This is a genomic window from Mycobacterium sp., assembly GCF_052143115.1.
In the GTDB taxonomy this organism is placed as follows: domain Bacteria; phylum Actinomycetota; class Actinomycetes; order Mycobacteriales; family Mycobacteriaceae; genus Mycobacterium.
The window spans coordinates 1-42,185 of the sequence record NZ_JBKQTQ010000199.1; the positions used below are offsets into that span (position 1 = coordinate 1).

At 65.9% G+C, this 42,185-nt stretch carries 35 protein-coding genes, 2 pseudogenes and 1 riboswitch; of the genes and pseudogenes, 20 read left to right on the forward strand and 17 right to left on the reverse strand.

Annotation, left to right across the window (positions count from 1 at the left end):
* Positions 1-796: pseudogene (locus ACLQI9_RS20905) on the forward strand (zinc-binding dehydrogenase); the annotation flags it as partial.
* A 48-nt stretch (positions 797-844) separates the two neighbouring features.
* Here the strand turns inward: ACLQI9_RS20905 and ACLQI9_RS20910 are convergent.
* On the reverse strand, positions 845-2,029 hold the full coding sequence (locus tag ACLQI9_RS20910; protein ID WP_442383817.1) for an RNA-guided endonuclease InsQ/TnpB family protein: 1,185 nt from the start codon (positions 2,027-2,029) through the stop codon (positions 845-847).
* Between the two features lie 125 nt (positions 2,030-2,154).
* Between ACLQI9_RS20910 and ACLQI9_RS20915 the strand changes: the two genes are divergently transcribed.
* The 5 genes from ACLQI9_RS20915 to ACLQI9_RS20935 all read left to right on the forward strand — a co-directional run bounded on the left by ACLQI9_RS20915 (position 2,155) and on the right by ACLQI9_RS20935 (position 6,744).
* Complete coding sequence (locus ACLQI9_RS20915; protein ID WP_442383821.1) at positions 2,155-2,724, forward strand: carboxymuconolactone decarboxylase family protein; 570 nt, start codon at positions 2,155-2,157, stop codon at positions 2,722-2,724.
* 53 nt (positions 2,725-2,777) lie between these two features.
* Positions 2,778-3,902, forward strand: a complete 1,125-nt coding sequence (locus tag ACLQI9_RS20920; protein ID WP_442389431.1) for an NAD(P)H-dependent flavin oxidoreductase — start codon at positions 2,778-2,780, stop codon at positions 3,900-3,902.
* Positions 3,899-4,534, forward strand: a complete 636-nt coding sequence (locus ACLQI9_RS20925) for a TetR/AcrR family transcriptional regulator (RefSeq protein WP_442389429.1) — start codon at positions 3,899-3,901, stop codon at positions 4,532-4,534. Before ACLQI9_RS20920 ends, ACLQI9_RS20925 begins: the two co-directional genes overlap by 4 nt.
* A 1-nt stretch (position 4,535) precedes the next feature.
* Positions 4,536-5,993 (forward strand): flavin-containing monooxygenase, encoded by a 1,458-nt coding sequence (locus ACLQI9_RS20930; RefSeq protein ID WP_442392103.1) that lies wholly within the window; start codon positions 4,536-4,538, stop codon positions 5,991-5,993.
* A 68-nt stretch (positions 5,994-6,061) separates the two neighbouring features.
* Positions 6,062-6,232: riboswitch (M-box (ykoK) riboswitch) on the forward strand.
* 275 nt (positions 6,233-6,507) lie between these two features.
* Positions 6,508-6,744 carry an Rv1535 family protein gene (locus ACLQI9_RS20935; RefSeq protein WP_442392104.1) on the forward strand — a complete coding sequence of 79 codons (237 nt, stop codon included), beginning with the start codon at positions 6,508-6,510 and terminating at the stop codon, positions 6,742-6,744.
* A gap of 111 nt (positions 6,745-6,855) precedes the next feature.
* On the opposite strand, the gene ACLQI9_RS20940 is transcribed toward ACLQI9_RS20935, so the two are convergent.
* A complete protein-coding gene (locus ACLQI9_RS20940; protein WP_442392105.1) occupies positions 6,856-7,617 on the reverse strand; it encodes a lipase family protein in 762 nt (253 codons plus the stop codon).
* A gap of 136 nt (positions 7,618-7,753) precedes the next feature.
* Between ACLQI9_RS20940 and ACLQI9_RS20945 the strand changes: the two genes are divergently transcribed.
* Both ACLQI9_RS20945 and ileS read left to right on the forward strand, forming a co-directional pair.
* Positions 7,754-8,128, forward strand: a complete 375-nt coding sequence (locus ACLQI9_RS20945; RefSeq protein ID WP_325675540.1) for an amino acid-binding protein — start codon at positions 7,754-7,756, stop codon at positions 8,126-8,128.
* Between the two features lie 275 nt (positions 8,129-8,403).
* On the forward strand, positions 8,404-11,517 hold the full coding sequence (ileS, locus tag ACLQI9_RS20950; RefSeq protein WP_442392106.1) for an isoleucine--tRNA ligase: 3,114 nt from the start codon (positions 8,404-8,406) through the stop codon (positions 11,515-11,517).
* A gap of 9 nt (positions 11,518-11,526) precedes the next feature.
* Here ileS and ACLQI9_RS20955 read toward each other — a convergent pair whose 3' ends face one another.
* Both ACLQI9_RS20955 and ACLQI9_RS20960 read right to left on the reverse strand, forming a co-directional pair.
* Complete coding sequence (locus ACLQI9_RS20955; RefSeq protein WP_442392107.1) at positions 11,527-12,051, reverse strand: hypothetical protein; 525 nt, start codon at positions 12,049-12,051, stop codon at positions 11,527-11,529.
* The gene (locus ACLQI9_RS20960; RefSeq protein WP_442392108.1) at positions 12,051-12,620 is read right to left on the reverse strand and encodes a class I SAM-dependent methyltransferase; all 570 of its coding nucleotides are present in this window, start codon (positions 12,618-12,620) and stop codon (positions 12,051-12,053) included. Before ACLQI9_RS20960 ends, ACLQI9_RS20955 begins: the two co-directional genes overlap by 1 nt.
* A 34-nt stretch (positions 12,621-12,654) precedes the next feature.
* Between ACLQI9_RS20960 and ACLQI9_RS20965 the strand changes: the two genes are divergently transcribed.
* Positions 12,655-14,058, forward strand: a complete 1,404-nt coding sequence (locus tag ACLQI9_RS20965; protein ID WP_442392109.1) for a DNA polymerase IV — start codon at positions 12,655-12,657, stop codon at positions 14,056-14,058.
* On the opposite strand, the gene ACLQI9_RS20970 is transcribed toward ACLQI9_RS20965, so the two are convergent.
* Entirely contained in the window at positions 14,023-14,943 is a 921-nt protein-coding gene (locus ACLQI9_RS20970) for an asparaginase (protein WP_442392110.1), read from the reverse strand. The genes ACLQI9_RS20965 and ACLQI9_RS20970 overlap by 36 nt on opposite strands.
* A gap of 42 nt (positions 14,944-14,985) precedes the next feature.
* Between ACLQI9_RS20970 and lspA the strand changes: the two genes are divergently transcribed.
* Together lspA and ACLQI9_RS20980 are read left to right on the forward strand one after the other, a co-directional pair.
* On the forward strand, positions 14,986-15,672 hold the full coding sequence (gene lspA, locus ACLQI9_RS20975) for a signal peptidase II (RefSeq protein ID WP_442392111.1): 687 nt from the start codon (positions 14,986-14,988) through the stop codon (positions 15,670-15,672).
* Between the two features lie 8 nt (positions 15,673-15,680).
* Positions 15,681-16,607, forward strand: a complete 927-nt coding sequence (locus tag ACLQI9_RS20980) for an RluA family pseudouridine synthase (RefSeq protein WP_442392112.1) — start codon at positions 15,681-15,683, stop codon at positions 16,605-16,607.
* Positions 16,608-16,609: 2 nt separating this feature from the next.
* On the opposite strand, the gene ACLQI9_RS20985 is transcribed toward ACLQI9_RS20980, so the two are convergent.
* Positions 16,610-17,056 (reverse strand): hypothetical protein, encoded by a 447-nt coding sequence (locus ACLQI9_RS20985; protein WP_442392113.1) that lies wholly within the window; start codon positions 17,054-17,056, stop codon positions 16,610-16,612.
* 103 nt (positions 17,057-17,159) lie between these two features.
* On the opposite strand from ACLQI9_RS20985, the gene ACLQI9_RS20990 reads away from it, so the two are divergent.
* Positions 17,160-17,540 carry a YciI family protein gene (locus tag ACLQI9_RS20990; protein ID WP_442392114.1) on the forward strand — a complete coding sequence of 127 codons (381 nt, stop codon included), beginning with the start codon at positions 17,160-17,162 and terminating at the stop codon, positions 17,538-17,540.
* A 22-nt stretch (positions 17,541-17,562) separates the two neighbouring features.
* Positions 17,563-18,732: an RNA polymerase sigma factor gene (locus ACLQI9_RS20995; protein WP_442392130.1), complete on the forward strand. Its 1,170-nt coding sequence runs from the start codon at positions 17,563-17,565 to the stop codon at positions 18,730-18,732.
* Between the two features lie 82 nt (positions 18,733-18,814).
* On the opposite strand, the gene ACLQI9_RS21000 is transcribed toward ACLQI9_RS20995, so the two are convergent.
* Positions 18,815-19,222 carry a group I truncated hemoglobin gene (locus tag ACLQI9_RS21000; protein WP_442392115.1) on the reverse strand — a complete coding sequence of 136 codons (408 nt, stop codon included), beginning with the start codon at positions 19,220-19,222 and terminating at the stop codon, positions 18,815-18,817.
* 162 nt (positions 19,223-19,384) lie between these two features.
* On the opposite strand from ACLQI9_RS21000, the gene ACLQI9_RS21005 reads away from it, so the two are divergent.
* The 4 genes from ACLQI9_RS21005 to dnaE all read left to right on the forward strand — a co-directional run bounded on the left by ACLQI9_RS21005 (position 19,385) and on the right by dnaE (position 25,268).
* A complete protein-coding gene (locus ACLQI9_RS21005; RefSeq protein WP_442392116.1) occupies positions 19,385-20,416 on the forward strand; it encodes an SDR family NAD(P)-dependent oxidoreductase in 1,032 nt (343 codons plus the stop codon).
* A gap of 7 nt (positions 20,417-20,423) precedes the next feature.
* Positions 20,424-21,227, forward strand: a complete 804-nt coding sequence (locus tag ACLQI9_RS21010) for an SDR family NAD(P)-dependent oxidoreductase (protein WP_442392117.1) — start codon at positions 20,424-20,426, stop codon at positions 21,225-21,227.
* Complete coding sequence (locus ACLQI9_RS21015) at positions 21,227-21,658, forward strand: type II toxin-antitoxin system Rv0910 family toxin (protein WP_442392118.1); 432 nt, start codon at positions 21,227-21,229, stop codon at positions 21,656-21,658. Before ACLQI9_RS21010 ends, ACLQI9_RS21015 begins: the two co-directional genes overlap by 1 nt.
* A gap of 67 nt (positions 21,659-21,725) precedes the next feature.
* Positions 21,726-25,268: a DNA polymerase III subunit alpha gene (gene dnaE, locus ACLQI9_RS21020; RefSeq protein ID WP_442392119.1), complete on the forward strand. Its 3,543-nt coding sequence runs from the start codon at positions 21,726-21,728 to the stop codon at positions 25,266-25,268.
* Here dnaE and ACLQI9_RS21025 read toward each other — a convergent pair.
* Together ACLQI9_RS21025 and ACLQI9_RS21030 are read right to left on the reverse strand one after the other, a co-directional pair.
* A complete protein-coding gene (locus tag ACLQI9_RS21025; protein ID WP_442392120.1) occupies positions 25,265-26,515 on the reverse strand; it encodes an amidohydrolase family protein in 1,251 nt (416 codons plus the stop codon). The two genes, dnaE and ACLQI9_RS21025, sit on opposite strands and share 4 nt — an antisense overlap.
* Positions 26,516-26,669: 154 nt before the next feature.
* Positions 26,670-27,088: pseudogene (locus ACLQI9_RS21030) on the reverse strand (class I SAM-dependent methyltransferase); the annotation flags it as partial.
* 35 nt (positions 27,089-27,123) lie between these two features.
* Here ACLQI9_RS21030 and fadD11 point away from each other — a divergent pair.
* Entirely contained in the window at positions 27,124-28,968 is a 1,845-nt protein-coding gene (gene fadD11 / locus ACLQI9_RS21035; RefSeq protein WP_442392121.1) for a fatty acid--CoA ligase FadD11, read from the forward strand.
* 4 nt (positions 28,969-28,972) lie between these two features.
* On the opposite strand, the gene ACLQI9_RS21040 is transcribed toward fadD11, so the two are convergent.
* A complete protein-coding gene (locus ACLQI9_RS21040) occupies positions 28,973-30,208 on the reverse strand; it encodes a fatty acid desaturase family protein (RefSeq protein ID WP_442392122.1) in 1,236 nt (411 codons plus the stop codon).
* A gap of 204 nt (positions 30,209-30,412) precedes the next feature.
* On the opposite strand from ACLQI9_RS21040, the gene ACLQI9_RS21045 reads away from it, so the two are divergent.
* Entirely contained in the window at positions 30,413-30,850 is a 438-nt protein-coding gene (locus tag ACLQI9_RS21045) for a nitroreductase family deazaflavin-dependent oxidoreductase (protein ID WP_442392123.1), read from the forward strand.
* 28 nt (positions 30,851-30,878) lie between these two features.
* Positions 30,879-32,177, forward strand: a complete 1,299-nt coding sequence (gene ilvA / locus ACLQI9_RS21050; protein WP_442392124.1) for a threonine ammonia-lyase IlvA — start codon at positions 30,879-30,881, stop codon at positions 32,175-32,177.
* An 81-nt stretch (positions 32,178-32,258) separates the two neighbouring features.
* Here the strand turns inward: ilvA and ACLQI9_RS21055 are convergent, their stop codons facing one another.
* The 7 genes from ACLQI9_RS21055 to ACLQI9_RS21085 form a co-directional block, all read right to left on the reverse strand.
* Positions 32,259-32,492 (reverse strand): hypothetical protein, encoded by a 234-nt coding sequence (locus ACLQI9_RS21055; protein ID WP_442392125.1) that lies wholly within the window; start codon positions 32,490-32,492, stop codon positions 32,259-32,261.
* A gap of 503 nt (positions 32,493-32,995) precedes the next feature.
* Complete coding sequence (locus ACLQI9_RS21060; protein ID WP_442392126.1) at positions 32,996-33,421, reverse strand: hypothetical protein; 426 nt, start codon at positions 33,419-33,421, stop codon at positions 32,996-32,998.
* 37 nt (positions 33,422-33,458) lie between these two features.
* Entirely contained in the window at positions 33,459-35,201 is a 1,743-nt protein-coding gene (gene treZ / locus ACLQI9_RS21065) for a malto-oligosyltrehalose trehalohydrolase (protein WP_442392127.1), read from the reverse strand.
* Positions 35,194-37,503 (reverse strand): malto-oligosyltrehalose synthase, encoded by a 2,310-nt coding sequence (gene treY / locus ACLQI9_RS21070; RefSeq protein ID WP_442392128.1) that lies wholly within the window; start codon positions 37,501-37,503, stop codon positions 35,194-35,196. The genes treZ and treY overlap by 8 nt, the downstream gene beginning before the upstream one ends.
* Before the next feature lie 3 nt (positions 37,504-37,506).
* Positions 37,507-39,687, reverse strand: a complete 2,181-nt coding sequence (gene glgX / locus ACLQI9_RS21075; protein WP_442392129.1) for a glycogen debranching protein GlgX — start codon at positions 39,685-39,687, stop codon at positions 37,507-37,509.
* 128 nt (positions 39,688-39,815) lie between these two features.
* A complete protein-coding gene (locus ACLQI9_RS21080; protein ID WP_442392131.1) occupies positions 39,816-41,987 on the reverse strand; it encodes an acyltransferase family protein in 2,172 nt (723 codons plus the stop codon).
* 67 nt (positions 41,988-42,054) lie between these two features.
* The coding region (locus tag ACLQI9_RS21085) for an NlpC/P60 family protein (RefSeq protein WP_442392132.1) at positions 42,055-42,185 on the reverse strand (131 nt) is incomplete at its 5' end.

Consider the following 42,185-nt stretch of genomic DNA (forward strand, 5'->3'; position numbering starts at 1 on the left):
GCGACGACGATGCGCTGGTGCGGGTGGCGGCCTGCGGACTGTGCGGGACCGACCATGAGCAGTTCACCGGCGAGCTCGCGGGCGGGTTCGCGTTCGTTCCCGGTCACGAGACCGTCGGGACCATCGACGCCATCGGCCCCGAGCGGCACAGCGTCGGGGTGTGGCCGCCGGCGACCGGGTGGCCGTCGAGGTGTTCCAGTCCTGCCGGGCCTGTCCGGCCTGCCGGGCAGGGGAGTATCGGCGCTGCGCGCGGCACGGCCTGTGGGGCGGGCTGTGCGCCGCCGCGGCGGCTAAAGAGGCCGGCGCCGGGTTCGTGATGGTGACCGGCTTGGGCGCTCGCGATGCCGACCGGTTGGCGCTGGCGTCGAGGTTCGGCGCTGACCTCGCGGTCGACGTGAGCTCCGACGATCCGGTCGTCGAGTTGACGAAGGCCACCGGCGCATTGGCCGATGTCGTCGTCGACGTCACCGCTCGGGCGCCGGCGGCGTTTGCGCAGGCGATCGCGCTGGCCCGCCCGGCCGGGGCCGTCGTGGTCGCCGGCACCCGAGGTTTCGGCAGTAGCGCTCCCGGGTTCAGCCCCGACGTGATCGCGGTCAAGGAGCTACGCGTGCTGGGGGCATTCGGCGTAGACGTCACCGCGTACCGGGCGGCGCTGGATCTGCTGGCGTCCGGCCGTTACCCGTTCGCGAGCCTGCCGCGGGGCTGCGTGGGCCTCGACGATGCAGAAGACCTGCTCGCCACCATGGCCGGCGAGCGCGACGATGTCCCGCCAGTTCACGGAGTGCTCACACCTTGACGTCCTCGCCGGACTTTACGTCCGGGGATTCCGACCCGGTCTACCTACTTAGGCAGCAGGAGAGCTGAGTTGAGGTTCACAGTTCACAGACCGCCCTGCGGCGAGGTCTCCCTGCGCTGGTACCGCCCGTCCGGCGGCGATGTTGCGTGCAGCGTTCACGTCGGCGTTACACGGCCCCGCCTGGCAGGCGACGCACGAGAAAACCGCTTGGCTCTTGCGGTTTTCGGGTGCGACGTGCCCGCAGGCGGAGCATCGTTGCGACGTGTACGCGGCCGGGACCCGTTCGATTCGGCCCGCGGCCTTGTGGTCAAGCCGGGCAACGAGGGCGCCCCACGCTTGACGACCGATCGCACGGCTGAGTCCCCGTTTCTGCGCCACCCGAACGCCGGGTCGGTCAACGGTGCCGCGCGCGGAGTGTGTCATCGCCCGCACGTCGAGTTTCTCCACTCGAATAGTGTCAAACCGGCGCGCAAGATCGGTCGTCGTCTTTTCCACCCAGTCGCGTCGCCGGTTCGCTTCGCGCGCTTTGATTCTCGCGATCGCCAGTTTAGTCCGCTGTCGACGGTCGGAGCCGCGCTCGGCTCGTGCGAGGCGCTGCTGCAACCGGCGCAGCCGGATCCGTTCACCAGGTGTGAGGCCAGGGGTGTGCAGCAACTCCCCGGTGGACAGTGCCGCCGACACTGCCACCCCGCGATCGACCCCGACCACGCTGCCATCCGCTGGTCCCGGGGTCGGGTCGGGGATGTGCGCGAACGCGACGTGCCAGCGACCTGCCCGGTCCCGAGTGATGCGGTAGGACTTGATGTCCTCTGGCACGGCCCGGGTCCATCGGAAGCGGATCCACCCGACCTTCGGCACCCATACCCGCCCGTAGCGCCTGTTGAGCTTTTCGACATGGCGCGGCTTCACCCCGACCTGCCGGAAGCCCTCATGCACGCCGGCCTTGCGCCACGACGGGCGCCGATGGGTGCCGGCGAAGAAGTTCCGCATGGCCTGTGCGAAATCCCTCAGCGCTTGCTGCTGCACCGTCTGCGACCCGGCCGCCAACCAACGGTATTTGGCGCGGATCTCAGTCAACTGCGCCGACTGCTCGTTGTAACTAGGGGCGCGGCGGCCAGGCTGCCAAAACTGCTGTTGCTCCACGGCCAGGTTCCAGACGAACCGCGCATGCCCGCAATGCTCCAACAACGCCACCTGCTGAGCGGGCGTCGGCAACAACCGGAACCGCGACACACCCGCAATCTAGCCAACGCCACTGACACCAATGGGGATCGCGCGCCAACGTATGTCGGGATCGGCTTTCCTCCCCGGCATAAATGCCCGGGTTTCCCGTCGAAGGAGTTCAGATGACCGAACCCATGAGAGAGGCCCGCATACCCCTGCTGCCGGTCGATGAGGCCAAGGCCGCCGCCGATGAAGCCGGCGTGCCTGGTTACATGGCCGAGCTCGCCATCTTCCAGGTGCTGTTGAACCATCCCAAGCTGGCTTGCGCCCTCAACGACCTACTCGCCACCATGCTGTGGCGCGGAACGTTGGACGCGCGGCTACGCGAGCTGGCGATCATGCGCATCGGTTGGCTCACCTCCTCCGATTACGAATGGACCCAGCATTGGCGGGTTGCGCAGGGTCTCGGGGTCAGCGCCGATGACTTGCTCGGTGTGCGCGATTGGCAGGGATATCAGGCATTCGGACCCGCCGAGCGGGCAGTGTTGGCTGCCACCGACGACGTGGTGCGCGACGGCGCGGTGAGCGCCGAAAGCTGGGCGGCGTGTCAGCGCGAATTCGGCGCTGACCCCGCAGTGCTGGTCGAGCTTGTCACCGCGATCGGCGCGTGGCGAATGGTCGCGTCGATCCTGCACAGCCTGCAGGTCCCGCTGGAAGACGGGGTAGCAAGCTGGCCGCCGGACGGCCAACCGCCGAGGCAATAACACGCAACAAATAACGATTGACACGTCAATCAGTAGCTCATAGCGTTCGGGCAATGCGAACAAGGGTCGCCGAAATGCTCGGCGTGGAGTTCCCGATCTGCGCCTTCAGTCACTGCCGGGACGTGGTGGCCGCAGTCTCCAATGCCGGCGGGTTCGGCATCCTCGGCGCCGTCGCGCACAGCCCGGAGCGTCTGGAAACGGAGCTGACCTGGATCGAGGAGCAAACCGGCGGCAAGCCGTATGGCGTTGATCTGCTGCTGCCGCACAAGTACGTCGGCGTCGAGCAGGGCGGGATCGATACCAAGCAGGCGCGGGAGCTGCTGCCCGAGGAGCACCGGGCATTCGTCGACGACCTGCTGGTCCGCTACGGCATCTCGGTGCCTGCTGACGAGGAGCGTCTGCCGCCCGGCGAGCTCAACATCTCGCCGAAGGGCTACGAACCGCTGCTTGACGTCGCCTTCGCCCACGACATCCGGCTGATCGCCAGCGCGCTGGGCCCGCCGCCGCCCGACTTGGTCACCCGCGCGCATGACAACGACGTGGTGGTGGCGGCGCTGGCTGGAACCACGCAGCACGGGCGGCGGCACGCCGCAGCCGGGGTCGACCTGATCGTCGCCCAGGGCACCGAGGCCGGCGGGCACACCGGCGAAGTGGCGACGATGGTGCTGGTCCCCGAGGTAGTCGATGCGGTGGCTCCGGTGCCGGTGCTGGCCGCGGGCGGGATCGCCCGCGGCCGTCAGATCGCCGCGGCGTTGGCCCTGGGCGCCGAAGGCGTGTGGTGCGGCTCGGTATGGCTGACCACCGAGGAAGCCGAGACGCTCCCCGTCGTGAAAGACAAGTTCCTGGTCGCCACCTCGTCGGACACCGTGCGCTCGCGATCGTTGACCGGAAAGCCCGCTCGCATGCTGCGCACCGCGTGGACGGAAGAGTGGGAGCGGGCCGGCAGTCCCGACCCGCTCGGGATGCCGCTGCAAAGCGCGCTGATCGGCGACCCGCAATTGCGCATCAACCGGGCTGCCGCCCAGCCGGACTCCAAGGCCCGCGAGCTGGCCACCTACTTCGTCGGGCAGGTCGTGGGTTCGCTGAACAAGGTGCAGCCGGCCGCCTCGGTGGTGCTGGACATGGTTTCCGAGTTCATCGATGTCGTCGGGCGTCTCGACGAGTTGGTGGATCGGTGAGCACCGACACCCGCACACGCAGGCGGCCTGCGGTCAGCGAAGAGGACAAGTCGCGGCGGCGTGACGAGATCATGGCCGCGGCCAAAAAAGTCTTTGCCCGCAAAGGCTTTCATGCCACGACGATCGCGGACATCGCCAAGGAAGCGGGGCTGGCCTACGGGTCGATCTACTGGTATTTCGACTCGAAGGACGACTTGTTCCACGCGTTGATGGCCGTCGAGGAGTATGCCCTGCGCACCCACGTCGCGGCCGCTGTCGGTGCGCGCCAGGACAGTGACGGCGAGGCGCCGTTCCGCACCGCGGTGCAGGTGACGTTCGAGTTCTTCGAAGCCGACAAGGCCACCGTCAAGCTGCTTTTCCGCGACGCTTACGCGCTGGGCGACCGGTTCGAAAAACTCCTCGGCGGCATCTACGAGCGGTTCATCGACGATATCGAAAACGTCGTCGTCGCTGCCCAGAATCGCGGCGAAGTGGTCGTTGCCCCGCCCCGGATGGTGGCCTACACCCTGGCGGCGCTGATCGGTCAGCTGGCGCACCGACGACTGTCCACCGACGACGGCGTCAGTGCAGCCGAGGCTGCCGATTTCGTTGTCACGCTGGCCTTTAACGGGCTCCGACCCCGCGAAGGGTGACATGCGTTTCGTCGTGATCGGCGCGGGAATGGCCGGGGTGCTGAGCGCCATCAAGCTCCGTGAGGCCGGTTTCACCGACGTCACGGTGTACGAGAAGGCCGACCGGCTCGGCGGCACCTGGCGCGAGAACACCTATCCGGGCATCGCCTGCGATGTGCCGTCGCACCTGTACACCTACACCTTCGCCCCGAACCCGGAGTGGAGCCACGCGTTCGCGCCCGGTCCGGAAATCCTCGCCTACTTCGAAAGCGTCGCCACTCGTTACGGCGTCGACGGGTTGATCCGCTACAGCACCGAGGTGCTCCGCCTCGAACACGACGGAAATCGTTGGCGCATCGAGACATCCACCGGCGAGCGTGACGATGCTGACGTCGTCATCGCCGCCACCGGCGTCCTACACCACCCGCGCTACCCAGACATCGAAGGGCTCGACGACTTCGCCGGCCCCGTGTTCCACAGCGCCCGTTGGGATCACACCGTGCCGCTGGCCGATGCTCGGCTCGGCGTGATCGGCACCGGCTCGTCGGCGGTGCAAGTGACCGGCGCAGTGAGCGACCTAGTCGGGGAATTACACCTGTTCCAGCGGACCCCGCAGTGGATCTTGCCGGTGGGCAATCCGCCGATCGACGACGCGGACCGGGCCCGCTATCGCTCCGACCCGGCGGCGATGACCACGCTGCGCGCCGAACTGAACACCAGCTTCGTGCAGACCTTCGCCAACGCGGTCGTCGACGCCGACTCGGCTCCGCTGAAGACGCTGCAAAAGCTGGCCTGCGCCAACCTCGAGGACAGCGTGGCCGACCGGGAGCTGCGGGAGAAGTTGCGGCCCGACTATCGCGCCGGGTGCAAGCGGTTGATCATCTCGCCGAACTTCTATGACGCCATCCAGCGGCCTAACGCCCACCTGGTGACCGAGGCGATCGCGCGTGTCGAGGCGGACCGGGTGCGCACCGTCGACGGTCGGTTGCACGGGCTCGACGTGCTGGTGCTTGCGACCGGATTTCGAGTCGATCGCTTCCTGCGCCCGATCGACGTGATCGGCCGCGGCGGCGTGCGGCTAGACGAGGTGTGGAGGGAGCGGCCGTTCGCGTACCTGTCGGTGTCGGTGCCGGACTTCCCCAACCTGTTCATGCTCAACGGGCCCAACGGACCGGTTGGCAACTTCTCGTTGATCGACGCGGCCGAGGCGCAATTTGGTTACCTGATGCAGCTCATCGACCTGCTGAGCGACGGCCGATGTCGGCAGATCAGCGCCACCCGAGACGCCGCCGCTCGCTTTGAGGCCGACCGCGTGGAGGCCGCCAAGAAGACCGTCTGGGTGACCGGCTGCCGCAGCTGGTACCTCGACGATCGCGGTGTTCCGGCGGCGTGGCCGTGGAGTTTCACCCGTTTCGAGAAGGCCATGGCACGGCCGGTCCTGGACGATTACGAACTCATAACGGCTGGTCAGGGCCCCTAGCACCGCTCAGTAAGTTTTCAGGTGTGGCGAATTGACCCGGGCGGAATGTTCGTGCATCATCGACGGGGTAGGCACCTCGTTAGGTGAGGCCTCTACACGGATACAGGCCACTGACCCCGAACGTCGAGAGACGCCCAGGGTCAGGACAGCTCCTCCCGGCTTAAGGGTTGAGCCCAAGTGGCTTCCGGAGTTCCCGGATACGGCGTGTAGTGCCGAAGCTCTGACGAGTGGGGTGCGGTTTTCCCGAGATCATCGGGTTTCCTCTGCTCCTGCTTGCGTGTGAATTCGTGCGGTAATCCGCACGTGGCGCGACCGCGAGGAGGTGAGGGACGAATGAGTTCCAGTTCTAGTCCGGATCGATATCCGGGCTCTGTGTCGTCCCGATCCGGTCTCCCGCGCGCCGCTCGCAGCTGAGCCTTCTGTGGCCTAAGCAGCACGTCGCCTCATCGGACGCCGTTTCGGACGGACATCGAATCCCGTTATGCCCGTTTGACTTTCCGCTTAGGAGGCGACCATGACCGCTGTACTGTACGACGAAGTGGTGACGGCGACGCCCGCACGCCGGCTCAGGGCAGTGCCTGCCCCAACGCCGATGGCAGTGCCGGCGCCCAAGCGGACCTCCAAGCGGCCCGAACAACAGCTGGTCGGCGGCGACCCGTTGGTCGTCGGAGCCGCTCGGTTGCTCTGCATTCCGTTGCGCCAGCTCTACGCCGCGCTGTGGCGCGCGGGCGTCTTGGAGGTTGGCAGCTAAAGGGTCCGGCGACGATGCCGGCCTGCAAAGGCCCGACAAGGCCGGACGAAGATGAGAAGGTTGGCGCTCCCGGCACCTGAGGTGATTTGCCCCTCGGTGCCGGGAGCGCCGTTATTTCTGGGCGGCGATGAGAGCCGAGAGCCCGTTCTGGTAGGCGATCAGGCCGTGTCGCCATCCGATCTGCACCGGCCCGCCGCTATCGACGGTGATTTGGGCGCCAACGTGCACATAGGGCGCCGGGGGTACGTATGGCACGACGTCGAGAAAGTTCACCACCCGAAAACAGCTTTCGATGGCGGCGTTGAACGCATCGACGAAGTCGATCAATCCGACCCGCGGGCCGGCAAAGGTGATCAGCCGGGGTTCGATTGTGTTCGGCGGCATGCTCCGGAAGACGTCCGGCGCCGCGAGTACGGCCAGCGCCGCACCGAGGCTGTGCCCGGTGATCAGGATCTGATCGCAGCCGGCGGTCGCGGCGGCTAAGTTCGCGGCGATGTTCTTCTGGACGAGTTCGTAGGCGTCCTGAAAGCCGGCATGCACCTGTCCGAATCCACTCACCGGGAGGTAGGCGTCGGGGATGGCGTCGAGGTCCGCCAGCCAGTCCTCGACGCCGGAAGTGCCGCGAAATGACACAAACGCGGTGCGAGTCGTTCGGTTATGGCCCATCAACCCGAATATGTCGGTGTTTTTGGTCATCGCAGCCACTGCGGGATGGGGGCTCGTCATCGCGGTGAGTAGCGCGGCGTCAGCTTGGATCACACTGGTCTGGACGTAACCGGATGGCAGGGTGGCCGAGCCGCCGCCCATCACCTGGTACGCCGCCTCGGCCAGCGGCAGAACCAGGTCGCGAGCAAATGCCGCGTCGAACGCCACAGCCGCAGTGTAGGAAAGCCGCCGAGTTTCGTGGATCTTCACCCAGCGTGCCGCCGGGAAGCCGGTGTTCCGACATCGGCTTAAGCAGTAGCGTTGACATACGATCCGCTCAGACCTGGTGCGAAGGGAGCGCGTCATGGCGACCGATCTGACGCTTTATCTCGACGACGAACCCGGCGAGCTGGCCCTGATCGGCGACGTGCTGGGCAAGGCAGGCGTCAACATCGCCGGTCTGTGCGCCCTGACCAGCGGAGGAGGGCAGGCGGAGGTGCACATTCTGGTGCAGGATGCCACCTCGGCATTTGAAGCGCTGGAAGGTGCCGGAATCAAAATCGCCGAGGAGCAAGAGGTCATCGTCCTCGACATCAAGGACCGTCCCGGTGCGCTCGGCGAAGTCGTCCACAAACTCGGCGCCGCGAAAATCAACCTGGAAACCGCCTATCTCGCCACCAACACCCGTTTGGTGCTTGGCGCGGACAATCTCGCTGAGGCCAGGGCCGCGCTGGACTGATGTTGAGTTGCGGCGGCCCGTAGAATCGGCTGGAGCGGCGTCGATCCGGTGATCACCGGGGAGCCTTCGGAAGAACAGCCGGCTTCGGTATTGACGCCGGCTCAGTAGACCCGAACGGGTAGGGCCCGTCACAGCCTTCAACGAGCGGCCACGCCCAGGCGTGGCAAGCGGGGTGGTACCGCGGCGCTTGCGCACCGGCGCAACGTCGTCCCCGGGCCTAGCAGTGGCACATGGTGCCTACCCGGCACTGTGGCAACAGGGAGACGACGCGCGCAGTGACCGATAACGCCTACCCCAAGCTGGCCGGCGGCGCACCCGACTTGCCGGCACTGGAACTCGAGGTCCTCGAGCACTGGACGAGTGACGACACGTTCCGGGCCAGCATCGCGCGGCGTGCCGACGCTCCGGAGTACGTGTTCTACGACGGACCGCCGTTCGCCAACGGCCTACCGCACTACGGGCATCTGCTCACCGGCTACGTCAAAGACATTGTGCCGCGGTATCGCACCATGCGCGGTTATAAGGTGGAACGTCGCTTCGGCTGGGACACCCACGGGCTTCCTGCAGAGCTTGAGGTCGAGCGACAGCTCGGGATCACCGACAAATCCCAGATCGACGCGATGGGCATCGCCGCGTTCAACGAAGCCTGCCGCGAATCGGTGTTGCGCTACACCGACGAATGGCAAGCCTACGTCACCCGCCAGGCCCGATGGGTGGACTTCGACAACGACTACAAGACGCTGGATCTGTCCTACATGGAATCGGTGATCTGGGCGTTCAAACAGCTGTGGGACAAGGGCTTAGCGTACGAGGGCTATCGGGTGTTGCCGTACTGCTGGCGTGACGAAACCCCGTTGTCCAATCACGAGCTGCGGATGGATGACGACGTCTACCAGAGTCGGCAAGACCCGGCGATCACCGTCGGATTCGCAGTGCCGGACGGCGAACTGGCCGGTGCGCACCTGCTGGTGTGGACGACGACACCGTGGACCCTGCCGTCGAACCAGGCCGTCGCCGTCAACCCCGACGTCACCTACGTGCAGGTTCGGGCGGGCGAGCAGCGCGTAGTGCTGGCCGAGGCTCGGCTGGCCGCCTATTCACGAGAATTGGGCGATGAACCGGAGGTGCTGGGCAGCTACCGGGGCAGCGATCTGGTGGGCATGCGGTACCTGCCGCCTTTCCCGTATTTTATGGACTCGCCCAACGCTTTTCAGGTGCTCGCCGCCGAGTTCGTGACCACCGAGGACGGCACCGGGATCGTGCACCTGGCGCCGGCCTACGGCGAGGACGACAAGGAGACCGCCGACAAGGCCGGCATCGTGCCGGTGACGCCCGTCGACGCCAAGGGCCGTTTCGACGCCACGGTCCCCGATTACCAGGGTCAGCACGTCTTCGAGGCGAACTCGCAGATCATCCCTGACCTGAAAGACCACAGCGGCCCGGCAGCGGCCAACGGTGCGGTGCTGATCCGCCATGAAACCTATGAGCACCCCTATCCGCACTGCTGGCGCTGCCGAAATCCGCTGATCTATCGCGCGGTGTCATCCTGGTTCGTCAAAGTCAGCGAATTCCGGGACCGCATGGTCGAACTCAACCAGCAGATCACCTGGTACCCGGACCACGTCAAAGACGGTCAGTTCGGCAAGTGGTTGCAGGGTGCCCGCGACTGGTCGATCTCGCGAAACCGCTACTGGGGCACCCCGATTCCGGTCTGGCTCTCCGATGACCCGAGCTATCCGCGGATCGACGTCTACGGCAGTCTCGATGAGTTGGAGCGCGACTTCGGTGTGCGTCCCGACAACTTGCACCGGCCGTATATCGACGAGCTCACCCGGCCCAACCCCGACGACCCCAGCGGGCGCTCGACGATGCGGCGCATCGCCGATGTCTTCGACGTGTGGTTCGATTCCGGGTCCATGCCGTACGCGCAGGTGCACTACCCGTTCGAGAACCGGGGCTGGTTCGAGACCCATTACCCGGGCGACTTCATCGTGGAGTACATCGGGCAGACCCGCGGCTGGTTCTACACGCTGCACGTGCTGGCCACCGCGTTGTTCGACCGGCCGGCGTTCAAAACCTGCGTGGCGCATGGGATCGTGCTGGGCAGCGACGGGCAGAAAATGAGCAAATCGCTGCGCAACTATCCCGACGTCAGCGAGGTGTTCGACCGCGACGGCTCCGACGCCATGCGCTGGTTCTTGATGGCCTCACCAATCCTTCGCGGCGGGAACCTGATCGTCACCGAACAGGGTATCCGCGAGGGGGTGCGACAGGTGCTGTTGCCGTTCTGGAATGCCTACAGCTTCTTAGCCCTCTACGCGCCGAAAGTCGGCACCTGGCGCACCAATTCAGCGCATGTGCTGGACCGTTACATCCTGGCCAAGCTGGCGGTGCTGCGCGACGACCTGACAGCCGGGCTGGATGTCTGCGACATCTCCGGGGCATGCGAGCAGCTGCGGCAGTTCACCGAGGCGCTGACGAATTGGTATGTGCGACGCTCCCGCTCGCGGTTCTGGGAAGAGGACCCCGATGCGATCGACACATTGCACACCGTGCTCGAAGTGACCGCCAGACTGGCCGCACCGCTGCTGCCGCTGACCACCGAGATCATCTGGCGCGGTGTCACCGCCGAGCGTTCGGTGCACCTGAGCGATTGGCCGGAGGCCGAGGTGCTGCCGGCGGACGCGGGGCTGGTCGCGGCGATGGATCAGGTGCGCGAGGTGTGCTCGGTCGCGTCGTCGTTGCGTAAAGCCAAGAAGCTGCGGGTGCGGCTGCCGCTGCAGAAACTCACCGTGGCCGTGGACAATCCGCAGCGACTGGAGCCGTTCACCGATCTGATCGCCGACGAGCTCAACGTCAAGAAGGTCGAACTCACCGAGGACATCGACACCTACGGTCGTTTCGAGCTGACGGTGAACGCCCGGGTCGCCGGGCCGCGGCTTGGCAAGGATGTGCAGGCGGCGATCAAGGCGATCAAGGCCGGCGAAGGTGTCGTCAACTCTGACGGCACGCTGACCGCGGGTCCGGCGCTGCTGCAACCCGACGAGTACAGCTCCCGGCTGGTGGCCGCCGACCCCGAATACACTGCCCCGCTGCCGGGCGGGGCCGGACTGGTGGTGCTGGACGCCATCGTGACGCCCGAGCTCGAAGCCGAAGGCTGGGCCAAGGACCGCATCCGCGAACTGCAGGAGCTGCGCAAATCGACCGGGCTGGAAGTCTCCGACCGGATCAGTGTGGTGATGTCGGTGCCGTCGCAACGGGCCGACTGGGCCGAAACTCATCGCCATCTAATCGCCGGGGAAATCCTGGCCACCAGTTTCGAATTCGGCGAGCCGGCCGATGGTGTGCAGATCGGCGACGGCGTGCGAGTGGCGATCGCGAAGACTTAGTAGCCGCGGCTAGAGGTTCCGCAGGGCGCGGCGTGCGTGTGGCCAGAACGGCATGCCGGCGACGATTGTGCCGCCGGCGGCGATGAGACCGATCGCGAAGTCGACGCTTTCGCGACCCTCGGCCTTCCAGTAGACGTCCTCAAGATCGAGCAGCAGCGCCAACTCGTCGGCGATCATCGCGTTCGCCGCTCCGAAAGCGACGGCCGCGACAGGGTGGCGCCGTTGTTTTTCCGATCCGCGCAGGCCCACCGCGCCCACAGTCGCCAGCAATGCGATTCCGAGGTTGTAGTGGTGAAAATGCCTACTGCCCAGCTTGATACCGCCACCCTCTGGGCCGTGACCGGCGTGGATCCAGTGGGTGAGCGCCCTGAGTCCCGCGAACGTGACGGTGAATGCCGCCCAAGCCAGCACGGCCGACCGTTCGTCGGATTCGAGTCGTTGCAGCCATTCCCGACGCAGCTCCGACCATCGTCCCGCGGTGGGATGATCCTCATGATTGAGCGGCGACGGAGCGTTGCCCGTTTCGTCGGCCATTATCCGGCCTTCACCGCGCGCCAGCGCAGTCTGCGCCCATTGCCGTCGACATGCACGTCGGCAAACCCCGCTGCGCGCAACCGGTCCGGCAGCGTCTCCGGCTGAACGGGGTTGCAGGTGTCGCGAAAATGCAGCATGCGGAACAGGGTCGACGCCGCGCTGTCGCTGCCGGCGAATACGCCGCCGGGCCGCAACACCCGAAACACCTCGGCGAACAACTGGTCCTGCAGCGCAGGCGTCGGAACATGATGCAGCATCGTGAAACACACCACCGAGCTGAACTCATCTGACGGCAGGCCGCTGTCGGTGCCGTCGCCGTTGATGATCCGGGCCCGGTCGCCGTACCTGGCCTCCAGCCGATCCGCCATGGTCGGGTCGATTTCGACGGCGGTGTAGTGCGGGGCTTTGTCGATCAGCACCCGGACGTTGGCGCCGTAGCCTGGCCCGATCTCCAGCACGTTCTCGCCCAAGTCGACGTCGCCGAGGACCCACGGCAACAGCCCGTCCTCGACAGCCTTGAAGTAGCGGTTCGAGCTGCAGCACAGCCGGTGGCACAAGTTCATCGCCATGGAATCAGACGCTAGCGCAATAGCATCGAAGATTGTGGACTCGCGTTGGGTGCTGCACCTCGACATGGACGCGTTCTTCGCGTCCGTCGAGCAGCTCACCCGGCCCACGTTGCGGGGCCGCCCGGTGCTGGTCGGCGGGCTGGGCGGCAGGGGCGTGGTGGCCGGCGCGAGCTACGAATCCCGGGTGTTCGGCGCCCGCTCGGCCATGCCGATGCACCAGGCACGCCGATTGATCGGCGTGACGGCGGTGGTGCTGCCGCCGCGTGGCGTGGTCTACGGAGTCGCCAGCCGCCGGGTCTTCGACACCGTGCGCGCGGTGGTCCCGGTCGTCGAACAGCTCTCCTTCGATGAGGCGTTCGGGGAGCCGCCCGAACTGGTCGGCGCATCTGCGACCGAGGTCGAGGATTTCTGCGAGAACCTGCGGCGACGGGTGCGCGACGAGACCGGCCTGGTCGCCTCGGTCGGCGCCGGCTCGGGCAAGCAGATCGCCAAGATCGCATCGGGTATGGCCAAACCCGACGGCGTCCGGGTGGTCGGGCGTGCCGACGAGAAACCGCTGCTGGGCGGCCTTCCGGTGCGCAGACTCTGGGGCATCGGGCCGGTGGCCGAGGAGAAGCTGCATCGGCTGGGCATCGACACTATCGGGCAGTTGGCCGCACTGAGCGAAGCCGAGGTGGCCAGCATCCTAGGTGCGACGATCGGGCCCGCGCTGCACCGGCTGGCCCGCGGGGTCGACGACCGCCCGGTTGCCGAGCGAGCCGAAGCCAAGCAGATCAGCGCCGAATCCACCTTCGCGGTTGACCTGACAAGCTTGGAGCAGTTACGCGAGGCGATCGACCCGATCGCCGAGCACGCTCATCAACGTCTGCTGCGCGACGGCCGCGGCGCCCGCACCGTCACGGTGAAGCTGAAGAAATCCGACATGAGCACGCTGACGCGCTCGGCGACGCTGCCCTATGCGACGACCGAGGCCGCCGCGCTGACCGCGATGGCCCGGCGGTTGCTGCTTGATCCCCAGGAGATCGGGCCGATTCGGCTTCTGGGCGTGGGATTCTCGGGTTTGAGCGACGTGCGACAGGAGTCGCTGTTTCCCGACTTGGAGCTGTCGGAGCCGGAGTCAGAGCATTCCGTCGAGACGGTAACCGCGGCCATGTTCGGCCCGGATCCGGAACCCTCGCCGTGGCGGGTGGGTGACGACGTGACACACCGCGACCTGGGGCACGGCTGGGTGCAAGGCGCCGGCCATGGCGTGGTCACGGTGCGGTTCGAAACCCGTAGCTCCGGACCGGGCCCGGCCCGAACGTTTTCTTCTGGTCAATCCGACACCGGCGAAATCGTGTCGGCGAATCCGGTCGACAGCCTCGACTGGCCCGACTACGTCGCCGCAATGACCGAGAACACCTCAGCGCAGACGGTCGACGACGTCGCGCAGCGGTAGCTGCGCCGCCAACGCCGCCATGACCATCACCCGGGCCTGACTCGGCGGCAACCGCGACATCATCACCGCGCCCGCGTCGGCGAGGTCACGGCCCGGGCCGTAATCGGGGGTGACGCGTCCACCCGGGACCCGGGTGGACACCGCTACCAGCACTCCGTCGCTGCAGTGCCGCCGTACTCCGTCGACGACCGCGGCCCCGGCATTGCCCGCACCCAGCGATTCCAGCACGATGCCGCGGGCACCGGCGGCCACACACGCATCCATTGTTACGGCGTCACTCCCCGGGTAGGCCGCGACGATGTCGACCCGCGGGGCTGTCGCCGCGCTCAGCTCGCCGAGGAATGCGCGTTGCTTGGGCCGGTTCAGCACCACGCCATCGTCGACGGTGCCCAGCAGCTGGCCAGCGAAGCCGTCCTGGGTTGCCACCTTGCGAAGACCCAACGGCCCTAGCACCCGACCGGCAAAGCACACCAGCACACCGAGGTCGCGAGCAGCGGGATCCGACGCCACCGACAGCGCGTCGCGCAGATTTGCCGGCCCGTCGGCGTCGGGCGCGTCGGCGCTGCGCATTGCGCCGGTAAGCACCACCGGAACATCGCCCGCGTAGGTGATATCCAGCCACAGCGCGGTCTCCTCGAGGGTGTCGGTGCCGTGCGTCACGACCACGCCCTCGGCGCCGCCATTGGCCGCGGCCCGGGCGGCCGCGCCGATCACATCCCAGTCGGCCGGAGCCAGCTGCGAGCTGTCGAGGGACATCACGTCGACGACGTCGACGTTCAGGCCGGCGGTCAACTGCGCGCCGCCGCGCGTCGGCCGTCGCACCCCCTCGGCGTCAGTGGTAGTGGCGATCGTCCCACCGGTGGCGATCACGGTGAGGCGGCTCATCCTGAAATCATCCCCCACATCCGTGTAGTGGATGATGTAGGAGTGACTGACCAACCAACGGGATCGGCTGAGCCGGGGACTGAGGACCCGACGGTAGGGGAGGCCGGAGCTCCCGCGCCGCGACGGCGTCTGCGCCTGCTGCTGGGGGTCGCTGCGGTCGTGCTGGCGCTGGACATCATCACCAAGGTGCTCGCGGTCAAACTGCTGACTCCCGGCCAGCCGGTGCCGATCATCGGTGACACCGTCACCTGGACGCTGGTCCGCAATTCCGGCGCCGCGTTTTCGATGGCGACCGGATACACCTGGGTGCTGACGGTCATCGCGACCGGTGTCGTGGTCGGGATTTTCTGGATGGGACGGCGGCTGGTGTCGCCGTGGTGGGCCATCGGCCTGGGGATGATCCTGGGCGGTGCGATGGGAAACCTGGTCGACCGGTTCTTCCGTTCGCCGGGCCCGCTGCGTGGACATGTCGTGGACTTTCTGTCGATCGGCTGGTGGCCGGTGTTCAACGTCGCCGACCCGTCGGTGGTCGGAGGGGCGATCCTGCTGGTCACGCTGTCGGCAATGGGCTACGACTTCGACACCGTCGGCCGTCGCAAGGCGGACGACGCGATCGATGTCGCCGATGCCACCGAGGACACCCAGACATCGGACGAGCCGGCCGAAGCCGTCGACGGCGATGAGCCGCAGGACGGCACCGTTGGCCGGTCCACAGCCGACCAACGGTAGCGGCGCTGGTGGCCGACCGGTCGATGCCGGTGCCCGAGGGTCTGGCGGGTATGCGTGTCGACGTCGGGCTGTCCCGGCTGCTGGGCCTGTCCCGCACCGCCGCGGCGGCGCTGGCCGAAGACGGCGGTGTCGAGTTGGACGGGGTGCCGGCCGGTAAGTCGGATCGTCTGGCCGCCGGGGCTTGGCTGCAGGTGCGCCTGCCCGAGCCGCCGGCGCCGTTGGAGAACACGCCCGTCGAGATCGAGGGCATGACGATTCTGTACTCCGACGACGACATCGTCGCGGTCGACAAACCGGCAGGGGTGGCCGCGCACGCGTCGGTGGGTTGGACCGGCCCGACGGTGCTCGGCGGGCTGGCTGCCGCCGGTTACCGGATCACCACCTCCGGGGTGCACGAGCGGCAGGGCATCGTGCACCGCCTCGACGTCGGCACCTCCGGAGTCATGGTGGTCGCGATCTCCGAGCGGGCTTACACCGTGCTCAAGCGCGCGTTCAAGCAGCGTACGGTCGACAAGCGCTACCACGCGCTGGTGCAAGGACACCCGGATCCGTCGAGTGGCACGATCGACGCGCCGATCGGCCGCCACCGCGGCCACGACTGGAAGTTCGCCGTCACCGCGAACGGCCGGCACAGCCTCACTCACTACGACACCATCGAAGCCTTCGTCGCCGCGAGCCTGCTCGACGTACATCTGGAAACCGGCCGCACACACCAGATTCGGGTGCACTTCGCGGCGCTACATCACCCCTGCTGCGGCGACCTGACCTATGGCGCTAACCCGAAGCTTGCGGAAAAGCTTGGGCTGGAACGCCAATGGCTGCACGCGCGGTCGTTGGAGTTCACGCATCCCGCCGACGGAAGGCAGATGGAGATCGTCAGCCCCTACCCGCCGGATCTGCAGCATGCGTTGGACGTGTTGCGGGCCGAGGGCTGACGTTACTTTCGCAGTCGGCGCGGATAGCTCTTCGCCTCGTCGACCCATTCTTGTTCGATCCGGCCGATCTCCAACGACAGCAGTGCCACAGTCGGGTTGTCGCAGTTGACGTCAAGAGCGGTGCGGTATTTGGCGGCTTCGCCAGTGCTGGGCAGGTGCGGCCGCAGACCCTCGAACCACTCGTCGCCGACGACGTTGGGCGCGTCGCCATCGCGGGATCCGGCAGCCCATTGGCGATAGGTATCTCGGGCATTCGCCAAGCCGGATCGCCAGCTTTGGACCGAGTCGTGCCGCCGAGAATGCAGGGTGGCAATCATCTCGTGCTTGTGCTCAGAGCTTGCCGCTAGCCGCGGCAACCAGGTGTCGCCCACCAATCTCACGACCCCCAACATGCCCGCCGTCGACGCACCCGCGACCAGACCCATCAGACCCATTCCCGCCATGCTCATGCCGTTGATCGTTGCACGCGCCAGACAGTTGTGATGCGTTGTCGATGCGGTCCGGTCTCAATCGTCATTGAGGTGTCATCATCGAGCCGGAAAGGACACCACTATGCAGTACTGCCTGCTGATGCACTATCAGGAGGGCCCCGAGATCGGCCTGACCGAGGAGGACATGGCCCCCGCGCGCGCGGCGTTCGCCCGGTACGCCGACGACCTCGACGCGGCGGGTGTGCTGATCGGCACTCAGGTGCTGCAATCGGCCGTCGTCTCGACGACGTTCAGCGCGCGCGGCGGCACTCCCACGGTCCAGGACGGGCCGTTCGCCGACACCAAAGAGCGCCTCGGCGGCGTGTTCGTCATCGACGTGCCCGACCTGGACGCCGCATTGGCCTGGGCGAAGCGCTGCCCGGCCGCCGCTTGGGGATCCGTCGAGATCCGTCCCGTCGCGGTTACCTACGGCAGCGGCAAAGGTTGGTACAGCCCTGAGTGAGGCGCAGATTCGGGTCGCCGAGCTGGTGGGAACCAGCTACGGGCGGCTGCTGGCGTTGCTCGCCGCGCGCAACGGCGACTTCGCCGCCGCCGAGGACGCCATCGCCGACGCGCTGGAGCGGGCCCTGACCCGATGGCCGGTCGACGGCATCCCCGCCAAGCCGGAAGGCTGGGTACTCACCGTGGCCCGCAACCGCCTGCGCGACCACTGGAAGTCACACGCCTACCGGATGACCGATCCGGTGCCCGAAATACCCTGTGATGCAACTGAATTCGAGGTCGACGCCATTCCCGACCGGCGTCTGGAGTTGATGCTGGTGTGCGCTCACCCGGCGATCGGCGCCGACTGCCGCACTCCGTTGATGTTGCAGACCGTGCTCGGTGTCGACGCCGCGGCGATCGCGCAGGCGTTCGCGGTGCCGGCAGCGACGATGGCGCAACGACTGGTGCGCGCCAAACGCCGCATCCGCGACGCCCGCATCCCATTCGTGCTGCCGGGCCGCGCTGACCTCGACGAGCGGCTGCCCGCGGTGCTGGAGGCCGTGTACGGCGCGTATGCGATCGACTGGCAGGCGGCGGGTGCCGCGGTCGAATCGTTGTCCGCTGAGGCGCTTCATCTCGCGCTGGTGCTCGTCGAGGTGCTACCCGACGAGCCCGAGGCGCTGGGCCTGGCGGCGCTGATGTGCCTGTCGGAGTCGCGCCGACCCGCCCGGCGCCGCGCCGACGGTGCGTTCGTGCCGCTGGACGAACAAGACCCGGCATCGTGGGACGCGGCGCTGATCGGCCGCGGCGGAGCCCTGCTGCACCGGGCCCACGGCTTTGGTCGGCCGGGCCGTTACCAATACGAAGCGGCGATCCAGTCGGCGCACTGCAGCAGGCCGGTGGACTGGCCGGCGCTGCGTCGCCTGCATCGTGCTCTGCTTCGGGTCGCGCCGTCATTGGGCGGGGCGGTTGCCCTGGCCGCCGTCGACGCCGAGGTCGAAGGGCCGGACGCCGGTTTGCAGACACTGGACGCGATCACCGATCCGGCGCTGCAGCGGTTCCAGCCAGCCTGGACGACCCGCGCGCACCTGCTGGCCCGGGCCGGTCGTCCGGCCGCCGCCGCGAAGGCTTATCAGCGGGCTATCGACCTGACCAGCGACTCCGCGGTAGCCGAATACCTGCGGGCGCGGCTGGTCGCGCTACACGGGTGAGGTTCGCCGAGCGTGCCATCGACGCGAGACCCAGGCCGATAAATTCGCAGACGGGCACGCTCGGCGAAGCTTGCGGTGGCGGCTAGACGCCCGCCCTGGCGTGGTCCGACGCGATCTCGTCGGCCAGCGGCGCAATGGCATGGAGTAGCTCGGCAATCGTCTCTGTGGGTACCCCGGCCGCACACAGCGAGTCCCTCAAGTGCCCAGTCACTAGATCGAAGTGATACCTGGTGATGCCCCGGCCTTGATGCGCCTGCCTCATCGACGGGCCGGAGTAAGAACCGGGCCCGCCGAATGCCGCGGCCAGGAACTCGGCCTGCCTGTCTTTTAGCCGTTTCATGTCCGATCCGGCAAAGAAGTTCGACAGGAGATCATCGTCAAGCACACGGCAATAGAAGTCTTCGACAATCACTTCCAGGGCGCCGTAGCCACCGATCTTGTCGTAGAGGGTGGCTGCCTTGGGCTCGCGGAAACGGGTGAGCATTCCCATGCGGATAGCGGACCACTCCATCATTGCCCGCCAGTTAGGGCGCCGTCACCGGGCGATTACCCGGCGTAACAAGCGGATTGCCGCAGAATCACCAGAACTCGGCACCCGTGTAGCAGACTCGGTGGGAAGCGCACGGAGAACATCACCGGGAGCGAGAAACCTATGAACCTGGGTGACCTGACCAGCCTCGTCGAAAAGCCGATTGCCGCGGTGTCCGACCTCCTCAACACCCCGAACTCGGCGGGCCGATATCGACCGTTCTACCTTCGCAATCTGCTTGACGCGGTTCAGGGCCGCACACTCGACGATGCCGTCGACGACACGATCACCCTCATCACCGGCGGGTCGTCGGGTATCGGCGAGGCGGCCGCGAAGAAAATCGCGGAAGCCGGCGGCGAGGTAGTGCTAGTTGCGCGCACACGGGAGAATCTCGAAAAAGTCGCCGACGAGATACGGGGCAACGGCGGGACCGCCCACGTGTACCCGTGCGACCTGACCGACATGGACGCCATCGCGACGATGGCCGACCAGGTGCTCGCCGATCTCGGCGGCGTCGACATTCTGATCAACAACGCCGGACGGTCGATTCGACGCTCGCTGGAACTGTCCTACGACCGTATCCACGACTACCAGCGGACGATGCAACTGAACTATCTCGGCGCGGTTCAGCTGATCCTCAAGTTCATCCCGGGCATGCGGGAACGCGATTTCGGGCAGATCATCAATGTGTCCTCGGTCGGGGTGCAGACCCGCGCACCGCGGTTCGGCGCTTACATCGCCAGCAAGTCCGCGCTGGACAGCCTCTGCGACGCGCTGCAAGCCGAGGTCGTGGATGACGACATCAAATTCACCACCGTACACATGGCGTTGGTGAGGACGCCGATGATCAGCCCGACCACGATGTATGACAAGTTCCCGGCACTTACGCCGGATCAGGCTGCCGGGGTGATCACCGACGCGATCGTGCACCGGCCCCGGCGGGCCAGCTCACCGTTCGGGCAGTTCGCCGCCGTCGCCGACGCCATCAACCCGGCGGTGATGGACCGGCTCCGCAACCGTGCCTTTGGCATGTTCAGCGACTCAGATGCGGCCAAGGGGGGCGAATCGACAGGCGCCGAATCCAATACTGGCACATCGGAATTCGATAGCCGGAGCGAAACGTTCGTCCGCGCGACCCGCGGAATTCACTGGTGAGGGGATCATGAGCCTTCCGAAACCCAGCAACCAGGCAGCCATCGTTGTCACCGGTGCCTCCTCGGGCATCGGCACCGAGTTGGCCGGCGGTCTGGCCCGGCGCGGCTACCCGCTGGTGCTGGTCGCCCGCCGTCGGGAACGCCTGGATGACCTCGCCGGCGAGCTGCGCACGCAATACTCGGTAGGGGTCGACGTTATGCCTCTCGACCTGGGCGAGGCCGCGTCCCGGGGGCAGCTGGCAGAGTGGCTTCGCAGCGAACCGGTAGCCGGTCTGTGCAACAGCGCCGGCTTCGGCACCAGCGGGGTGTTTCAAACCTTGCCGATCGAGCGCGAAAGCGAAGAAGTCGTCCTCAACTCGCTGGCGCTGATGGAACTCACCCATGCCGCGCTGCCCGGCATGGTCGAGCGGGGAGCCGGAGCAGTACTCAACATCGCCTCGATCGCGGGATTCCAGCCGATTCCCTTTATGGCCGTTTATTCGGCAACCAAGGCGTTCGTGCAGACCTTCTCGGAAGCCGTTCACGAGGAACTGCACGGAACGGGCGTGTCGGTCACGGTGTTGTGTCCGGGCCCGGTGCCGACCGAGTGGGGTGAGATCGCCAATGCTGAGCGTTTCAGTATTCCCCTTGCGCAGGTCGCGCCGCACGACGTCGCAGAAGAGGCGATCGGCGGGATGCTGGCCGGTAAGCGCAGTGTGGTGCCCGGCATCGTGCCCAAGGCCGTGAGTATCGGCGGAAGATTCGTGCCGCGCACTCTGTTGTTGCCCGGGATCCGAATCGGCAACCGATTCCGCGGCGGACCCAACCGCTGATGGCCGCCGTTGACATGGGCGCCGACGTGCCGATAAGCCCGCAGCAGATGTGGGATCACGTCTCGGATCTGTCCAATCTGGGTGATTGGCTGGTGCTGCACGAGGGATGGCGTAGCGAGCTGCCTGACGAGTTGAGCGAAGGAACCCAAGTCGTGGGCGTGGCACGCGCCAAGGGCCTGCGCAACCGGGTGACGTGGACGGTGACCTCGTGGGAGCCGCCGCACCAGGTCGCACTGTCAGGTTCCGGGAAAGGCGGCGCAAAATACGCTGTCACGCTCACCGTGCAGCCCACCCAACAGGGGTCTGCCCTCGGTCTGCGCCTGGAGCTGGGCGGGCGTGCGTTGTTCGGTCCAGTGGGCTCGGCAGCGGCTCGGGCCGTCAGAGGGGACGTCGAGAAATCGCTGAAGCAGTTCGTCGAGTTGTATGGGTAGCGGCCGCAAGACACACTCGCCGACACGCCGGGGAGTCGTCGGTGCGCGGCCATAGACTGGCGTGCCTATGAACCAGTCGTTCGTGCACCTGCACAACCACACCGAGTACTCGATGTTGGACGGTGCCGCGAAGATCGCGCCGATGCTGGCCGAGGCGCAGCGGCTGGAGATGTCCGCGATCGGGATGACCGACCACGGCAACATGTTCGGCGCCAGCGAGTTCTACAACGCGGCCGCCGCGGCGGGTATCAAGCCGATCATCGGCGTCGAGGCTTACGTGGCACCCGCTTCTCGTTTTGATACCCGCCGCATCCTGTGGGGCGACCCGGGGCAGAAGAGCGACGACGTGTCTGGCAGTGGCTCCTACACCCACCTGACCATGGTCGCCGAGAACGCCACCGGCCTGCGGAACCTGTTCAAGCTGTCGTCGCTGGCGTCTTTCGAGGGCCAGCTGGGCAAGTGGTCGCGGATGGATGCCGAGCTGATCGCCGAGCACGCGGACGGCATCGTCGCCACCACCGGCTGCCCCTCCGGGGAGGTGCAGACCCGGCTTCGGCTCGGGCAGCGCCGCGAAGCGCTTGAGTCCGCCGCCAAGTGGCGGGAGATCTTCGGGGCCGACAACTACTTCCTGGAGTTGATGGACCACGGGCTCGACATCGAACGCCGAGTCCGGGACGGGCTGCTGGAGATCGGCCGCACGCTGAACATCCCGCCGCTGGCCACCAACGACTGCCACTACGTCACCCGCGACGCCGCGCACAACCACGAGGCGCTGCTGTGTGTGCAGACCGGCAAGACGCTGTCGGATCCGAACCGGTTCAAGTTCGACGGCGACGGCTACTACCTGAAGTCCGCTGACGAGATGAGAGCGATCTGGGACAGCGAAGTCGCCGGTGCTTGCGATTCGACGCTGCTGATCGCCGAGCGGGTGAGCTCGTACGCCGATGTGTGGGCGCCGCGCGATCGGATGCCGGTCTTCCCGGTGCCCGACGGCCACGATCAGGCCTCCTGGTTGCGCCACGAGGTCGACGCCGGTCTCCGCCGACGGTTCCCCGGCGGCCCCCCGGACAGCTACGAAGAGCGGGCGGCCTACGAGATCAAGGTCATCTGCGACAAGGGTTTTCCGTCCTACTTCCTGATCGTCGCCGACCTGATCAACTACGCGCGCTCGGTCGACATCCGGGTCGGCCCGGGCCGTGGCTCGGCGGCCGGTTCGCTGGTGGCCTACGCGCTGGGCATCACCGACGTCGACCCGATCCCGTACGGGCTGCTCTTCGAGCGGTTCCTCAACCCCGAGCGCACCTCGATGCCCGACATCGACATCGACTTCGACGACCGTCGCCGCGGCGAGATGGTGCGCTACGCCGCCGACAAGTGGGGACATGACCGGGTCGCCCAGGTGATCACCTTCGGCACCATCAAAACCAACGCGGCGCTGAAGGACTCCGCCCGAATCCACTACGGGCAGCCCGGTTTCGCGATCGCCGACCGGATTACCAAGGCGCTGCCGCCGGCGATCATGGCCAAAGACATCCCGCTGTCGGGCATCACCGACCCCAACCACGAGCGCTACAAGGAAGCCGCCGAGGTCCGTGGCCTGATCGACACCGACCCCGACGTGCGGACCATCTACCAAACCGCGCGCGGGCTGGAAGGCCTGATCCGCAACGCGGGTGTGCACGCCTGCGCGGTGATCATGAGCAGCGAGCCGCTGACCGAGGCGATCCCGCTGTGGAAGCGGCCGCAAGACGGCGCCATCATCACCGGCTGGGATTACCCGTCGTGCGAGGCCATCGGCCTGCTGAAGATGGACTTCCTGGGTCTGCGCAACCTGACGATCATCGGCGATGCGATCGAGAACATCAAGGCCAACAGGGGAATTGACCTTGACCTGGAATCCGTGCCGCTGGACGACAAGGCCACCTTCGAGCTGCTGGGTCGCGGCGAGACGCTGGGGGTATTCCAACTCGACGGCGGGCCGATGCGCGACCTGCTGCGCCGCATGCAGCCCACCGGATTCGAAGACGTCGTCGCGGTGATCGCGCTGTACCGGCCGGGCCCGATGGGCATGAACGCCCACAACGATTACGCCGACCGGAAGAACAACCGGCAGGCGATCAAACCCATCCACCCCGAACTCGAGGAACCGCTGCGCGAGATCCTCGCCGAAACCTACGGCCTGATCGTGTATCAGGAACAGATCATGCGCATCGCGCAGAAGGTCGCCGGCTACTCGTTGGCCCGAGCCGACATTCTGCGCAAGGCCATGGGCAAGAAGAAGCGCGAGGTCCTGGAGAAGGAATTCGAGGGCTTCTCGGAAGGCATGCAGGCCAACGGATTCTCGGCCAAAGCGATCAAAGCGTTGTGGGACACCATCTTGCCGTTCGCCGATTATGCGTTCAACAAGTCGCATGCCGCCGGATACGGCATGGTGTCGTACTGGACGGCCTATCTGAAGGCCAACTATCCCGCCGAATACATGGCCGGACTGCTCACCTCGGTCGGTGACGACAAAGACAAGGCGGCCGTCTATCTGGCCGACTGCCGCAAGCTCGGCATCACCGTGCTGCCGCCGGACGTCAACGAGTCCGGGTTGAACTTCGCCTCGGTCGGTACTGACATCCGCTACGGGCTGGGCGCGGTGCGCAACGTCGGCGCCAATGTGGTTGCCTCGCTACTGAATACCCGTACCGAGAGAGGCAAGTTCACCGACTTCTCCGACTACCTCAACAAGGTCGACATCGCGGCGTGCAACAAGAAGGTCACCGAATCGCTGATCAAAGCCGGCGCATTCGACTCGCTGAAACACCCGCGCAAAGGGCTGTTCCTGGTGCACACCGACGCGGTCGACTCGGTGCTGGGTACCAAGAAGGCCGAGGCGATGGGTCAGTTCGACCTGTTCGGCGGCGACCCGAATGACGGGGGAGCGGGCGCTGACGCGGTATTCACTATCAGGGTCCCCGACGAGGAGTGGGACGACAAGCACAAACTCGCGCTGGAGCGCGAGATGCTGGGCTTGTACGTGTCCGGACATCCGCTCAACGGGGTGGCACATCTGCTAGCGACTCAGGTCGACACCGCAATCCCGGCGGTACTTGACGGCGACATCCCGAACGACACCCTCGTGAAGGTCGGCGGCATCCTGGCATCGGTGAATCGGCGGGTCAATAAGAACGGAATGCCTTGGGCGTCAGCGCAGCTGGAAGACCTCACCGGTGGTATCGAAGTGATGTTCTTCCCGCACACCTATTCCGCCTTCGGCGCTGACGTCGTCGACGACGCGGTGGTCGTCGTCACCGCGAAAGTCGCGATCCGCGATGATCGGACCACACTGATCGCCAACGACCTTGTGGTGCCTGATTTTTCCAATGCGCAGGCGAACCGGCCGCTGGCGGTGAGCTTGCCGACGCGGCAATGCACCATCGACAAGGTCAGCGCGCTCAAACAAGTGCTGGCCCAACACCCCGGTACGTCGCAGGTGCATCTGCGGCTGGTCAGCGGGGACCGGATCACCACCCTCGAGCTGGACGCGTCGCTGCGGGTGACGCCGTCTCCGGCGCTGATGGGCGATCTCAAGGCGCTGCTCGGTCCGGGTTGCCTGGGCGGCTAAGCGTTGCCCGCTTTGGTCGGATCCTTGTAGATCACACCCTCTTTCATGACGAAGTCCACCTGTCCGGTGACGTCGATGTCGGTGAGGGGATCGCCGGGCATGGCGATCAGGTCGGCGATCTTGCCCTCGGCGATCACACCGAGATCGTCGAGGCGCAGCAGTTCGGCGGCCACGCTGGTGGCCGCGCGCAGGGCGCGCAACGGGGTGATCCCGGTGGACACCATCATCGGGAACTCGCGCCAGTTGTCTTGGTGCGGGAACATTCCGGCGTCGGTTCCGAACGCGATCCGAACGTCGCTGGCGGCCAACCCCTCCGCCGCGTCCAACAGTGCGCCGCGGTATTTGCGCATTTTGCGGCGCGAGTGCTCCGGGAGAGCGGCCCACACGGGGTCGTCCTCGCCGCGGCGGGCTCCGGACAGGATCGTGTATTGAGTCGGCACCATAAACACCCCGGCGTCCTGCATCATTCGCAGCGTCTGAGCCGACGCGAGGTTTCCATGCTCGATGCTGCGCACCCCCGCTCGAACCGCGCGCTGGATACCCACGTCCCCGTAACTGTGCGGGGTGACCGGGACTTCGAGGTCGCCGGCCGTCGCGACCAGGACATCCATCTCGTCCTGGCTGTAGGTGGCGTGTCCGGGGTCGTCCGATGGTGAGGCGAAGCCGCCGGTGGCGGCGAACTTGATCCAGTCGGCGCCGGCCCGGATCTGCTGTCTGACCCGGGTGCGGATCTCGTCGTCGCCGTCGGCCGCAGCCAACTCCAGCGGCCTGGAGGACCCTTGATATTCATCGGCGACCATCCCGCTGAAGTCGCCGTGGCCGCCGCGCGCTGAGATCATGTGCGGCGCCACCACCATCCGCGGGCCGACGACGATCCCGGCCGTCACCGCATTGCGAAGGTCGATCGTGGGGTAATCGACGTCCCCGCAACCCAAGTCACGCACCGTAGTGAACCCGTTCATCAGCAAGGCGCGTAGCACCGGCAGCGACTTCAGCGTCTTGGTGATGCTGGACTCCAGGGCCATCGTCGGTCCGACCGGTGGTGCCAATGTCACATGGGTGTGGCAGTCCATGAATCCGGGTGTCAGGGTGTGCCCGGACAGGTCGACCAGTTTTGCGTCGGCTGGCGGCTCGATTGCGTCGCCCAGCTGTTGGATACGGCCGTCGACAACCAGAACCTGTTGCGACACCGGCTGATCAGACATGCCGTCCCACACGTTTGCGCCGGCGATCAGCGTTGCCGCCATCGTTGCCACCCCTTCTGTCTCGCGTTGTGTCGCCCCTAGAAGCGATAGCGCAGCACCCGCGCCGTGCGCGCGCCGGCCTTGGTCATCCCCATCAGGCGAGTCGACACCCGGACGCCCGCCGGATACAAGTCGACCTCCGCGCATGTGCCAGGCTGGCCTCTTCGGCCAGCGATGCGGCCACCGAATGCGCGTGGTCGTCACCGGGCACGAGTTCATTGCGCAGTGCGATGGCGTGTGGCAGATCGACGTTGTACCAGTCCACCGTGGCCGGTAGTGCCACTCGCAGCATCCCGGTGTCCAGTCCCGCGCCGAGAGCCACCACGACCGCGTCGGGATGTTCGGAGATGAAACCTCGCACCCGTTCGTCGAGCATCTTGGCCCGTAGCGCGGTCTGGCGCACCGCGCTCGATGGCACGCCCAAAGCCTGGAAGTCGTAGTCGATCTTGGCCACGATCTCGTCCGCCAAGATATCGCCGAGTATCGGCCGGGGCCAACGGCTGTCGAGCGCGCGGGCGTACTGGTCACCAGCGCAGTCTGCTCGACCGGTGTCAGCTCGGTGATCGCAATTCCCATACCGGCAACGTACCCCCCGGACTAGCCTCAGCTTCATGATCGATTCGACAACGGGGACGACGTCCGAACCTCCGACCACGCTGTGTGAGGCATTCCAACGCAACGCGGCGATCGACCCGGACGCCGTCGCGCTTCGCACCCCTGGCGACACCCAGACAATGACGTGGCGCGAGTATGCGGCCGCCGTGCGCCGGGTCGCGGCCGGCCTGGCCGGCCTCGGGGTCCGCCACGGCCACACGGTTTCGCTGATGATGGCCAACCGCATCGAGTTCTACCCGCTGGAAGTGGGCGCACAGCACCTCGGCGCCACCTCGTTCTCGGTGTACAACACGCTGCCCGCCGAACAACTGACCTACGTTTTCGACAATGCCGGCACCAAAGTGGTGATCTGCGAGGAGCAGTACGTCGACCGGATCCGGGCCAGTGGCGCGGAGCTGGAGCACATCATCTGCATCGACGGTTCCCCGGAGGGCACGCTCTCGCTGGACGATCTGCACGCCGCCGGCAAAGAAGACTTTGATTTCGATTCGACCTGGCGGGCGGTGCAGCCCGACGATGTGGTCACCCTCATTTACACCTCAGGGACGACGGGAAATCCCAAAGGGGTGGAGATGACGCACGCTCACCTGCTGTTCGAGGCCCGGGCCCTCGAAGCCGTTCTGGGCGTTCAGTTCGGTGATCGGGCGACCTCCTTTTTGCCGACGGCGCACATCGCTGACCGCACGATGGCGTTGTACAACCAAGAGGTGTTCGGCGCCCAGATCACGGTGGTCTCCGATGCTCGCGCGATTGCGGCGGCATTGGCCGACGCGCGCCCAACCATCTGGGGCGCCGTGCCCCGGGTCTGGGAAAAGCTCAAAGCGGCAATCGAATTCGCCGTCGCCCACGAGGAGGACGAGGCCAAGCGCCAGGCTCTGCACTGGGCCATGTCGGTCGCTGCGAAACGGGCCGCGGCCATGGTCGCCGGCGAGGATCTTCCCGATGACGTGGCCGCGGAATGGGTCCAGGCCGACGAGCTGGTGCTGTCGCAGCTGCGTGCCAAGCTGGGACTTGACCAGGTCAGGTGGGCGGTCTCCGGTGCGGCCCCGATTCCGAAGGAGACGTTGGCCTTCTTCTCCAGTATCGGCATCCCGATCGCCGAAGTGTGGGGCATGTCCGAGCTGAGTTGCGTCGCCAGCGTGAGCCATCCACGCGAGGCGCGACTGGGGACGGTGGGCAAGCTGCTGCCCGGTCTGGAGGCCAAGATCGCCGAGGACGGCGAATATCTGGTGCGCGGGCCGCTGGTGATGAAGGGCTACCGCAGGGAGCCGGCCAAGACGGCCGAGGCGATCGACGCCGACGGCTGGCTGCACACCGGCGACATCCTGGACGTCGACGCCGACGGTTATCTGCGGATCGTCGACCGGAAGAAGGAGCTGATCATCAACGCGGCCGGAAAGAACATGTCGCCGGCCAACATCGAGACCACGGTGATGGCCGCCTGCCCGATGGTCGGCGCAATGCTCGCGATCGGCGACGGCCGCCCGTACAACACCGCGTTATTGGTTTTCGACGCGGACTCGGTCGGCCCGTACGCGGCCCAGCATGGGCTGGCCGACGCCTCTGCCGCGACACTGGCAGCGCACCCGGAGGTGATTGCCCGGATCGCCGCGGGGGTGGCCGAGGGCAACGCCAAACTGTCGCGGGTTGAGCAGATCAAGCGATTCCGCGTGCTGCCCAACCTGTGGGAGCCCGGCGGTGAGGAGATCACGCTGACGATGAAACTCAAGCGTCGGCCCATCATGGCCAAATACGCCGCCGAGATCGAAGAGTTGTACGGCAGCGAACCGGGCCCGGACGTCCACGAGCCCAAGAGCGCATCGACGACCCAACCGGCGTGACGGCCTAAGGGCGCTCTTCGGGCTGGCGTTGGTTCCGGTGGCCAAGGAGTGCTGTCGCCAACCCGCGTCGCCGCACATCGTCCCCGATCCGTGGCAAGTCCGATCGCTTCTTGACATTCCGGAACTTGTTCTCGGAGGCCGTTTCTGGTGCGTCGTCGCAGGTAGCGGACAGAAACCGGTCCGGAAGCGCCAACTTGCAGATTGTGCGCACAGTAAGCAGGTACTGGCGATGCAACGGACCGGTCGTGTACGGCAGATCGTAGGTGACGCACAACGCGCGCACCCGCTTGGCGATCTCGGGATAGCGATTGTGCGGCAGATCCGGGAAGAGGTGATGTTCGATCTGGTAGCACAGATTTCCAGTCATGAACCCCAGCACAGTCCCGGCCTCGAAGTTCGCTGTACCCAGCATTTGCCGGAGATACCATTCGGGCTTTGTCTCATTCTCCAGCACTGAGGGGGTGAATTTTTCTGCTCCGTCCACGAAGTGGCCGCAGACGATCACGATGTACGCCCACCCGCTACGTAATCCGTTGGCAACCACGTTGGCCCCCAGCGTGCGCCGCCACCGCCGACGGCTCAGGGCAGGAATGAGAACATAGTCCTTGCACACCTGACGAACCATCTTGCGGATGAGCGCCGATTTCTGGGCGGATTTGGCGGCGTCATTGGTTTCCTCTTCTTGCACTGCGTTCAAGCCGTGCAGTGCGACGCCCCATTCGAAGGCGGCCGCCAGCAGCACGGCGCGCAACGGCTGCCACAACGCGCCCGGCCACCACTCCTGGTCCCGGGTGACCCGCAAGACGCGGAATCCGAGGTCGTCGTCTACGCCGACGATGTTCGAGAAGACGTGGTGTCGGTAGTTATGGGAATATCGCCACTGCGACGTGAGACCGGCCGTGTCCCACTCCCAGGTATTGGAGTGGATTTCCGGGTCGTTCATCCAATCCCATTGACCGTGGCTGATGTTGTGGCCCAGTTCCATGTTGTCGACGCACTTGGCCGCGGCCAGGGCCGCGGTTCCGGCGGCCCAGGCAAATTTGCCTTTGCACCCGCCGATGATCAGCCTCGCCGCGATCTCGAGGTATCGGTGAAAAGCGATGACGCGCATGATGTATAGCCGATCCTTGGCGCCGCGCGAAGCCTCGATATCGCTACGGATCGCTTCCAAGTCAGCCGCGAGCGCCTCGATATCCGCGTCGCTCAGGTGGGCGTATTCAGGTACTTCCGTGACGGCCATCGACGCTTACCCGGATTTGGGCAAGGTGGCGGGCAGCCCTGTTGGCGCGACCGCGCGCAGCAGTCCGCGGTACGGCTGGGGCATTGCTTGAGCACCTGCTTCATCGGCTCTACGCCGTACGTCTGACCGCGGATTGTCGGTATCGCTCGCAGACTCTACACGGCGGGCGTCACACCACGGTCTCAGCACGATTAAGGTAGTCCTATGCCGCTTGAAGGTGAATACGCCCCCAGCCCGTGGGATTGGTCCCGTGAACACGCCGACAAGTATGCCGAAACCGGTGGAACCGAAGCCGCCGATATCATGGGCGCGCCCGTCATCCTGCTGACTACCGTCGGGGCCAAGACTGGCAAGCTCCGTAAGACGCCGCTGATGCGGGTCGAGCACAACGGCGAGTACGCGATCGTCGCCTCACTGGGCGGGGCCCCGAAGAACCCGGTCTGGTATTACAACGTCGCGAAGAACCCGCGCGTCGAGCTGCAGGACGGCGCCGTCGCCCGTGACTACGACGCCCGCGAGGTGTTCGGCGACGAGAAGGCCACGTGGTGGAAGCGGGCCGTCGAGGCGTGGCCCCCCTACGCCGAGTACCAGGAGAATACCGATCGGCAGATTCCGGTCTTCGTGCTCACCCCTGTGCAGTGAATTTGCAGCTGGGTGGCACCATTGATCGGTGTCCGCCGAACTGAGCCAAAGCCCCGGCACCCCGGGTAGTGGGCCGCTGCCTCTTCTCTCTGCGGCCGAAATCGATGCGGCGGCGAAGCGAATTGCCGGGGTGGTAACCCCCACGCCGCTACAGTTCAGCGACCGGTTGTCCGCGACGACCGGGGCCAGTGTCTACCTCAAGCGCGAAGACCTGCAGGTGGTGCGCTCATACAAGTTGCGTGGCGCCTACAACCTGTTGGTGCAGCTGTCGGACGAGGAGCTGGCCGCGGGCGTGGTGTGCTCGTCGGCGGGAAATCACGCGCAGGGATTCGCCTACGCATGCCGGTCACTGGGCGTCCACGGTCGCGTGTACGTGCCGGCCAAGACGCCGAAGCAAAAGCGTGACCGCATCCGCTATCACGGCGGGGATTTCATCGAACTGATCGTGGGCGGATCGACGTACGATCTGGCGGCGGAGGCTGCGCTGGCTGACGTGGCACGCACCGGCGCCACGCTGGTCCCGCCGTTCGACGACCCGCGGACCATGGCCGGCCAGGGCACGATCGCCGTCGAAATACTCGACCAGCTCGAGGACGAGCCGGATCTGGTAGTGGTGCCAGTCGGTGGTGGTGGTTGCATCGCCGGTATCACCACCTACCTGGCCGAGCGAACGACGAACACCTCGGTGCTGGGTATCGAACCGGCCGGTGCCGCGGCGATGATGGCGGCGCTGGCCAACGGAGGTCCAGTGACCCTGGACCACGTCGATCAGTTCGTCGACGGTGCGGCGGTGGCCCGAGCGGGGAAGCAGACGTACGCGGCACTGGCTGCCGCCGGCGACATGGTGTCGATCACTACCGTTGACGAGGGTGCCGTGTGCACCGCGATGCTCGACCTGTATCAAAACGAGGGGATCATCGCCGAGCCGGCGGGCGCCTTGGCCGTCGCCGGACTGTGCGAAGCCAACATCGAGCCGGGATCTGTCGTCGTGTGCCTGGTCTCCGGCGGGAACAACGACGTGTCCAGGTATGGGGAGGTGTTGGAGCGCTCGCTGGTCCACCTGGGCCTCAAGCACTATTTCCTGGTCGACTTCCCGCAGGAGCCTGGGGCGCTGCGCCGGTTCCTGGATGACGTCCTTGGGCCCAACGACGACATCACGCTGTTCGAGTACGTCAAGCGCAACAACCGCGAGACCGGTGAGGCGCTGGTCGGCATCGAGCTGGGCTCGGCCGCAGACCTGGACGGCCTGTTGCAGCGGATGCGGGCCACCGAGATGCAGATCGAAACCATCGAACCCGGCTCGCCGGCCTACCGCTATTTGCTCTAACTGGTGCGGGTGGCAGCGCCGCGAGGTTCACCGTCGCCCAGACGCTTCGTGACTCAAGCAGTCCTAGGCGCCGAAGTTTGGTTACCGGATGGATTCGACGGCCAATTTCGCCTCCGCCAATCCGGCGCCTGTGGCGCTGCGGTATTCCTGGATCGCCGCGATCGTCTTGCCCGCGCGGACAAGGTCGACCACCCCCGGTGGCATCCCGTCGACGCCGGCCACCGCGAAAGGGACGTAGCGACCGGGGAACAGAGCTTCGAGCTGCTTTTCGATGTAATCGAGACGGGCTCTGGCCCCGTGGTCAATTTCGCTCATGGGACGACCCTCGCTTTCCGTGCGATTTCTGGGGTGGTCATTAGCGCAAGCTACCCGAGTCGGCACGCCGGTGGGGACTGCCCGACGAGCTCAAGCGGGACCGAACCCGCCGAGATCACATGTGGCCGCCTGGCCCCATGTGATGGTCCATCCCCATGTGGTCGCAGCAGGACATCGACGCCGAACCCATGTGATGACCGGCCCAATGTCCGCCAGTGGTCCAGCTCAAAAGAAAGCCCGAGAAGAAGATGACCGCGACGATGAACACGGATCCAGCAGTAATGCCCACCCAAGCCAAGGCCCGATTGAGCCCGGCTGGTCCAGCAGCGCCTGACGTTACAGTCGTAGTGCTCGATTCAGATGCTTCAGCCACGATAGGGTCCACCTTCCTGTGTTATCGCCGGACTGGTTGATTGGGGGTGCATGGGCACAACTAGCCGACGTACTCGATACCGATACCATACCCTGGTAGGGTATCAGGACGAACGCAACCTTCGGTTTTGCTAACCAACCAGCTCGAGGGAGTCGTCGTTGGCGCGGAAGATCGGTTCCAGCGGCACAGCGAACCTTTCGGCCATGTCGGCGAGCGCCTTCGACCACACCCGGTCAGCCGAGGCAACCCGTCCACGACCGGGCCCGGTTAGCAGCAAAGCCACCGTGGTGCCCGGCCCCAGGTCGTCGAGTAGCGTGCGCAGCGCTGACATGAGGTTCCAGATGATTCGGCCCTGCGGCCGCGGACGGATCCGCACTTGGCTGAGCTTTTTGGTAAAGCAACGATCCGGCCCGATGAGGCCGAACCACAAAAGCCGTTCCTCAAATCCCAGTGGCCCGACCAGCGCTCGCCACCGCTGGCGCAGGTCGGCGGCCGAATGCACGGGGTCGTTCGCGGTCTCTATGGGTGGAATCGGCAACAGTTCGCGATGACTCATCACGGCATCATCCGCGGTCGCCGGTGCCGCCGGGTAGTCAGCTATCCACAGACCGCAGGATCGCGAACGAATATGGCTGCATCTCGGTGGTGGTGGTGGCGCCGACGCTCGGCGAAGCCGAGCACAACACCACCTCGCCGGTGAGCGGGACATCCACCGTCTCGGCGCCCAGGTTGCAGGCGACCGCCAACCGACCGCGGTGCATGACGATCCAGCGCCGGTCTTCGTCGTAGTCGATCAGCATGTGGTCCAACCACGGATCGGCAAGTTCGGCTTCGGTGCGCCGCAACGCAATTAGTTCCTGATACAGATGGCGCAGTCGCGCGTGCTCACCAGCGTCGGCCTCGTTCCAATCCAGTTTCGAGCGCTGGAAGGTCCGCGGGTCCTGCGGGTCGGGGATCTCGTCAGCGTCCCATCCGTGATCGGCGAACTCTTTTTTGCGTCCCTCGGCGGTGGCGCGCGCCAGCTCGGGCTCCGGATGGGAGCTGAAGAATTGAAACGGAGTCGACGCTCCCCATTCCTCACCCATGAAAAGCATTGCGGTGTAGGGAGACCCGAGCACCAGCGCGGCCTTCACCGCCAGCTGACCGAAGGTCAGGTTCTGCGACGGGCGATCACCGAGCGCACGATTACCGATCTGGTCGTGGGTACAGGTGTAGGCCAGCAGCCGGGTCGCCGGAATCCCCGAGCTCTCCGCTGTGTTCAATGGCCGTCCGTGTCGCCTCTTTCGAAACGACGAATAGGTACCCGCATGGAAGAAACCGTTGCGCAACGTCTTTGCCAGCGTGGCCAGCGAACCGAAGTCGGCATAGTAGCCCTGGCGCTCCCCGGACACCGCGGTGTGAATGGCGTGGTGGATGTCGTCATCCCACTGCGCGGTCATCCCGTAGCCGCCGCTGCGACCGCGGGTGATCACCCGCGGGTCGTTCAGGTCGCTCTCGGCGATCAGGGACAGTGGACGGCCCAGTTCCTCGGCCAATAGCTCGGTTTCGGCCGACAGCTCTTCCAGGATGTGGATCGCGGTGGTGTCCACCAGCGCATGCACGGCATCCAGTCGCACCCCGTCGGCGTGGAAATCACGCATCCAGCGCAGCGCGCAGTCGATGATGTAGCGGCGTACTTCGTCGGAGTCGGCATCGGCGATGTTGATGCCTTCCCCCCACGGATTGCTCGCCGACGACAGGTACGGACCGAATCGAGGCAGGTAGTTGCCGGACGGGCCCAAGTGGTTGAACACCGCGTCGATCAGCACCCCCAGGCCGCGGCGATGGCAGGCGTCGACGAACCGGACCAACCCGTCGGGTCCGCCGTAGGGTTCGTGCACGGCATACCACAGCACTCCGTCGTATCCCCAGCCGTACGTTCCGGAGAACGCGTTGACCGGCATCACCTCGACGAAATCAACGCCGAGATCTACCAGGTAGTCCAGCTTTTCGATGGCCGAGTCGAAGGTGCCATCAGTGGTGAAGGTGCCAATGTGCAGCTCGTAGATCACCGCACCCTGGGCAGAACGGCCAGTCCAATCGCCGTCCGTCCAGGCGTGGGCCGCCGGCTCCCACAGCTGCGAGCGGCCGTGCACGCCGTCGGGTTGGCGGGGGGATCGCGGGTCGGGCAGCACCTTGGGATCGTCGTCGAGGAGGTATCCGTAGCGGGCGGTCGGTGTCGCATCGACAGTCGCTCGCCACCAGCCGTCCCGACTGCGTGTCATCGGAAACACCTCGCCGTCGACGTCGAGGCGGACTGTTTCCGGTTTGGGTGCCCACACGGCGAATTCATGCATCGGCGCGCTCCAGCAGAGCCACCGGCAGCTCGGCGAACAACTCGGCGGCCGACACCGGCCCGGTGACCACCGCACCGGTCAACACGTCGGTCCACGAACCGTCGGGCACCGCCAATACCGTGTCGCCCCAGCCGGTGTGTTCGAGGTGCGCCGTCCAGCGCGTCACCGCGACCAGCACGTCGTCGCCGCGCCGGAACGCCACCACATGATCGGCGGCGGTTCCCGCGGCGAGCACCGGGTGGTAGCCACCGCGCAGGAATGTGTCCGGACGTGCGCGACGCAACTGTAAGGCCGCTTTTACTACACGAATCTTAGGATGCTGCAGAGACTTCAGTTCCTGCCGTCGGGCAGCGTAGTCCACCGGGCGCCGGTTGTCCGGATCGACCAGGCTGTCGTCCCATAACTCGGTGCCCTGATAGATGTCCGGCACACCGGGCACGGTCAGCGCGAGCAGCTTTTGACCCAGCGCGTCGTTCTCGGCGTGCGGTTGGAGCCGGATCACCAGGTTCGTCAGCTCGCGCGCCACCGGCCCGTCCAGCACGGCGTCCAGCCAGCCGTGCACCGCACCCTCGAAGTCGGCGTCCGGATCTTGCCATGACGTATGCCAGGCGGCTTCCCGTATCGCCTTCTCGCCGTACGCGTGTAACCGATCGCGCAGCTCGCCGGTGACCTCGCCGCTAGCCGGCCAGACGCCGAAGATGTTCTGCCACAGAAACAGTCCGGTCGCCGGGTCGGGGGCGGGGGCCAAGGTTTTCCAGCGGGCGACGAACTCGGCCCACAGCGAGGGCACCTGCGACAGCACGCCGATGCGGGCGCGGACGTCTTCGCTGCGTTTGGTGTCATGGGTAGACGACGTCGTCATCGTCTGCGGCCACAATCGGACGCGGGTCGCAGCGCGCTGATGGAATTCGGCGGCGCCGACGCCGAACCGATGTGGTTCGCCGCCAACTTCATTCAGCGACACCAGCCGGGCGTCACGGTAGAACAGGCAATCCTCGACAGCCTTCGCCGTCACGGCGCCGCATAGCTGCTGCAGCCGCGCCGCCGGCTCGCCCCCGCCGGCTAACGCGGTGGCGATCAACTGCAGGGGAACGTCCAATTCCGTTGCAGCAGACTGGGTCGCGGCCAGAGCGGTGGGCAGTACCGCGGCCAAGCCGCGGTAATCGCTGCGATAGACGTCGATGTGAGTGAGCAGCGCCGCCACCGCCGCGGGCAGTTGGGGATGGTCGGCGCCGGCCGCTGCGACAATGCACCGCCGTAGCCTGCCCAGCTCGCTGGCCAGCGTTTCGGTGGCCGCCGCGGTCTTGAGATCGGCCAGCATGGTCGGCATCTGCTGGTAGTCGATGCCGACGGATTCGAACAGCGCCGTCAATGCCGGCGCACCGTTCGGATCGACGAAAACCCCGCCGACCTCCCGCAGCACATCGTATCCGGTCGTGCCGGCCACCGGCAGCGTCGGCTCCAACGCCTCGTCGATCGCGAGGACCTTTTCGATCACGATCCAGGCGTCGGGACCGGTGAGTTTGCGCAGCCGGCGCAGGTACCCCGAGGGATCCCACAAGCCGTCGGGGTGGTCGATTCGGACGCCGTCGACGAGTCCGTCGGTGAACCAACGGGCCACCTCGGCGTGACTGGTGTCGAACACCGAACCATCTTCTTGGCGCAGCCCGGCCAGTGATGTGATCGAAAAGAAACGGCGATAACCACATCGTCCGTTCCGCCAACCGATCAGCCGGTAATGCTGGCGTTCGTGCACCTGCGCACCGCTGCCATCGCCGGTGCCCGGTGCGATGGGCAGCGCCAGGTCACCGAGCCGCAGTAGGTCGTCGTCTACCGTGAGGTCGGCGGCGTCGTCGTCGGAACCCAACAGTGGCAGCACGATTCGGCCGCGTCCGGAATCCCGGTCGAGTTCCCAGTCGATGTCGAAGAACGGCGCATAGGCCGACGACTCGCCGTGCCGCAGCACATCCCACCACCACCGGTTCTGTTCCGGCTTGTCCACCCCGACATGATTGGGGACGATATCGACGACCAGCCCCATCCCGCGGGCCCGCGCCGCCGCCGACAGCCGCGCCAGACCCTCCGGACCGCCGAGCTCGGCCGACACCGTCGTCGGGTCGGTGACGTCGTAGCCGTGCGCCGACCCGCCGACCGGGGTGAGGATCGGCGACAGATATACATGCGAGACCCCGAGTTCGTCGAGATAGTCGAGCAGGTTCTCGGCATCGGCGAAGGTGAAGCCGAAACCGCTCGACTCACCCCGCAGCTGCAACCGGTAGGTGGACAGTACCGGAAATACCATGCTTCACTTGGTCTTACGGAACACGAGCAGCGCTCGTCCCGGCAGCGAGAGTTGGTCGCCGTGGCTTACGACCAGCTTTGCCTCATCGGTGGAATCGGTGGTGTCCAGTTCCGCCGTCCACTCGGTGGCGTAGTCGTCATTGGGAATGACGAAATCGACTGCGTGGTCATGGGCGTTGAAGCACAGCAGAAACGAATCGTCGACCACTTGCTCTCCGCGAGCGTTGGGCTCGGGCAGAGCCTCGCCGTTGAGGAAGACCGAGATGCACTTGCCGAAGTCGCTGTCCCAATCCTCTGACGTCATCTCGTCGCCCGCCGGCGTCAGCCAGGCGATCTCGCGCACCTGATCGGCGCTGCGGATGGGACGCCCCTCGAAGAACCTGCGGCGGCGAAAGACCGGATGGTTTTTGCGCAAGGCGGCGACTTTGCGGGTGAACGCCAGCTGGTCACCGTTTTTGTCGACCAGCGACCAGTCCATCCAGGACAGCTCGGAGTCCTGACAGTAGACATTGTTGTTGCCCTGCTGAGTGCGTCCGATCTCGTCGCCGTGCGCGATCATCGGGGTTCCCTGGCTGAGCATCAGCGTGGCCATGATGTTGCGCATCTGCCGGTGGCGCAGGTCCAGGATTTCCGGGTCATCGGTCGGCCCTTCGACGCCGCAGTTCCAGGAGCGGTTGTAGCTTTCGCCATCCTGGTTGTGCTCGCCGTTGGCCTCGTTGTGCTTCTCGTTGTAGGACACCAGATCGTTCAGGGTGAACCCGTCGTGGGCGACGATGAAATTGATGCTGGCGCTGGGACGGCGGCCGGTCGCCTCGTAGAGGTCCGACGACCCGGTTAGCCGGGACGCGAACTCGCCGAGGGTTGCGGGCTGACCCCGCCAGTAGTCACGCACGGTATCGCGATACTTCCCGTTCCATTCGGTCCACAAACCTGGGAAGTTGCCGACCTGGTAGCCGCCTTCGCCGATGTCCCACGGCTCGGCGATCAGCTTGACCTGGCTGACCACCGGATCCTGTTGCACCAGGTCGAAGAACGCGCTCAGTCGGTCGACGTCGTAGAACTCACGGGCCAGCGTGGACGCCAAGTCGAAGCGAAAGCCGTCAACGTGCATCTCGGTCACCCAGTAGCGCAGCGAGTCCATGATCAGCTGCAAGGTGTGCGGCATGCGGGCGTTGAGGCTGTTGCCGGTGCCGGTGAAATCCTTGTAGAACCGCAGATCCTCATCGACGAGTCGGTAGTAGGCCCTGTTGTCGATCCCGCGGAAGTTGATCGTCGGGCCGAGTTGGTTGCCTTCGGCGGTGTGGTTGTACACCACATCGAGAATGACCTCGATGTCTTGCTCATGGAATGCCCGGACCATGGTCTTGAATTCGGCCACCGCACTGCCGGCCCGCCGGTTCGCGGCGTACTCGTTGTGCGGGGCGAAGAACCCGAAGGTGTTGTACCCCCAGTAATTTCGCAGCCCCAGCTCCAGCAACCGGCTGTCGTGCAGGAACTGATGAACCGGCATCAGTTCTATCGCGGTGACATCCAGCGATTTGAGGTGATCGATGATCACGGGATGAGCCAGGCCGGCATAGGTGCCACGCAGTGCTTCGGGAATGCCGGGATGGGTCTCGGTCATGCCCCTGACATGTGCCTCGTAGATGACCGTCTCGTGGTACGGGGTGCGCGGTGCCCGGTCGGTCGCCCAGTCGAAGAACGGATTGATCACCACGCTGGTCATGGTGTGCCCGAGCGAATCGAACTGCGGGGGAGTTCCGGTCTCGCCGGGGTCTTTGGCCGCAACGGCCATGTCGTAGGAGTAGAGCGCCTGGCCGAACTGGAACTCGCCGTCGAACGCCTTCCCATACGGGTCGAGCAACAGCTTGCTGGGGTCACATCGGTGACCGGCGGCCGGGTCGAACGGCCCATGCACTCGAAACCCATAACGCTGTCCAGGGCTGACGGTCGGCAGGTAGGCATGCCACACGTATCCGTCGACCTCGTCAAGGGGGATCCGAGTCTCGTCGCAGTTCTTAGCAATCAGGCATAACTCGACCTTCTCCGCGATTTCGGAGAACACCGCGAAGTTGGTGCCGCCGCCGTCGAAAGTGGCGCCCAGCGGATAACTGCTGCCGGGCCAGACGGTGCTCAGCTTCGGCGAAGCTTTGGCAGCATCACTGGTTGGGTCTGACGGGGGCATAGTTCGACCTTATCGGCGGCCCGATCTGGTCGCTCTGTTGCCTCTCACGGCCCGCATCGTCGCCGGGCGGGATTTGATGGCCCGGTTCCTCAGCGGGCCGCTGCGCGGCCCGCATCGTCGCCGGGCGGTCACCACCAACCGGTGGCCGCCCCGACCTGCCGACCCAATTCATTGGTCATGGTGCGCATGTAGGTGGCGGACAGGTGATGAGCGTCGTGGTATACCAACACGTTTCCCTCGATGGCCGGACAGATGTCGGGTCGACAGACGGCATCGCTCATGTCCAGCGGTTTGAGCCCTGGGAACTGCTCGACGAAATCGAGGGTGGGGTTGTGGTCGGCCAGCACGTCGGAGCGCTTGATACCGCACGAGATGGCGTCGCCGCCTTTGGCCAGGCAGTCCGAGGGGTTGAACGGTTGGTCGTCTTTGACCAGCCACGGGGTGTCGCGCATGGCGAGGACCGGAATGTTGTTGTCGGCGAACGTCTGCCAGATCCCGATGTAGGTTCCCGGCATCACGTCGCCGGGTTTGATATTCCACGGTCGCGTCGAGGTGGTGAACACGTAGTCCGGGTGGTCGGCGACCAGCTGGGCCATGGCCTTGGGCACCCAGTCGCGGCACTCCGGGTACGGCGCATTGTTACCCATCACCAACGGCATCTTTTCGGTGGACAGTGGGCAGCCCATCTTGAGATAGGTCGTCACCTTGAAGTGGTGCGTGCGGCCGAGAATGTCCAGTGCGGTCAACCAGTGCTCGGCGTGCGAGCCGCCGGCCAGCGCGATGGTGCGGGTGGCGGCCTTGTCGCCGTAGGTGCATTTGATCAGCGTGGTGTTGGTGAAGTCGCTGATGCAGCCGTCCTGGGTGGACGGCGGGTAATCCTTCTGGGCTTCTAACACGGTCGGCCGGGTGCGGAGCTTGGGCACCCGCACGTGTTTGACGAGGGCGCGAGCGCCGGGATAGTCGTGGGAGTTGAGCCCAGTTAGCTCCTTGCCGCTGGCGCGTTCCACGTTGACATGTTCGACCCAGGTGAACGCGGTCGCGGTGAGCGTGACACCCAGCATCGCTACCACCGAACCGAGCACGATGGTGGGGCGGCGCAGCCGCACCCGCCACGGGATGGACGGGGCGGACTCCGACGCCGTACTGGCCGGTGCGCGGTGCCGCAGCGGGTCTTCGACGAACCGGGTGGTCAGATAGGCCAGCACACCGGATATCAGCAATACCGCGGTGCCCTCAACGAAGTTGGCGTGCCGGTGACCGGTGTATGCGAGCCAGAAGATCAGCAGCGGCCAGTGCCAGAGGTACAGCGAGTACGCCATCGCGCCCAGCTTCACCAGCGGCTCGGCCGCCAGCAGCCGGTTGGGCCACGGCAATTGGTCGCGCGTAGTGGGGTGGGCGTACCGGTTTGCGCCGGCCAGGATGAACAGCACGGCTGCCCCGACGGGCACCAGCGCGCACGGTCCCGGGAACTCCTTGACGCCGTCGATGAGCGCGCCGCAGGACAGCACCGCTATCAAGGCGACGCTGGCGATCACCGTGCGCAGCCACATCGGCCAGCGGATGTAGGGGACCAGCGCGCCGGCGAGCACCCCGAGCAGCAGCTCCCAGGCCCGCGCAAAGCTGTTGTAGTAGGCGGTCGCCTGGTCGGCCTGGTGGGCAAAGATCGCATAGACAAACGAGGCCACCGCCAGCGCGCTGAGCAGCAGCACGAACGTCGTCCGCAACCGGTTCCCAAGACGGCGCCGGAACAGAAACGCGAATCCGAAAACCAGAGCCAGGAAAGCGATATAGAACTGGCCCTGCACCGACATCGACCAGATGTGCTGCAGCGGACTGACCGCTTCACCCGCCCGGAGATAATCGGCCACCGTGCTGGCCAGCTCCCAGTTCTGGTAGTAGCCGAGGCTGGCCAGGCTCTGGTCGGCGAAGGTCTCCCAGCGGGTCTCTGGCTGGATCAGGATGGTCAACACCGCGCACCCGGCCAGCGCCACAACGAGAGCCGGCAACAACCTGCGGGCCAGGCGAATCACTTCGGGCACCGGCGACAGTGACGACGCCGGGTTCAGTGCCGCACGAAGCAATTTGCCGCCGAAGAAGAAGCCAGACAGCGCCAAGAACACGTCCACCCCGCCGGAAACCCGGCCGAACCACACGTGGAACATCGCGACCAGCGCAATGGCAATGCCACGCAGCCCGTCGAGATCGTGACGATAGAATCCTGCTTTCCGGTTTCCCATTGCGGACTGGGCGGATTCCGCAATGGCGGCCACGGCCGGACGGGTCGGGGAGACTGTCATGATTGACAGACAATCTACCTAACCCGCCGACCGCCGACAGCGCGCTAACGGCGCGCCGCTGACTTCCCGGTCAGGACTCGATTATTCGGGTCAGATACGGAGTCATGCCGTTGGTGCGGGCCGGCGAGACCGTGACGGCAGGCTCGGTGGCCTCGATCATCTGACCGTTGCCGAGGTACATCGCGACGCTCTGAGTGCCAC

Bases quoted from the DNA above. Each gene is read 5' to 3' on its own strand.
- ACLQI9_RS20915 (WP_442383821.1), top strand. From the start codon at position 2,155: ATGAGAGAGGCCCGCATACCCCTGCTGCCGGTCGATGAGGCCAAGGCC.
- ACLQI9_RS20920 (WP_442389431.1), top strand. From the start codon at position 2,778: ATGCGAACAAGGGTCGCCGAAATGCTCGGCGTGGAGTTCCCGATCTGC.
- ACLQI9_RS20930 (WP_442392103.1), top strand. From the start codon at position 4,536: ATGCGTTTCGTCGTGATCGGCGCGGGAATGGCCGGGGTGCTGAGCGCC.
- ACLQI9_RS20935 (WP_442392104.1), top strand. From the start codon at position 6,508: ATGACCGCTGTACTGTACGACGAAGTGGTGACGGCGACGCCCGCACGC.
- ACLQI9_RS20945 (WP_325675540.1), top strand. From the start codon at position 7,754: ATGGCGACCGATCTGACGCTTTATCTCGACGACGAACCCGGCGAGCTG.
- ACLQI9_RS20955 (WP_442392107.1), bottom strand. From the start codon at position 12,051: ATGGCCGACGAAACGGGCAACGCTCCGTCGCCGCTCAATCATGAGGAT.
- ACLQI9_RS20960 (WP_442392108.1), bottom strand. From the start codon at position 12,620: ATGGCGATGAACTTGTGCCACCGGCTGTGCTGCAGCTCGAACCGCTAC.
- ACLQI9_RS20970 (WP_442392110.1), bottom strand. From the start codon at position 14,943: ATGAGCCGCCTCACCGTGATCGCCACCGGTGGGACGATCGCCACTACC.
- ACLQI9_RS20985 (WP_442392113.1), bottom strand. From the start codon at position 17,056: ATGAGCATGGCGGGAATGGGTCTGATGGGTCTGGTCGCGGGTGCGTCG.
- ACLQI9_RS20990 (WP_442392114.1), top strand. From the start codon at position 17,160: ATGCAGTACTGCCTGCTGATGCACTATCAGGAGGGCCCCGAGATCGGC.
- ACLQI9_RS21000 (WP_442392115.1), bottom strand. From the start codon at position 19,222: ATGGGAATGCTCACCCGTTTCCGCGAGCCCAAGGCAGCCACCCTCTAC.
- ACLQI9_RS21005 (WP_442392116.1), top strand. From the start codon at position 19,385: ATGAACCTGGGTGACCTGACCAGCCTCGTCGAAAAGCCGATTGCCGCG.
- ACLQI9_RS21010 (WP_442392117.1), top strand. From the start codon at position 20,424: ATGAGCCTTCCGAAACCCAGCAACCAGGCAGCCATCGTTGTCACCGGT.
- ACLQI9_RS21015 (WP_442392118.1), top strand. From the start codon at position 21,227: ATGGCCGCCGTTGACATGGGCGCCGACGTGCCGATAAGCCCGCAGCAG.
- dnaE (WP_442392119.1), top strand. From the start codon at position 21,726: ATGAACCAGTCGTTCGTGCACCTGCACAACCACACCGAGTACTCGATG.
- ACLQI9_RS21025 (WP_442392120.1), bottom strand. From the start codon at position 26,515: ATGGCGGCAACGCTGATCGCCGGCGCAAACGTGTGGGACGGCATGTCT.
- fadD11 (WP_442392121.1), top strand. From the start codon at position 27,124: ATGATCGATTCGACAACGGGGACGACGTCCGAACCTCCGACCACGCTG.
- ACLQI9_RS21040 (WP_442392122.1), bottom strand. From the start codon at position 30,208: ATGGCCGTCACGGAAGTACCTGAATACGCCCACCTGAGCGACGCGGAT.
- ACLQI9_RS21045 (WP_442392123.1), top strand. From the start codon at position 30,413: ATGCCGCTTGAAGGTGAATACGCCCCCAGCCCGTGGGATTGGTCCCGT.
- ACLQI9_RS21055 (WP_442392125.1), bottom strand. From the start codon at position 32,492: ATGAGCGAAATTGACCACGGGGCCAGAGCCCGTCTCGATTACATCGAA.
- ACLQI9_RS21060 (WP_442392126.1), bottom strand. From the start codon at position 33,421: ATGAGTCATCGCGAACTGTTGCCGATTCCACCCATAGAGACCGCGAAC.
- treZ (WP_442392127.1), bottom strand. From the start codon at position 35,201: ATGCATGAATTCGCCGTGTGGGCACCCAAACCGGAAACAGTCCGCCTC.
- treY (WP_442392128.1), bottom strand. From the start codon at position 37,503: ATGGTATTTCCGGTACTGTCCACCTACCGGTTGCAGCTGCGGGGTGAG.
- glgX (WP_442392129.1), bottom strand. From the start codon at position 39,687: ATGCCCCCGTCAGACCCAACCAGTGATGCTGCCAAAGCTTCGCCGAAG.